Consider the following 43,764-nt stretch of genomic DNA (forward strand, 5'->3'; position numbering starts at 1 on the left):
ACCGCGCCGGGCGGTTCGTAATCCCCGCACGGGACGCGGCCCTGCCCTCTCCGGGCCGCCGGGTGGTAGATGTGGGGGTGTTCACCGAGGCTGAGGCACGCGCCTACCTCAGCGCCAAGCTCGCCGTTCACGACCGGGTCGACAGCGACGCCGAGATCGACGCGCTGGCCGCCGACCTGGGATATCTGCCGCTGGCGCTGGCGCAGGCGGCCGCTTACCTGGTCGACGCGGGCCTGGATTGCGCCGGCTACCGGGAGCGGCTGGCCGATCGGCGCCGCAAACTGGCCGAGGTGGTACCCGAGGAGGACGCTCTGCCCGACGACCACCCCGCGATCGTGGCCGCGGCCTGGTCGTTGTCGATCGACCGCGCCGACCGTGCCCGGCCCGCCGGACTGGCCCGGCCCCTGCTGCAGGTGGCATCGCTGCTGGATCCGCACGGCATCCCGCAGGCCGCACTGACCAGCACCCCGGTGCTGGCCTACCTGGCAACCGAACGACATCCCCGAGCCACGAGGGAGGTATCGGCTGCCGACGCCCGCGATGGGCTGCGGGTGTTGCACCGCTTCAGCCTCATTAACCACGACCCCACCGCATCCTTTCAGGAGGTGCGGGTCCACCAGCTCATCCAGCGCGCCACCCGCGATACCTTCTCCGGTGCCGAGTTGGCCGCCGTCGCGCGTATCGCCGCCGATGCCTTGATGACGGTATGGCCGGATGTCGAACGCGATCAGGCCGGGCCCGTCTTGCGCGTCAACACCGCCACTTTGGGCACCCTCACCGGTATCGCCCTATGGGAATGGAACGATGAGGCACACCCGATCCTGTTTCGCGCCGCGAGCAGCGTCGGCGACAGTGGACAGGTTTACGCAGCCGCCGCCGAATACACCCGGCTGCATGCCACCGCCACCCAGCTTTTCGGCCCCGACCACCCCGACACCCTGACCAGCCGAAGCCACCTGGCGCGCTCGCGGGGGCAGGCTGGGGATGCGGCAGGCGCGGCCGCGGCTTTCGAAGACCTCCTCACCGACCGCCTGCGGGTGCTGGGCCCCGACCACCCCGACACCCTGACCAGCCGAAGCCACCTGGCGCACTGGCGGTGGCAAGCTGGGAATGCGGCAGGCGCGGCCGCGGCTTTCGAAGACCTCCTCACCGACCACCTGCGGGTTCTCGGCCCCGACCACCCCCACACCCTGACCAGCCGAAGCCACCTGGCGCACTGGCGGGAGCAGGCAGGACTCGTATAGACGGCCAGGTAGCGGAGGCGATCACACGGTGTTCTTGAGCTCCGCCTCGATCGCCGGCTCAATGCAACCGTTCCCATCGTTTCGCCGTCAGTAGTCGAGGGCGCGGTCGACCAGGTCGGCGACCTCGGTGGCCGAGGCGCGGAAGTAGCGGGCGGTGGTTTCGATGGAGGTGTGCCCGAGCAGGGCTTGGATCTGGGCGTGGTCGGCGCCGGCTTCGCGGAGCCGGGTGGCGTAGGTGTGGCGCAGCCGGTGCGGGCGTAGGCCCGGCAGGCCGGCGTCCTTGCCGACCGCGCGGACCACGTCGGTGACGCCGTCGACCGACAGCCGTCCGCGCTGTCCGGCTCACAGTCCTTCGCCGACCGTGTCCGCCAGGGCGGGCCGCGCGGCCAGCAGCTCGGCGCGCACCTTCAGCCAGGCGGTGAGGCGTTCGCGGGCCGGGACCGGCAGCGGGACGGTGCGCACCTCGTCGCCCTTGCCGTGCAGGCGGGCGGTTCCACTGCGCGCGGTGATCGCCACGTCGCCGACGCGCAGGCGCTGGCATTCCTCGGCGCGCGCCCCAGCCCCCAGTAGGACGGCGGTGAGGGCGGCGTCACGGGGGCCGCGCCGGTCGGCGGCGCGGCGGACCGCGTTCTCCTGCGCCCGCGACAACGCATTCGGAGCTCCAGGTTTGGGCACCCGGGCGCGCTTGACCGCCAGCCGCAGCACGGGTCCGTGTTCATACAGCAGCGTCACCGCGGCCAGTGCCTGGTTCACCGTCGCCGGCGACGCCCCCGCGGCCAGCAGATGCCGGCGCCAGGCAGTGACCGCGGCCTCGGCGCCGACCAGATCGACGAACGCATCCGCGTGCTCGGCGGCTCGCGCGAGCAGCCAGTCCCGGTAGGCCAGCGCCTGGAGCCGGTAGGCGGTCACGGTGTTCTTCGCGAGCGCGCACCGATCGAGATACGTGCCGAACGCGGCCAACGCCACCTCTGCGGCGGCCGTCACCGCCCCTGCCTCACGACCGGGCCGGAGCACCACCACATTGCCGACTTGGGAGTCGCCCAGATCGGCAACGCGGTTGTCGACTCGGCTGCCGTCTCGCTCACCATCGTGATCGTCAACCTGGCTGCCGGTCTCGCCGCCGCCGTCGTCGTTGTTGATCTTGTTGCCGGTGCTCGTGGTCACCCTCCGGGCTTCTCTCCTTCTTATCCGGGGAGTTTTTCCGGCGTTAGCCCGGCCGCTGCCCGGTGGTTATCCGGGGAGCTCCTATCGAGACTCCCCGGATAATGAAACTTATGCAGGGAGCTGTAGGGCGATAGGGCGGGAGTGTATATCAACGGGCCGTTGACACACCGACCCGAGTGGAGAGTCGGCTCGCGGAATAACACGCCAAGATCAAGAACTTTTTGAACCTGCGATGCCGACTTCAGCCCGATCTCCATCGCTGCTGCGGAGATGAGGCATGCTGGCAGCGGATCGTAACGATCACACGACGGGCGAGCACAGGGCGAAGCGGATCGGCTGGGATGGAAAGATGCGCCTGTCCCACCGCTATACCCCCGCAGTTCCACTCGCCGACGCCAATCTCGTTCCGGCCGACCTGACCATCTCAGGTGCAACAGCCAAGCCGGTGGCGCCACCAGCGTTACGTACGCCGTGGGCCGCAGCCTGGTGGATCGTTCCGGCCGCCTTGGCGGTTGGCGGCGCAGCGTTCGCGATGGCTTGGTGGCTGTTGAGCAGTCTGCCACCGCTACCGAAAGCGGCCGAGGAAGCCGCAGCCCGCCAGGGTGCGATCCAGACTGCCTTGGCCCTGGGCGCGGGGATCGGTGCGGCCATTACCGTGATGCTTGCCTTCCGCCGTCAGCGTCACCAGGAGCATGCCGCGCATGTCACGGCGTATCTGACCGAGCGAAACGCTCAGCTGACCGAGCAGATCGCCGAGCGCAATGCCCGCTTGGCTGAACAGGTCGCCGAGCACAACCGCCAAGATGCCACCGAACGCCGGGTAACGGAGCTGTACACCAAGGCCGTTGAGCAACTCGGCCACGCAGGCGCTGCCGTCCGGCTGGGCGGGCTGTATGCCTTGGAACGTCTGGCTCAGGGCAACCCCGAGCACCGCCAGACCATCGTCAACGTGATCTGCGCCTATTTGCGCATGCCGTACGCCCTGCCCATCCTGCCTGAGCCGGTTGACCCGGCTCGAGAACGGGCTGAGGCTCTACGTGATGCCCGCCGGCGTCACCAGGCTCTACGCGCCACCGCCCGAGGACGGGTGATCGCGCCCACTTCATCTGCACCCATCATCGGCGACTCTGCGGTCAAGGACGCAGAGGGAGAGCGGCAGGTCCGGCTCACCGCCCAGCGCATCCTGGCCGAGCACCTACGCGACGACCGCGCTCCCGAGGACCGGGACACGACCCCTGCCGAACCCCGGTTCTGGGAGGGCATGCGTCTCGAGCTGACCGGCGCTACCCTCATCGACCTGGACTTTCACTACTGTCATGTCACCGAAGCCTGGTTCGATAAGGCGACCTTCACCGGGAACGCCACGTTCTACGGATCCACCTTCACTGGCGACGTCAAGTTCAATGGGTCCGTGTTTACCAAGGAAGCTGGGTTCGACAGAGCAGTCTTCATCGGGGAAGCCAGCTTCAACAGGGCGATTTTTACCAAGAACGCCAAGTTCGACAGTGCGATCTTCAATGAGGACGTCACGTTCAACGGGGTGACCTTCACTAGGGACGCCATGTTCGACAAGACAACCTTCACCAGGGACACATGGTTCGATGCGGCAACCTTCACCAGGGACGCCGTATTCAGCAGGGCAGTCTTCACCGGATACGCCGGATTCAGCAGAGTGACCTTCACCAGAGAAGCCTGGTTCGACGGAACGATCTTCACCGGGACCGTCACCGCCACGACCTTCGTGTTCAACAAAGTTCGGCTCTTGGAGCCGGACGGCATGCACCACTGGCCGGAAGGCTGGACAGTCATTCACCGGCCCGATGGCTCTGGGACGCTCCAATGGGATGACACCGAACCGTCGACACCGGAAGCCAAGGGCTAACTCGTCCAGTCGGCGCGCGGACGTCGGGGAACACAGCGGCAAGGCCGCGCGTAGCCGCAGCGAGACAGGAAAGTACTCACTGGGTGCGATGAAGGTCCGCTGCGCCACCGTCGCCGACGATCGAGGGGAGCGGTGAGCGACCGCGTACACGAGTTCGCCTGCCATCGCCTGCGCCCGGTTCGGCGACCCGAGTGTCCGATCACAATTGGCCATCGCTGACGGTCATCACGCCGTGGAGACTAGGCGAACCGATCAACCTGGAGGGATGAGGTGGCGGTCGGTTTTCTCCTGGTTCGCGCTCGCGGTGCTGGGCGTAGTTCTGGTCGCAGGACTGGGGTGGATGCTGGGTCCAGGGGCGGCATGGGTACTGGACATAGACGGCGTGACCGGGTTGCGGGGCAAGGAACTGGCCGAGGCACTGGACGCGGTTCGCAATCGTGCCTTGTCTATCGGGACCGGGTTGTTGGCCGCCGCAGCGATCTACTACACCGCCACCAACGCCGCTTCGGCCCGGCGCAGCGCCCAGGCCGCTCACGACGGTGTGGAAGCGGCCCGCCGCTCAGCTGAGCTCAACGAGCAGGCGCAATTGCGCATCTTTGAACTCACCGAGCAAGGTCAGCGGCGCACCCATGAGCTGACCGAACGCGGCCAGCTCACCGACCGCTTTACCGCTGCGGTCGCCCAGCTCGGCGATTCCTCCCCGGCCGTTCAACTCGGTGGGGTCCACGCTCTGGCCGGACTGGCCGACGACGCTCCCACCCGCCAACTCCGTCAGACCTGCATCGACGTGCTGTGCGCCTACCTGCGCATGCCCTACGCCCCTGACCTCGGCGCCGACGGTACCTCGGCAGAACGTTTGGCCTTCGCCGGCCTGCGCGAGGTTCGCCATACCATCATCCGAGTTATCGGCGCCCACCTCCGCAAAGACGCCACCACATCTTGGCAAGGCCACACCTTTGACTTCACCGGAGTCATCTTCGATGGCGGCGATTTCCGCGGCGCGGTGTTATCCGGCGGCGTGATCGACTTTCGTGAGGCGAAGTTCACCAGTGGCAAGGTCTATTTCAGTGATACGCAGCTCTCCGGTGGCGCCCTCTACTTCGACGGCGCGCAGTTCGCCGGCGGCGAGGTCTACTTCGATGGCGCGCAGTTCGCCGGCGGCGAGGTCACCTTCGACGGTGCGCAGTTCACTGGCAGCGACGTCATCTTCGACAGCGCGCAGTTCACTATCGGCACGATCACCTTCAACCGCGTGCGATTCACTGAAGGCACGCTCGCCTTCGACAACGCGCAGTTCACCGGGAGCACAGTTGCCTTCAACGGCACACGCTTCTCCGACGGCGACGTCACCTTCGACTTGGCAGAGTTCTCCAGCGGCGTGGTCGACTTCCGTGAGGCGAAGTTCACCGGCGGCACCCTCACCTTTGACAGCGCACGGTTTTCCGGCGGCACAGTCGGCTTCGACCACACGAAGTTCTCCGGCGGCAAGATCGGTTTTGACTGCGCGGACCTCTCCGACGGCATGATCACTTTTGACGGTGCCCGGTTCTCCGGCGCTGTGATCGACTTCGACGACGCGAAGTTCTCCGGCAGCGTGGTCGACTTCCGCACGGTACGCGACTGGTCACATCCGCCGGAGCTACGGAAACCAGCGCCGATCGGTGTGCTGCTTCCTGCCTGGCTCGGTACCGCGACATTGGAATAGAGCACGCAGGCAGCTAGCGCATGTTCGGCGTCCCGGACGGCATGCGGGTGGTGGCCATGGAACACCCCGCCCGGGCGCCGCGCGTCAGGCTCGTGATGGCCGACCGCACCCCCGAACTGGTGCTGGCTCGCGCCCTGCTGGAGGCCACCCGCGACCTTGACCTGCGCGACACCTTCGACCGCATGCTCCACGACCACTTGAGCCGATAGCGAGCACCCCCGGCCGCCCAAGGTGATCGGTAGCCAGTCACTGACATCGAATCCACGCGCAACAACCTTCAAGCAAGATCTTTCAGAAACCACTATTTCAACGCTGCTATCACCATCTCTAATTGCGATCTACCTAATATCAACACAACCTGTCATAATTCCTTACAAGATCAATTCAAGACTTAGACCGAAGGTATCTGCGATACATCTTGGGCTGCTCCCGCCATCAGCGGCCCTGCCATCGTCGCTACCGCCACCGTCTGGACGGGGGTCGCATGGCCTGGGTGAATGTGCTCGGTCCCTGCATGGAGCAGGTGGATTATCGATTACGGGAGGGCGCCGGTTGTGGCGTGCCATATGCGGGCGAGCGCGGTCACGACCCCAGCGAGGAACTGGATGAGCAGCTGAGCTACCGGCTGGGCGGTGAGCGCGGGCTGGTGTGGATCGGTGAGGGTCTGCGTGAGGTGGGCATCGTCCCGGGCACTGCGCTGACGGCCGACCAGCACGGCATGGCGCGGGCGTTGATGAACGGTGAGGACCCGATTACCGACGAGCTGCTGATGAAGGCCAAGCATGTCGTCGATCCACGCGGCAAGCTGCCTGCGGCGCCGCTTGGGGAGGCGCTGGAGGCTACCGCAGCCAAGCGCGGTACCACTGTGGAGGGCCTGTTGGCCGCCCGCCCGGCGATGGTCAAGCGGGCGGCTCAGATGGCACGCGGTATCGCTCGGCAAGGCGAGGCGCACCTGGTGCGCATTGATGATCTGGACCAGTTGGCCTTCGCTGCCGGTGTCGACCTGGCCGAGGTGTACGAGCGAGAGGAATTGGCGTACGCGCGTAAGTGGCGCGACGCACGGGTTCGCATCGGCAACCGCGGCTATGACTTGACTCTTGACGTGACCAAGAGCGTGTCGGTGCTGATCGGGCTGGCCGATCCCAGCTTCGCGGCGGGACTGGAGGGCGTCGCCGCTGAAGCGGTGTTCGAGACGGTCGCGGCGGTTGAGCAGTGGGTGGGCTACGGTCAGCGAGGTCACCAGGGCGACGGCCGGCTGGCTGAGCAGATGGGCACGAGCGGGTTACTCGGCTGGGTGATGACGCACCGAACCGCGCGTCCGGTGGGGGCGTCGGCGCCGGATCCGCATTGGCATGCGCACGTGGTGATCGTAAACGCAGCGCGCGGGTTGGATGGGAAATGGTCGGCGGTCGCGTCCGGAGGACGGGACTTATACCGGCACGCGCACGCCGCCGACGCCTTCTTCAAGGCGCGAGTGCGCCGAGTAGCGATTGAGCGCTACGGCATCGCCTGGACCCGGAGCCCGGAGACCGGAGAGTGGGAGATCGCGGCCATCCCAGCCGCGGTGCGGACGTTGTTCTCCAAGCGTGACGGCCAGGTGAAGCAGGTACTGACCAAACTCGGCTTCGCCGCTGGGGAGGCCTCTCGGCGGGCCAAGAAGGTGGCCTCGGCCGAAAGCCGCCAGCACAGAACCGACCCCGGGCAAGCCGAGTTACGCGCCGACTGGCACAACCAGCTCGAAGCGGCCGGCGTGGACCCGGTCGCGCTGGTCGCAGCCTGCCGTAGCGGCGCACCGTTGCCCGCGCGGCCTTCTCCGGCGGAGATCGCGGCGTGGATCTGGCGGACGGAGGGCGGGTTGACCGCGCATCGCAAGGAGGTGTCCCGGGCCGCTGTGCTGGCTGCGGTCCTGGACGCGCTCCCCGACGGGGTGGCTGATCTGGCCGAGGCCGAGACGCTGGTCGATGAGGTGTTGGCGCTGGCTCCAGCGGTGCGGCTGAGTGATGCCGGGGCGCGTCATATGGCCAACTCCGCTCGCTACACCAGCACCGACATCCTTGCCGCCGAACAGGCCCTGCTGGCCATCGTGCGCCGCCGCTACAACGGCGGCGTGGCCGTGCTGGACGCTGATGCCGTCCGCCTGGCCCTGGACACCTTCCAGGTCGGCCACCAGATGGCTTTCACCGGCGAGCAACGAACTGTGCTGGAACGCGTCCTGCGCGCCGGGCACGGGGTGGAGGCGATCATCGGCGTGCCCGGCGCGGGCAAGACCACGTTGATGGCCGCCGCCCGCGCCGCCTACGAGAGCCGTGGCCTGGTGGTCCGGGGCGCGGCCACCGCGGCGATCGCCGCCGCCACTCTGCGCGCCGAATCCGGCATCGGCACTGACACGATCGCCACCTGGCTGCTGCGCATCCAGCGCGGGCGGGGGTTGGCCGGGGTGGACGCGCTGGTGGTCGACGAAGCCGCCATGGTCGACGACCGCCAGTTGGCCACTCTCCTGGACGACGCTGAAAGGCACGGCACCAAGGTGGTGCTCCTCGGGGACCCCAAGCAACTGCGCGCGATCGGCGTGGGCGGTGGATTCGCCGCCATCCACCGCCAGGTCGACGGGCTGGTGCTGCGGCAGAACCGCCGCCAGTGCGACCCCCTCGAACGCCAAGCCCTGGAGTTGTTTCGAGCCGGCCAACGCCGCCAGGCCCTGCATACCTGGGCCTCAGGCGGCCACGTACACGCCGAGGCAGGAGCCGACGACACAATGGCCCGGCTGATCGCCGACTGGGCCGGCGCCCGGCAACCGTACCGGGGCGTCGAAGGGCCGGGCGTGCATGACGAACTGGCCGACCTGCTGGTGCTGGCAGGAACGAACGAGGCTGCCAACCGGCTCAACCTGGCCGCCCGAGCGATCCGCCGCGAACTGGGCGAGCTGTCCGGCCCTGAACGCCTCTACCACCTGGCCGGCGGCTCAAGCATCGCCCTGGCCGTCGGGGACCACGTACGGGTACGCAAGAACGACTACCGCACCCGCCGCGGCGAAGGCCCGGTGGACGTTCTCAATGGCTACCGCGGCCATGTCACCGCCATCGATAGCAGGCGGGGCGTACAGGTCGAATGGCGTCAGGCTGGGCTGGATGGAGCCGCACTGGTACATGAATGGGTCAGCCCTGCCTACATCGCGGCTGGTGGTCTGTCGTACGGCACCGTGATGACCGTGGCTTCCGCCCAAGGCCTGACCGGTCGAAACACGTTCGTCTACGGTTTGGGCCTGGACCCGAACAGCGCGTACACGGCCTTGAGCCGCGATCGGCACAGTGCCCACCTGTACCTACCTCTTGAGCTCCTGGAAAGCGACGCCGACCGGCTTCGCCACGGCCCAACCCGCGGCCCGGCCGACGAACTGCAGCGCGCCCTGGCCGCCTACGCCACGGCCCTCTGCGGCGACCGCGCCGACCAACTTTTGACTCCCGAACCCGAACCCATCGCCCACCAGACACGCCTCATCCCGTCTGTCCAAGCAGACGCGTCTCCATACGCCGAGTTCGAGCGCGCCCAAGCCGAGGTGCAGGCCGCCGATCGCGCGGCTCGCATCACCGTGCAGCGCGCCCGCGTTCTGCAGTCCCTCACCAACTCCCCCTACGGTGTCGGGTTGGCCGACGACGCCGAGCTGAGTCACCGCATGAGCCGACTCGGGAGACAACTCGACACGACGGTCGCCGAGGCCAGAGCCGCCGAACAGATCGCTCAGCGCCTGGCCGCTGATGGCGGAGGCCCACACGAACGCTGCCTGCTGGCCGAGCGCGCCGACATTGAGGAGCAGACCAGCCGGATTGAGACGGCCGAGGCTGCCGCCCTCCAGCTCCAGCAGGCACGCCAGGCGGTCATCGAGGGCCGCCAGCGCCTGACTGAGCTGCGCCGGCAAGAGCATGCCGTCAAGGACGAATTGGCCAGCCTGCGCCCGTGGCAGCGAGGCCGTCGCCGAGACCTGACAGCCGAGCTTATCGACCTACACGAAAGCGAGGAGCGCATAACCCAGCACCTCGCGCCGATCCGTGCCCACGGCCCGGTCTTGGAAGAGTCCGCTCGCCAGACCGCCGCACAGGCCCCGCCGGTTGGCACTTGGCCGCACCTGCGCCGCCGCCACGCCGAACTGTTGCACTCCTTCGACATCAGCCTGCAGGCTGCCCGAGACAGCGACGTCGACATTGTCAAGATGCGCGCCCAAGGGCTTCGCCAAGCTCATAAGGCCGCTCAGCACGAACTCACTACGATCCAACGCGAGATCATGCGCCGCGCCGACCTGCCACCTGACCAGCGCGACCTCGAACGAGCCGTCCGAGCCGAACAGGCCACAGCAAAGCGACCGGACGCTCAGCCGCCCCACAGCCGCATCAACCAGCGTGGCCCCTCCCAGGCATACCAGCCACCGACCAATCGCAGTCGCAGCGATCTTCGTCGTGGACCTGGCTTCAGTATGTAAGTACGGAAGCGTAGGCGCCGCCCGGCGCGGGAGAGCGTCACTGGAGGGCAGACCAAGTAAGCCGGAAGGGTGCGGCTCCTTCTGAGGGAGTGGCTGAGCTGGGAGTTCGTGGTTCGGGCCTGGTTGGGCGAGGGATCACGTCCTACCGTCTGAGGCGAGGCGGTGGTGGCGATGGGCTCGTTGCTTGAGGAACTGGCGCGGCGGGAGGCTACGGCTCGGCGTCGGATCGAGGGGCTGCGACAGCAGGTCAGCGAGTCGACCGAGCGGCTGGGGGCCGAGGAGGCCCGGTTGTCTCGCCTGGTGGTCACGCGCGAGACGGTTGAGGAGATCCTTGGTGAGGCCGCCTCGCTGGTCGAGGAGCCCGATGAGGAGGGCAGCCCGGCTGACGCGGCGGGGGCGGAGGAGGGGCCGCCGGAGGTGGTGCGGTTGGGGGTGGTGACGGTGCCGCGGTGGCGTTCGGGGATGGGGACGAAGGTGTTGCCGCAGGCGTATCGGGATGCGGTTGAGATCTTGGTCGATGGGGGCGGGCCGATGCGGGCGGGGCAGCTACTGGTGGCGATGGGCCTGCAGGATGCGGCCTCGACGCGGGAAGGGCTGCGGTCGAAGCTGAAACGGCTGGTCGAGCGCGGTTGGCTGGAGGAGGTGGGCGCTGGCTTGTTCAGGGTGACCGAGCAGGTGACCGGCCGCGCGTCGAAGAGGGGACCGGCTGGTTCAGGTGACGGCATCGGGTCCTCACCGCCGCAGTGATTGCGGCGGGGCTCTCCTGCTAGGGAGGTTCGAAGGTGCCAACCAGTCGAACCGGCCCACGAGAAGAGCCCTGCGGTGGAACCGTACTGTGCAGATGCAGCCGCTGACGTCTTTGCAGCGGCGATCAGAACCTTCAACTGTCTACTCCGACAGCTCGCCGGCCCCCAGGCCGTGTCCTGGACGCATGATCGGCTTGAGGAGGTGATCGAGCAGCAGGGCCGTGAGCTGCTGCGGCTGTTGTTGCAGGCCCGTCTGGATCTGCGGGCGCTACGTGAGCAGGACGCCGTCGCCGAGGCCGGGATCGGCAGGGCCGCGGTGGTAGGAGCCGACGGCCTGCCGCGGCGGCGGGTGGAGATGCGGCATCACCGGCTGCTGGCCACCGTCTTCGGGACGGTGACCGTGACGCGGTGCGCCTGGCGTGCTCCCGGCCTGCCGAACGTCTATCCCGCGGACATGGCGTTGTCGCTGCCTGCGGGGCGCCACAGCCACGGACTGGCCCGCCTGGCGGTGGCCGAAGCGGTCCGCGGTTCGTTCGACGCCGCTCACGCCGCGATCACCGCTCGGTGCGGGAACGTGCTCGGCAAACGGCAGCTGCAACGCCTCGCGCAGACCGCCGCCGTCGATATCGACGCCTTCTATCAGCAGCGCACCCCCGTGCCGCGCACCCGTGAGGAGCTGCTGGTGCTCAGTTGTGACGCCAAGGGCGTGGTGATGCGGCCCGAGGCGTTTCGCCTGGCCACCGCGAAAGCGGCTGCCCGAGCCACCCGCACGTTCCGGACCCGCCTTGCGGCCGGTCAGAAGTCGTGCCGCAAGCGGATGGCCACTCTCGGTGCCCTCTACGACGCCGAGCCCGCGCGGCGTCGCCCGCACGACGTGGTCGCCCTGCCCGGCGGACGCACCGGCGAACGCAGGCCACGGCCAGGACCTCACGCGAGCGGGAAATGGCTGTGCAGCTCGGTGATCAACGACCCGGATGAGGTGATTGCCGCCCTGTTCGACCAGGCCGAAGCCCGCGATCCCCGCCATGCTCGCGTCTGGGTCGTGCTCGTCGACGGCGCCCGCCACCAGCTCGACCTCATCCGCGCCGAGGCCATCCGCCGCAGCGTGGCCATCAACATCGTCATCGATTTCATTCACGTCATCAAAAAGCTCTGGGCCGGCGCGTGGTGCCTGCACCGGCCAGCCGATCCTGCAGCCGAGGACTGGGTCGCCACCCACGCCTTGGCCCTCCTGGCCGGACACACACGCGAGGTCATCACCGATCTCGATACCCAGGCCGCGCAACTGCCCGCCGACCGGCGAGAGGGCATCGACACCTGCATCCGCTATCTGACCGACCACGCAGAGTTTCTCCGCTACGACCAGGCCCTGGCCGCTGGATAGCCCATCGCGACCGGCGTCATCGAAGGCGCCTGCCGCCACCTCATCGCCGACCGCCTCGATATCACCGGCGCCCGCTGGGGCCTTGCCGGAGCCGAAGCCGTCCTGAAGCTCCGCGCCCTCATCACCAACAACGATCTGCCCGAATACTGGCGCCATCACCTCGGCCAAGAACATCAGCGCGTCCACGGCCAGCACGACTACGAGCTCATCACCTGATCAGCTCGGTCCCTCGAAAGGAGCCGTACCCAACCCGATCTCGGGCTCGGTGAGGTAGGTGACCAGGGGCTCGGTCGAAGCGTTTGGGCAGGATGGCCATAATTTCCAGACCTGCGGTGGATGGCATGATGAAGCGCGACGATACGGCCCAGGGAGTGGAGCACGTGGCAGTGGATCTTTCCGTGGTTGAGGATTTCTGCACTACGTTCACAACCCACAACGACGTTGAAATTGTCGCGTCGCTGATCGGCGCAGTCCCTCTGGCGGTGGACTACCGTTCCCCAGAGGCTCTCACCTCGAGCACCGCCACCATCGTCCGCTGGGGCGACGGGATCCTGATCGCACAGCCCTACTATGGCGACGAATGTGCCCGCCAAGAGGTCATGAGCGCCCTGTCACGCCATGGCCACTTGGCCGTCTGCGTGGTGTGGGGAATCTCGCTCTCTCCCTGGGGGAAGAACTACTCCAGGATGGACCCGTGGCATACGGCGGGTGCATCGATGGCCTACTTCGCCTACGCCGCGAGCGGGAGACTGGAGGTCGGGTTCGACCCTTATGACTTCGACAGAGCCGACCCGTCCCTCCGCTGCGGCTGGAATACCGGGGCGGTCGACGCCTACCTGCACGACCTGGACTTCAGCCTTCTTACGGTCGCGACACAGCGGTCTGGGAGGGGTTCGAGGCCGGGCCGGCGCATCATTCCCCGGCACAAGTACGCCTGCGTCACTTTGATGGAACGCATCGCGGGCGCCACCTTTCCGGCGGGTGTCGAGCCGGATTCGCCCGGTGCGGGATTCACCATCGCCAGCCCGTTACCAGCCATGAGCGATGCCGAGTTCGCTCACTTCATGGGTCCGCCGCAGAGCTGAGGCTTGCGTCGCCGGCTCCATGCAACCGATGAAGCCGGCGACGCCCGTCCTGGAAAAGCGGTGTCAGCCTACGACGTAGGCTCCGCACCTGGGGATATGAGAACCCAGAAGGGGTCTTCCTCAAGAAGCCTGTATCGCTGGTAGAACCATCTCAAGGCCGTGCCCGCACTGCCGTTGTGCGGCTGCGACAGGTACTTGTAGCTGATATTCGCCGTGAGCTTCCCGGCATCGTTCCTTCCGGCTCCTTCGTAGGCACTGGCGAAGGGATACTCATCGCATTGCTGGTTGGCGCCCCTCGTGAGCAGCGCGCACGCCTTATCCTTCTCCCTGGTGTTCTCCGCGGCGAGAGGGTCGTCTTCCCAAATCCTGTGCAGCGAAGCGCCGCGGCCCGCATCACCGCTTACGATGTACTCCAGGAAGTCTCCCGGGATCACCTTGCTGGTGTTGGCGAAGGCGCTTTTGATATGACGAGCGACCTCTCCGTGGTTCACGCTCTTTTCGTAGTAAGTGATGAACCTGTTCCCCTTGCCCAGGATGCAGCCCCCGTAATGGGTCCGGTACCTGGGCGAGGTGTCGCACATCACCTCCGGCTCCTTGTGGAAGTTCTTGACGTCGTCATCCTTCAGGAGCTTACCGTTGAGAGATCCGCCGACTTCGATGTACGGGGCTATCTTGCAGGTGCCGACCATGTCGGGCGCGGTGCTGGCGGCGGTACTGGACTTGATTCTGAAATGTGCGTAGGGGTCCGACTTCCAGGCCGCGCGCGACGCTTTTCTGAAAGAGGGCCCGTCGACTGCACAGACGCCAGGACCGGGGTCGCCCGCCGTCGTGATGTTGGCATTCAGCATGATGTCGTTGTCGTTGACGCTGACGCCCTCGGGCTCAATCTTGTACCAGACGTCGATGTCGCGGCTGTGCCTGCCGGGGGCATCCCAGGCCTGGGCCAAGTAGTTCCCGATGCGAGTGAGAATCACCGTGGTGGCGGTGAACTGCGTGAATCCCGCAGGGATCCTCGTCTTCACGCCATCTACGATGACCACGCGGAAGAGGCTGACCCCGTAGGTCCAGGTGTAGCACCACGTGAAGGGCCGATATTGATCGTGGAGAACGGGGCGGGGCGGGACACCCTGCCAGCCTTCGTCCCGGCAGATCTCAGTCGTGATGTGCTCCAGATCGAAAGAGGCCGCAGCCGCACCAGTGGACTGGGTCACTCGCTCGCTGCTGGGAACGGACTGGCCGCCACCAGCGGTATTAATCCTGGCGGTGTGCCAGGTGGTCCAGACGCCGTTGACACCTGCGGCAGTGGCGCGGGCGCGCCATCTCACCGTCTCGCCGTCCCGCAACTTGCCCTTGGGGACCTGCAGAGATACCCGGGTATCGTCGGGCTTGGCGGTGACCTCGCCCGACCAGATCAGCCGCTTGTCCGTGGTCACCTTGTCCGCCTTGACGGACTTGGTGGGCTTGCCGGCGATCTCCACTTCCACCTTCGCCTCGCCGTCGCGCCCGGCGGACAACCAGGTGGTCAGGCGGGGGGTGAGGGTAGAGACGACGCTGACACCGTCCACGGTGCGGGCGCCGTCCACCGTCAGTTTGCCGATCGCGGCAGCAGCGTCCGCGGCAGCGTTCATGCGCCGCTGTTGAGCCGCCATGCCGGCCGCGGCGGCGCCGACGGGAGTGTTCATATCGGCCTGGATCTCGGTCGCGCTCTGGGCGCGGTTGTAGACGCGTACCTCGTCGATCTGGCCGTTGAAGAACTCGTCCCAGGCGTTGTTGCCGCCGAGTCGCAGTACACCGCCGTCGTCGATGAGGTCGCCGCCGATCGCTTCCTGGTTGAGCAGAGTGCCGTTGACGTACAGGGTGGCCGTGCTGCCGTTATAGGTGACTGCCAGGTGAGTCCACTGGTTCAGTGGCAGTGCGCTTTCTCCTGCCACCTCCGCGCCACTCTCGGCCAACTGCAACCAGCCCAGGGGGACTGAACCGTTGGAGGAGTACAGGCCGTAGCTGCCACCTTCGGCGAGTTCCTTCATAAGTACGGTGCGCCAGTTGTTGTTTGCCGCCGGCCGTACCCATGCCGAAAGGGTCAGTGCGTTCGTCAGGCGCAGTGACTCGGCGTGCGGGACGGTCACCCAACTGGAGGAGCCGTTGAACGACAGCGCCGTGCCATGCTTGCCGGTCGTCCAGGTGGTGTCGGTGGCTGCTCCGGTGTTGTTCTGCCCGGAGGAATCTCCGACGGTCGTGCCCGTGCCTTCTTCCATGCCGTAGGCGGCCACCAGTCCCGGCACCGGGGTGGGGGTGGGGTCAGGCGTGGGGGTGGGCGTGGGGGTGGGGGTGGGGGTGGGTCCTGGGGTGGTGGAGCCGACGGGGGTGTTCATGTCGGCTTGGATCTCGGTCGCGCTTTGGGCGCGGTTGTAGACGCGTATCTCGTCGATCAAACCGCTGAAGAACTCATCCCAGGCATCGTTGCCGCCGATCCGCAGCGGGCTGTCGTCGTTGTAGAGGCTGCCGGTGAGCGCGCTCTGGTTTGCTTGCTGGCCGTTGACGAACAAGCGCAAGGCGGAACCGTCGTAGGTGAGCGCCACGTGGCTCCAGGTGTTGACCGGCAACGGCGAGATTCCGTTGACGGTCGCATTGGTCACCGGATCGGTCTGCACCCAGCCAGATGGGACCGAAGCGCTGTTGGCCGCGTACAGGGTGTGCGTGACGGCGTCGAACTCCAGTTCCTTACCCACGATGGGGCTCCAGGCGGCTACCGTGTCCGGGTTGACCCAGGCCGACAGCGTCATCCCAGTCGTCAGGCGCAACGACGCGGCATCTTGGACGGTGACCCAGCTGGAGGAGCCGTTGAACGACAGGGCCTTGCCGTACTTGCCGTTGGCCCAGCTGGTGCTCGCGCCGGTACCGGTGTTGTTCTGTCCGGAGGAGTCGGCCACGCTCGTGCCCGATCCCTCGTTCATGCCGTAGGCCGCCACCAGTCCTGGAATCGGCTGCGGTGTGTCCGCGCCCGTGGTGAACGACCAGGTGTAGGGCGCCATGACGTTGTCCGCGGCATCCTTGGCGCCGCTGACCTCGACCTGGTACGTCTTCTGTGCGGCGAGTTTGGATGTCGGTGTGAACGTCCATTCGGCATCGGTGCCGCTGCCCTGCAGCGTCCCCTGCACCGCGGCGCCCGCCGGGTCTTTGACGGTGAGCTGTACCTGGGACACCGCCTCGTTGAACGTCGCCTTCACCGCAATGTTCACCGACACATTCGTGGCACCACCGGCCGGTTCAGTTGCGGCCACGGTCGGTGGGACGGTATCGGGTTCTCCTGTTGTGAACGACCAAGAATGGGGTGCCATCTCGTTACCGGCCTGATCCTTCGCGCCGCTGACCTCCGCGCGGTAGGTCATTCTGGCGGCCAGCCGATTGAGTGGTGCGAACTCCAGCAAGGTCCCCCATGTGTCCAGGTCCCCTTGCCCCTCGACCGGGTTTCCCTGGTCGTCCTTGAGGGTGAAGACGGCTCCCGTGACCCGCTCGTCGAAGCGGACCATGACGCGGGACGATGTTGAGGTGTTCGTCTCGCCCGTGCTGGGGACCGTATGGGCCACCTGCGGGGGAGTGGTGTCTGTTTGAGGCTCACTTTCGAGCGGGGGTTCGGCGGGAAGGTCGTCGGCCTTCATCTCGAAGGGGTTGACCACCTGGGTCTGCAGCGCCTGAAGCTGCTGACGGCTCACCGGTTCCACGGGCACGGGCTCGGGATAGGTCTCCACTTTCCAGGCGACTGCCTGCTCATAGGAGGGAGGCTCCGCCAGCGGTGGACCGTTGTGGCGGAAGATCACCGTCTCGATCTCGGGCTCTGCCGGGATGTATTCGATCATGAGGGTGGGTGGGTGGCGGTAGCCCGGGTAGGGGTCGCCGCTGTGTTCGCTGGAGTAGTACTGGCGCCAGTTGATGGTCGCGCTTTCGCTGACGGCCCGTAGCACCATCCCGTGGTTAGGCTGGTCCTGTTCGATCCAGGCGCGGGCCATACCAGTAACCCGGTGCACCAGCTGCTCCTCCTTGGCGCACCAGCTGGCGGGGTCGGCCTCATAGTTGTAACCGGCCGTGTTCGCGCCTTGCAGGGTGCTGGAAAACGAGGGTTGCCTGGACCAGCTCAAGTTGTTCGTGGTGCCGTTGAGGGTCCAGGCGGAGGTGACCTGGGCGGCCGCGATCGACCCAAGGTTGTTGCCGCACAGCTGGCCGTTGGGGCCGCCGGACTTGTAGTTCCACACCCACAGGTCCGCATCCACCACGGTGGCGCCTTCGAGTGCCGGATCGTCGGTGTCGAACTTCAGGTACACCCGGGCGATGTCGGCGCTGGTGGAGGTGGTGCCGACGCGCAGCCAGCCGGCCGCGGCGTTGTTGGTGCTGGGGCTGTTCTTGCTGACCCAGGCGTCGTCGGGTTCTCCGCCGCCAAACCATTCGGAGGCGGCGGCGATCGTCACCGGGTAGGTCACCGCGGTGTCGGCCAGGAACTTCTCGTCCGGGGTGAACACCAGCTCCGACGTCGTGCCGGAGGTCTCCACCCGCGCGTCGACCGGCGAGGTCTTGCCCTCGTCGGGGGAGGCCTCCACCTTGGCATCCATGGCGGTCAGCACGATCGGCGCCGCCGCCGCCTTGCCTTTGGCGTCCTTGAGTTGCGGCAGGCCGTCGGAGGTCGTGCCGAACGTGGTGCCTTCGGGCAGGGTGAGGGGCAGGCGCACGGTCACCGGGCCGGCCGGGCGCTGCCGGAAGACCACCTGGGAGATGAACCCATCTGCCTGGGCCTGCACGACCAGGTCCGCCCCCGGCGCGACGGCGTCAGGGTAGGTGACCGTGCTGCCGGAGATCTTCGGCTCCGGCAGCGCCCGGGTGGTTTTCAGGCCGGTCGTGCCCTGCTCACCGTCCGCCGACACCAGGTGTTTGCTACCGCGTCCGCCGAGGGTCAGCGGGCTTTTGACACGCGCGGCCTGGAGCTTGCCGTCGCGGGTGACGATGCGGGTGTCGATGGGCTCCCAGGCACCGCTGGCCCGGTTCTTCAACTGGACGGGGCGGGTGTAAAGCTCGGCTCGCAGGTTCTTGCCGTTCGGAGTCGCCCAGACCTTCATGGTCTCAGTGAACCGAGAGGGCACCTCAACAGGTTTGCCGGACTTGGCCGCCTTCTCCCAAGCGGTTTTAAGCCCAGGATCGGTCGGTTGACTCATCGTCGACGATGACGTGGGAGCGGGGGGTTCTGCGGCTGCAGGTACTGCGATCAGCGTGACGGGCATGAGGACCGCCAGCGCCATCACGCACAGCCGCGAACAGCGTAATCCCGAGATGCGCACTAACACCTTCAATCAGGCTCGACGTGGGCAAAACAAGATCAGTCTTAACCCAGCCACACCTGGAGCCACAACCCCCAAGGGGAACAAAGTTTCGATAACATCCGCACCAGCGTTCCTTGAAAACCAAGGTCGCGGGACACCAGGAGGGCTGTTACAACGAGGTTGATCTTTGCGGCTTTTCGCAGGTAGAAACCCTGACGGCAGAGTGGCTCCATGGAGTTCGACGGTTCAGGAGGAACTCCCGTGACGGACGATCCGGGCCAGCACAGATCGCCTCCCGCACCTCACAGCGGCCTCCCTTAATTGGCTATTCACGAAGACCAAAATTTAGGATCGTTTGCGGTCGGCGCGATTCCTCTTCACGCGGCAGTCGCCGGGCGGAGGGTGGCACGGATGGCAGCCGTGTCGCGCTGCATGCGCAGGTGAGCACGGGCCGCTTGGTGGTCGGCGCGGCCGCGATGGTCTCACGGGTAGCGGGCCCGGTTCGCGTGCGAGGGTGCCCCGGGCAGGATCAGCCGGCCCTGGCCGACGATCACGGCGTTGCGACGACGTTTGCCTAGGGTGCGTATCCACTTCCTCCTCTGCCAGCCACCAGGCATAAGCGTCGCGTTCGACGCTGTAGGCCCTCCGCTCGGGTCGGTGTCATAGGCCGCAGTGCGCCACGAGGGGGGGCAGACCAAGTAAGCCAGAAAGGGCTATTAGGGCTGGTCGGGCGGTGGAGGCGGAAGTTGAGGTTTCGGCTGTGGATGGCTGTGCCCGGCGTGGGACCGGATTGGTTCCCGCAGCGGTCTCACTACGCTGACCTGGTCAGACACCGTCTCGGGAACCGGACAGAGTTGATGTTCTGTCCTATGTGCCAGCCGCCGTTGTCCCTTTCTGGCTTACTTGGTCTGCCCCTCGCTGCCTTTCGCGAGCTCTGGGAGAAGACGCAACCCAGCCGGAATCGTCAAAAACGATCTTCTTTAACGGCGGGCGAGAATCGCGGCCGCTCGAGTCTTCCTCGCAGGCCGATGATGGCCGTTGCGAAGCCGCACCTCTAGGTAGTCGTCCCTCGCTTCGCTCGGGCCGCTCCACCTGGACCTGTGGCTTCGCGACGGCCGATTCGGCTGCTGCCGAGGAAGAGCCCGGGGCCCCGAGAGGTAGGAACATCGAAGGTGCGTGGCGTTGCACGCGCGACGTTCTGAAGGGATGGAGCTCGAAGGGGCGCGTGGAGGGGGTCAGCGGCCTTCGAGGTCTTTCACGCGAGACTCCAGATCTTCTATGCGCTCGGCCAGCCGACGCACCTCGGTCATCGCCTGCTGAAGTTCGGAGGACGGCTCATTCTGGTCAGGAGTCTTGACCACGTATGTGCCGCGCGTCGATTGCGTGCTGATCAGGCCATCGCGCGCGAGTTCGTCCAAGGCTCGACGAACCGTCTCGACGGCCACGCTGTAGCGCTGGGCCAACTGCCGCCGTGCCGGAAGCCGCTCGCCGAGTTTGAGTCGACCTGCCGTCACCTCTTGACGCAGGTCGTCTGCAATCTGCAGGTAAGCAGGCCGAGGATCGCTGAAATCAGGCACGGACACAACACCAAGGCTAAGCCCTTCAGCTGTACCAGGAAAGCACAGTTGAGCTATATCTAGATTGAACTAGTACAGTATGGTCTACCTAGATTAGACTGATCGCCAGGCGAGAGGGAAAGGTGAAAGCAATCGTCATGGGTTGATGGCTCCGGCCAGGTGTGATGTCGGCCGTGCTTTGGATCACTAGCCGGATGGATATGCACGCATGGCAAACCAGCAGTGCGGCGTGAAGGTGGTGAGGACGGCAGGGGGATCGCGAGGCACTAAAGCGCGAGGCGAATCTTCTGACTTTATGAGTCAAGACCAGCAAAGTGATTTGTGTCATCATGGCAGATACGTCTGCTACGTACGTGATCCCTGGAACACGAGGGGGTGAGGCGTCTGGGGGATCACCAGTAGCTGGGAAGTGGACAACTGCGCATGTCGGCGTAGCTGAACAGCTCCCCGCCGAATCATGAAGTTGGCCCTCTGCAAGTTCACTACAGGAGGACCCGGCGCCCGCATTGCTTGCAGGCCAGCTGGCGCCGGGCCTCCCGCCAGACCCACTCGAAGGGAGTAGGTCATGTTCAGCATCCCATCCATCGCGAGCACGGACACCTTAGAGGTGCCTCAATGGCTCATGCGTCGGCTGCTGACTCTCGTCACCACTCTGACGGGACGCAGGCATCTTGACAAGATCTCAGCGATCGGAGTCAACGTTGATGGCTGACACCGTCTGGCTGTCGCCAGATGGCCCCCATGGTGACGACTACACCAGCGAGGTCGCCGCAGCCGTATCCGAGGCCGTCCGCGTCCTCAACCACGCCACGCTCTCCCACGTCGGCGTCACCTATCCGTCCACCGTGTACGACGTCCTCGGCCGTATCGGCATTTCGACGGCTGGGCTTGACCAACTGCTGAGGCAACTCGGCGAGGCATTGCGGCGCATGCAGGAATCCGGACAACTGGGTGACGACCACGGCGACCCCGACGAGCGTCTTGACAAGGCTCTGTCAGAGCTTACGGCAGCCCGGAAGACAGCACGTGACCTCGCGCTCCGAATCGACCGTGCCTTCAACACCACGGCCGGCCTGCATCTGACGGACAGAGGCAGGCACTAGATGAAACGGGAAGGGCTTTACTTCGACGACCGATTCCCGACTCGGAGGCAGGTAGCAGGCCTGTCGGACGCCGCATTTCGTATACATTTCACAGCGATCTTCTGGTGTGCCCACAACCTGACCGACGGTGCGGTACTCCAGGAAGACCTGATCGACGTGTGTCCGCGAGTGCGGAAGCCGCTGCGCTTCATCGCCGAACTCGTGTCCCGGGGTACCTGGCATCTGCCTGGCGAAGAGTGTCCCTCCGATCTTTGCCCAGCGCCTGTGGCGAAGGGGTGGGTGATCCATGACTTCTTCGCATTCGTGCCCGCTAAGAAGCGGGTGGAGGCAGAACGGAAGGCCAACGCCGAGCGGCAGAAAAGGTGGCGAGACAGGCGACGCAACCGGACCGAGCCGCACGCCGTCGACGGTGGCGTTAGTAACGCCGAACGTAACGCGTTACTAACGCCACGCAGTTCCGTCCAGTCCCCGAAGGGGACTAGGACGGAAGAAGATGCAGACAATCAGTCGTCTTCTCGTCGTAACGCGTGTGCCTGGGCGAACGACGACGACTCCATCGATCGCGGTATCGTCCAGCTCCTGGCTGAGTTGACCGGCCGCGAGATCCACCTCCTCGACGCGGCCGCGATCCGCCACGCGATCCTCGATGGCCGGTCCGTCAAGTACCGCAGTCGCTACGTGGCCAAGGCAATCGAGGAAGACCCCGACAAGTTCCTGCCTGCGGTCGAGGGCGTCGAGCCCAGTCCGTCGCTGAGGATCGCCCCAGATTGGTGCGGTTACTGCGACGAGCGCACCCGGCAGATGGAACTTCGCGACAACACTGTGGCGCGCTGCCCGGCGTGCCACCCACTCGTAGTTAAGAGACCTGCGTCATGACCAGACGCAAAGCGCTGTCCTGCTTGAGAAAGCACCGCAGGCAGCCTGCGCTTTCGACGTCACGGAAACATCCGACCCGCCGCCCTGCCGAGGTGCCAGCCGCAACGTGCGGATCTACGCCAAGGACGGCGGCAAAACGGCCCCGACTCCAGTACCGCCAAGCACGTCGCCGGGGCCGTACCCCTACCCGCCAGCAACGAACGCATAGGAGCGCCTCTCATCATGACCGCATCCACCACTCGTAAACAGCCGACTCCGCACATCGTCTTACCAAGTGGACCGCCCCGCCTGACGCCCAGCGCCGCCACGGAACTGCTCGCCATCCTGCTGGAGGCTCACCAAGCCATGCTGGTCAACCACCCCAACGCCGCATAGGACCCATGAACACCATCCGCTTCGCCTTCTACGGCCGAGTCTCCACCGAGGACAAGCAGGATCCCCAGTCCTCGCGAGGCTGGCAGATCACCCGCTCCCGCGCGCTCATCGAGTCGCGCGGGGGCGTGATCGTCACCGAGTTCTTCGACGTCGACAAGTCCCGTTCGATCCCCTGGCAGCGCCGCCCGCACGCGGCGGCGCTGCTCGCCGAATTACGCAACCCCGACCGCGGCTTCGACGCGGTGGTGATCGGTGAGCCGCAACGAGCCTTCTACGGCAACCAGTACGGCCTGACCTTTCCCGTCTTCGAGCACTTCAGGGTTCCGCTCTGGGTGCCCGAGGTAGGCGGCCCGATCGACCCGAACAACGAGGCCCATGACCTGGTCATGAGCGTGTTCGGCGGTATGAGCAAAGGCGAGCGCAACCGCATCAAGATCCGCGTGCGCAGTGCCATGTCAGCCCAAGCCCAGATGGAAGGCCGCTTTCTGGGAGGTCGGCCGCCTTACGGCTACCGGCTGGCCGACGCGGGCCCACACCCCAACCCGGCCAAGGCGGCCGACGGCAAGCGTGCTCACCGACTGGAGCTTGATCCCGTCGCCGCGCCCGTGGTGGAAGAGATCTTCGCGGTCTTCCTCGACGGCTACGGCCTGTTCGCCATTGCCGAGAGACTGACCCGCAACGGGATTCTGAGCCCATCAGCTCACGATCCGAGCCGGAACCGTCACCGCTCCGGCATCGCCTGGTCCAAGAGCGCGGTGCGCGCCATCTTGACCAACCCCCGCTACACCGGCCACCAGGTGTGGAACCGCCAGCGCAAGGACGAGGTCCTCATCGATGTGGACGACGTCGGCCTGGGCCACACCACGAAGCTCAGGTGGAACTCCAAGCAGAACTGGGTCTGGTCGAAGACAGTCGTTCACCCGCCGATCGTGTCCACGGAGGATTTCGACGCCGTGCAGATGACGCTGACGGGGCGAGGCGATCGCCACACCGACAAGACCCGCAAGCGCACCCCCAAGCCGTACCAGCTCCGGGGGCTGCTGTACTGCGGTGTCTGCGACCGCAGAATGCAGGGCCAATGGGTCAACGACGCGGCCTACTACCGCTGCCGCTTCCCCGAGGAGTACGCCCTGGCCAACCACCTCATGCATCCCCGCAACGTCTACCTACGAGAGGACCGCGTCGTCCCGCGACTGGACCGCTGGCTCGGCCGGCTGTTCGCGCCCCACAACGTTGACCAGACTCTCGACGTCTTGGCGGCCGCACAGGACGTGATACCGCCCGAGGCCCAAGCACTCGCTGTGGCACGCCGCCAGATCACCGAGTGCGACCGCAAGCTCGCCCAGCATCGGGCTGCCCTTGAGGCGGGCGCCGACCCGGCGCTCGTCGCCGGATGGATCCAGGAAGAGCTTGTCCGCAAGACCGCGGCCGAGCAACGCCTCGGCCGCGCGCACGTACTGCCTCAGAGGCGGCTGGGGCGTGATGAGCTGGCGGAGATCACGCACAGGCTTGGAGATATGGTGCGAGTTCTCTCGAATGCCGACCCGATCCGGAAGGCCAAGATCTACGCGAACATCGGACTGCGGCTGATCTACCACCCGTCAAAACAGAAAGTCCTGGTCACGTGTGCACATGACCAGGACCCCATAGGCGACCGGTTTGTGTCCGAGGGGGGACTTGAACCCCCATGCCCCGCAAAGGGCACTAGCACCTCAAGCTAGCGCGTCTGCCTATTCCGCCACCCGGACGTGGTGCCTGCACGTGGGACCGTCATCCCGCGTCGGCGGACTTAGGTTAGCAAACTCTTGAGCTTGCGTCATATCGGTTGGAGGGCGGGTAGGGACGGGGTGCCGGGAAGGAGGGGGCGGCGGGAGGATGGGGGTGGAAGCCGTACCGAACTCAAGGAGTCCACATGGCTGCGCTCAACGGTGAGGATGAGGTCGTCGGGCTGTGCCGCGACCTGATCAGGATCGACTCGACCAACGCGGGTGACAACTCGGGGCCCGGGGAGCGGGCCGCCGCCGAGTACGTGGCCGAGAAACTGGCCGAGGTCGGGCTGGAGCCGCAGATCCTGGAGTCGGACAGGGGGCGGGCCAACGTGATCGCCCGCATCACGGGGGAGAACTCCTCGCGGGACGCGCTGCTGCTGCACGGACATCTGGACGTCGTGCCCTTCGACGCCGCCGACTGGGCCCACCACCCGCTCAGCGGTGAGATCGCGGACGGCTGTGTCTGGGGACGCGGCGCGGTCGACATGAAGGACATGGACGCGATGATCCTCGCGGTCGTGCGACAGCGGCTCAGCGAGGGGCGGCGCCCGCCGAGGGACGTGGTGCTGGCCTTCACCGCCGACGAGGAGGCCGGGGGGCACTACGGCGCGCAGTGGCTGGTCGAGCAGCACAAGGACCTGTTCGACGGGTGCTCTGAGGCGATCGGTGAGGTGGGCGGGTTCAGCGTCTCCATCGACGAGGCGCGCAGGCTCTATCTGATCGAGGCGGCCGAGAAGGGCATCGCCTGGATGCGCCTGACCGCCACCGGCCGGGCCGGGCACGGCTCGATGCTCAACGCGGAGAACGCGGTCACCGAGCTGGCCGAGGCGGTGGGCCGCATCGGCCGGTACGAGTGGCCGGTACGGATGACACAGACGGTGAGGATGTTCCTGGAGGAGACCTCCAGGGCGCTGGAGCTGGAGCTTGACCTGGACGACGCGGAGAAGACCGTCGCCAAGCTGGGGCCGCTGGCGCGGATGATCGGCGCCACGCTGCGCAACACCGCCAACCCCACGATGCTGGAGGGCGGCTACAAGGCCAATGTGATCCCCCAGGTCGCCACCGCGCATGTGGACGGCCGTTTCCTGCCGGGATATGAGGACGAGTTCTTCCAGACCGTCGACGAGCTGCTCGGCCCCAATGTGACCAGGGAGTTCATCTACCACGACATCGCCATCGAGACCGGTTTCGACGGGCCGTTGGTGCGCGCCATGGCCGACGCCCTCCTCGCCGAGGACCCGGGCGCGCTGGCCGTGCCGTACACGTTGTCGGGGGGGACGGACTTGAAGGCGTTCGGCCGGATGGGAATTCGAGGGTTCGGGTTCGCGCCGCTGAAGCTCCCCGCCGACCTGGACTTCTCCGGGATGTTCCATGGGGTGGACGAGAGGGTGCCGGTGGATTCGTTGCGGTTCGGGGTCCGGGTTCTTGACCGATTCCTGGACGGTTGCTGATCCGTTCCCGGGAAACCCGTTGCGTTGACTCCATGTGGTGCTAACGTGACTCTCCGTTGAAGGGTGGCCCGTGTCCAAGCGGGCCTGTCCAGGAGCTTTGGGAGGCCATGTGGCGCACGTGCCGCACGAGCAGTGGAGGGCGTCCTCGCCCGCTGCTCGACGCGTGCTCGTGGCCTTCTCCGTCGACGACACGATCCCCGACCGGGCCGACCGGATGGCGCGGTTCGCGGCCGGCGCCCGGTGGGGCATCAGGCAAGCCCTCGCCATCGGCGGTCTCCTGGCCGCCGCATGGCTGCTCGCGATCGTCTTCGGCTTTCTCAGTGCCACTCCCGCGGCCGCGGACGCCACCGTGGCGACAGGAGTGGCCCGCTCCCAGACCCCCGACGCTGTCGCTTCCGGATCGGCTGCAAAGGTCGATGACTTCCCCACGGGTAGCGGCAAACCGTCGGCGACGGACAACGCCGAAGCCATGGCGGGGCGAGGTGTGGACGGGCTCACCAGCCAGTCCAAGCCGGGGGCCCCGGCACCCGCCACCGTCGACCACGGTTCTGGCACCAATGGATTCGTGCCCCAGAGCGGTGGTGGATCCGGCCTCTTCGGCTCGGGTCCGGGGGATGTCGCGTGGTTCGCCTGCGACCCGCGACTGGTGACGCAGCGTGTTCCGCTGGCGTTCGTGCTCCCCCCCGTCGTCCGCACAGCGGCGGACGACCCTTCTTTCTCCCCTGACTGACACCGTCTCGTAGACCGGCCTGATCTCCTTTCGAGTGATCCGCCGGTCGCGGAGCCTGTCTCGATCCTCCGTCCCCCGGAGAGTCGCTCCACCGGTGAGCGGTGAGCAGGCCGACGAGTCAGCCGGTTCCCAACTCCTCGTGACGGCCCGCCTGGGCCTCCGCTGTGCGGGCCCTGTCCGGTCCTCGCATGGCACTCGCATGCCCTCACGAGGGCTCAAGGTCCCCCCGAGACTGCTAGGAGCTTCAATCATGCGTACGTGGGTTAGGGGCACCGCCCCTGCGGCACTGCTCGCACTGGGCGTCATGGCCATGGGCGGCGGTACCGCCTTCGCCGACACCGACGGTGACCACTCGATCGCCGGAGGAAACCAGGTCAATCTTCCGATCACCCTGCCGATCGACATCAGTGGAAACGCCGTCGCTGTGGCCGGGCAGTCGGCCGCCTCCTCCGAAGGGGGCGCGTCCGCCGAGAACGGCGGCGGCGGCGCGGGGGGCAACGAGACCTCCGGTCGGGGCAGCGTCCTGGGCGGCAACCAGGTGGTCGCGCCGATCACCGCGCCCGTCAACGCCTGCGGCAACGCGGTGTCGGTGATCGGCCGTTCCGAGGCGGGTTGCCGTGGCGGTGCCTCGGTGCGGAACCAGGGTGGGAACGGCGGCGGTGCCGGTGGCAACCGCACGAACGGTGATCACAGCATCGGCGGCGGCAACCAGGTGGTGGCGCCGATCACCGCGCCGATCAACGCCTGCGGCAACTCCTTCGCGATCTTCGGTGGGGCGACCGCCGGTTGCCGGGGTGGTGCCTCGGTGAGCGGTCAGGGTGGCGGCGGTGGGGCCGGTGGCAACCGCACCTCCGGTCGGGGCAGCGTCCTGGGTGGTAACCAGGTGGTGGCGCCCATCACCGCGCCGATCAACATCTGCGGCAACTCGGTCGCCGTCGTCGGCGAGGCGTTCTCCGGCTGCGAGGGCGGTGCCGAGGTCGGCGGCGGCAGGCCCGGCGGGCCGGGGCAGCCCGGTGGTCCTGGGCACCCTGGCGGTCCTGGTCACCCCGGCGGGCCGGGGCACCCTGGCGGGCCCGGGCAGCCCGGCGGGCCCGGGCACCCTGGTGGTCCGGGACGGCCGGGCGGCCCGGGGGAGCACGGTGGCCCTGGCAAGCCCGACTGGCCGGGTAAGCCGGGCTACGGCGGTCACGGCGGTCACGGCGGCCACGGCGGCTGGGAGCGCGGCCCGCGTCCGGGTGGTCCCGGCTCGGGGTACGGCCGGCCGGGAAACGACACCGATGGGCGCTTCGGAGCCGGCAGCGGTAACCAGGTGGTCGCGCCGATCACCGCGCCCGCCAACGTCTGTGGCAGCGCCGTCGGCAACGGCCAGGCGGGCTGCCCGGGCGGCTCGTCCGCGGGGACGGGCCAGGGCGGCGGTGCGGGCGGCAACCGCACCTCCGGTCGGGGCAGCGTCCTGGGTGGTAACCAGGTGGTGGCGCCGATCACCGCGCCGATCAACGTCTGCGGCAACGCGGTGGCCGTCCTGGGTGGGGCCTTCGCCGGATGTCAGGGCGGTGCGTCCGTCGGGGCCGGTGGTCCCGGTGGCGGCGGTGCCGGTGGCAACCGTACGAACGGTGATCACAGCATCGGCGGCGGCAACCAGGTGGTGGCGCCGATCACCGCGCCGATCAACGTCTGCGGCAACGCGGTGGGCGTGCTAGGCCGGGCCGCGGCCGGATGCAGGGGCGGCGCCTCGGTCTCCGGCGGTGCGGGTGCGGGGGCCGGCGGCAACCGCACCTCCGGTCGGGGCAGCGTCCTGGGTGGTAACCAGGTGGTGGCGCCGATCACCGCGCCGATCAACATCTGTGGCAACGCGGTCGCCGTCCTGGGCGACGCCGCCGCGGGCTGCCTCGGCGGCTCTCGTGCAGGAGGGCCGGGCGGTGGTCAGTGGGGCGGCCACGAGGGTGGTCAGTGGGGCGGCAACAAGGGCGGCCGCGACGGCTGGGATGGCAAGCCCGGCAGGAACAGGACCAGTAGCCTGCTGTCCGTCCTCCCCGCCGTTCCGGGGGTCGACGGCGAGGCCGGTCAGGCGTCGCCGTCCGACGCCCGCGGTGCCCGGAAGGCGGGCCGGTCCCAGCTTCCGGCCGCCGGTCTGCCCGAGCTCCCCGTCATGCCCGCCACACCGGTGAGCAAGCGGGCCGCGGCGGCCGACAGCAGCTCGCCGCTGGCTCCCGTCACGGGCCTGACGTCCTCGGCTCCGGCCGGTGACCTGCCGATCCGTGACCTGGGTCTGATGAGTGCCGCTCAGCCCGTCGGCGTGACCGGGATGAACGTCGGTTCCCTGGTCACCCTGCTGATCGGCGCGTTGGCCGCGGCCTCCGCGACCGTCTTCGGCACCACCCGCCGCATCCGTTTCGGCAAAAAGTAAGGCATTAGTCACCTATTAGGCATGCCTTCCTCAGGGCCACTGAGGAAGGCGCGCAGACGCCTCGACGGCGGCGAGACAGGACGACCGTGCCCGTGTGGTGCGGTGCTCGCTCGCCTGGCGAGGCACGGAAGCTTTGCCCGTCCCGGGGGCGCGGCCCGGGGCGGGCAAAGCCATGTTTGGAATCACATCGTCCTGGTCACACGTATGATCTTCCGGCGCAGCCGGACGTCTCGGCGGCCATCGGGATACAGTCGCAGGCGGTCGAGCTCCCAGTCACCGTATTCTGCGTGTTCGGTCAGTATCTGGCGGGCTGCGTCCCGTGAGGTGCCACGCGGGAGATGGAGAACCAAGTAGGAGTAGTCCAGCACAGCGATTAGTCTCCGAGGGTGAGCTGAGGGACGTCGACACTCATAGGGCTTTATTCTGCGTCCTTGCGGCTTTCCTTGGGAGTGTTCCCGACTCAGATCGGGTAACCCGAGGGGAAGTAAACGGGGAACGAATGCGAACAGCGAGGTAGGAAGCAGCGTGCCAGCCAAGAACGGCAACGCCGGCGGAAACCGCCTGGTGATCGTCGAGTCGCCTTCCAAGGCGAAGACCATCGCCGGGTACCTCGGCCGCGGCTACGTCGTGGAGTCCAGCATCGGGCATATTCGTGATCTCCCTGAGAAGGCCGACGACATCCCCGAGAAGTACAAGGGGGAGTCCTGGGCACGCCTCGGCGTCAATGTGGATCACGAGTTTGAGCCGCTCTACGTCGTCAACCACGACAAGAAGGCACAGGTGAGCAAGCTCAAGCAGCTGCTCAAGGATGCCGACGAGCTCTATCTCGCCACTGACGAGGACCGCGAGGGCGAGGCGATCGCCTGGCATCTCCGCGAGGTGCTCAATCCCAAGGTCCCGGTGCACCGCATGGTGTTCCACGAGATCACCCCGCGGGCGATCCAGGAGGCGGTGGCCAATCCCCGCGCCCTGAACCTGCGGCTGGTCGACGCCCAGGAGACCCGGCGCATCCTCGACCGTCTCTACGGCTACGAGGTCAGCCCGGTCCTGTGGAAGAAGGTCAAGCCCCGGCTTTCGGCAGGGCGCGTGCAGTCCGTGGCGACCCGGCTGGTCGTGGAGCGCGAGCGCGAGCGCCTGGCGTTCACCAGCGCGAGTTACTGGGACCTGCAGGCGCTGCTCGACACCGGCGGCGACGAGGTTCCGCACGAGTTCACCGCCATGCTGACCGGCGTGGACGGGAAGCGCGTCGCCCAGGGCCGGGACTTCGCGAGCAACGGCACCCTCAAGAGCGCCGATGTGCTGCACCTGGACGAGCAGGCCGCCCAGGCCCTGGCCGGGCGGCTGGCCGGGGTGCCGTACAAGGTCAGGTCGGTCGAGCGCAAGCCGTACACCCGCAAGCCGTACGCGCCGTTCAGGACGACCACGCTGCAGCAGGAGGCCAGCCGCAAGCTGGGCTTCTCCGCGAAGTCGACGATGCAGGTCGCCCAGCGCCTCTACGAGAACGGCTTCATCACCTACATGCGGACCGACAGCATCACGCTGTCGGAGACCGCCGTCGCCGCCGCCCGCAGCCAGGCCATCAAGCTCTACGGCTCGGCCTATGTGCCCGACAAGCCGCGCGTCTACGCCAGCAAGGTGAAGAACGCGCAGGAGGCGCACGAGGCGATCCGCCCCTCGGGTGAGGAGTTCCGCACGCCGGGCGAGACCGGGCTGACCGGTGACATGTTCCGCCTGTACGAGCTGATCTGGCAGCGGACCGTGGCCTCCCAGATGAAGGACGCGGTCGGCGAGTCGGTCACCGTCAAGGTGGACGGCACGTCCAGTTCGGGGGAGCGGGTCGAGTTCAGTGCCTCCGGGCGGACCATCACCTTCCACGGCTTCCTGAAGGCCTATGTCGAGGGCGCGGACGACCCGTCCACCGACCGCGACGACTCCGAGAAGCGCCTGCCGAACCTGAGCGAGAACGACCCGCTCACCGCGTCCGCGCTGAACGTGCTGTCGCACGCCACCAAGCCGCCGGCCCGGTACACGGAGGCGTCGCTGATCAAGGAGCTGGAAGACCGGGAGATCGGCCGTCCTTCGACGTACGCGTCGATCATCGGAACGATTCTGGACCGCGGCTACGTCTTCAAGAAGGGCACCGCCCTGGTGCCGTCCTTCCTGGCGTTCGCGGTGGTCAACCTGCTGGAGCGGCACTTCGGCCACCTCGTCGACTACGACTTCACCGCCGACATGGAGAAGGTCCTCGACGACATCGCCAACGACCGGGCGGAGCGGGTGCCCGAGCTGCGCCGGTTCTACTTCGGCGTGGACGGCGGCGAGGGGCTGAAGGAACTGGTCACCGATCTCGGCGAGATCGACGCCAAGGAGATCAGCTCGTTCTCGATCAGGGGCACCGACATCATGATCCGGGTGGGCCGCTACGGCCCGTACCTGGACCGCGAAGGTGTCCGGGTGAACGTGCCGGAGGACCTGGCCCCCGACGAGCTCACCGCGTCGATGGCCGAGGAGCTGTTCTCCCGCCCGACGGGTGACCGGGAGCTGGGCAAGGACCCGGTGACCGGGCACGTGATCGTGGCCAAGGACGGCCGCTTCGGCCCGTACGTCACCGAGATCCTGCCGGTGGAGGCGCCTCCGGCCGAGGGCAAGAAGAAGACCAAGAAGGCCGACGCTCCCAAGCCGCGCACCGGGTCGCTGCTCAAGTCGATGTCCCTGGACACCGTCACCCTTGAGGACGCCCTGCTTCTGCTCTCGCTGCCGAGGGTGCTCGGGGTGATCGACGACCAGGAGGTCACGGCGCAGAACGGCAAGTTCGGGCCGTACATCAAGAAGGGCACCGACTCTCGTTCCCTGAAGTCGGAGGAGGAGTTGTTCACGGTCACCCTCGACCAGGCCAAGGAGCTGTTCGCCCAGCCCAAGACCAGGGGCAGGCGGGCCGCGGCCGCGCCGCCGCTGCGCGAGCTGGGCGAGGACTCGGTCTCCAAGAAGCCGATCGTGGTGAAGGAGGGGCGGTTCGGGCCCTACGTCACCGACGGGGAGACCAACGCCTCGCTGCGCAAGGGGGACGAGGTCGAGCAGATCACCACCGAACGCGCCGCCGAGCTTCTCGCTGACCGCCGTGCCCGTGGCCCGGCGCCCAAGCGTCCCCGCACCACCCGGGCCAAGGCCAAGGCCTGACGCCGCCGAGCCAGGGCACCTCGTACGGGGCTCTGGCCCGTGGGGTCACCGCGCCCGCCGGGAACGCATTCGCCGTTTCGGGCGTTCTTCGGAACGCGCCGGGATGGCCGGTGGGCGCGAAAGGGAAGGCAAGTGACGATCGTGGGCTTCGTATCGCTGGTCATCTGTGCGATCACGGTGGTCCACTACTACCTGTGGCGTCGTCTGGTCCGCTCTACCACCCGGCCGGGGCGGACCCGCCGGGTGCTGACCTGGGTCCTCGTCGGCCTGGCGGTGCTCGCCCCCGTGACGCTGGTCGCCTCCCGCAGTGAGTGGGGGCACTTCCTGGCGTGGCCGGGATTCTTCTGGATCGCGACGATGTTCTACCTCCTCGTGTTCCTGGTGGTCCTGGAGATCCCCAGGGCCGTGGCCCTGCTGGTGGTGCGCGGGGTGGAGCACCGGGCCGAGCGGCGCGGGGTGCCGCCGGGGGTGGCCGCCCGCCGTGCGAAACGAGACGCGCAGCCGGAGCTCGCCGTTCGATCCGAAACCGCCGTCACACCGGCGTCCGTGGCCGCCGTTCATCCCGAGCACTCCCTCCGGTCCGTCTCGGTGGCCCGGACCGACCGTGGGGAGTCCGCGATCGGTGGGGTGGTGGTCGTACCGGGCCCCGGAGGCACGCCGCGTGGCGGAGGGGCGAAGGACACGGCCGGGCTGAGCAGGAGGCTGTTCATCGCCCGTACGGCGGCGGTCGCCGCCGGGGCGGGGGCGCTCGGCACGATCGGGTTCGGGATCAGGACCGCTCTCGGCGACCCGGTGATCGAGTCGGTCGGGGTGGTGCTGCCCAGGCTGGATCCGCGCCTGAACGGCCTGCGGTTCGCGGTTGTCAGCGACATCCACCTGGGCCCGCTCACCGGTACGGAGCACACCCGGCGCATCGTCCGCATGATCAACTCATTGGAGGCCGACGTGGTCGCCGTGGTCGGCGACCTGGTCGACGGCACGGTGGCCGAGCTCGGCCCGCTGGCCAGGCCGTTGAAGGATCTCGAATCCCGCTACGGCGCCTACTTCGTCACCGGCAACCACGAGTACTACACCGCGGGCGGCCCGCAGGAGTGGATCGAGGAACTCCGCGAACTCGGCGTCCGCCCGCTGGGCAACGAGCGTGTGGAGATCGCCCACGGGGGAGCCGTGCTCGATCTCGCCGGGGTCAACGACGTCGGCGGCGTCGCATCGGGTGACGGTCCGGACTTCGAGCGGGCGCTGGGGGGCCGTGACCGCTCCCGCTCCACGGTCCTGCTCGCCCACCAGCCGGTCCAGGCGGTCCAGGCGGCCACCTACGGAGTGGACCTTCAGTTGTCCGGCCACACGCACGGAGGGCAGATGGTCCCCTTCAACCTGATCATTCCGATGCAGCAGCCGGTCGTCTCCGGTCTCGGCGAGGTGGACGGCACCCAGGTCTACGTGACGCGGGGCGCGGGTTTCTGGGGGCCGCCGGTCCGGGTGGGCGCCCCGCCCGAGATAACCCTGCTGGAAGTCCGGAACGAGAAGTCTCGGTAGTCCGGCACCGATCGGGAAGGGGACGCATCACTGGAAACACGAGCATCTGACGCTTCTTTTCGGGTGTGACACCTGCGGGGCACAGGGCGGAGGCATTACCCTCGTGCGACGGGCAGCCGGGCGTTCTCGCCTGGCTCATGTTCTCCCCAGCCCAGCGAGCACCTGGATACGCTGACACTATGACCACCCTTGGCCGGAGCACCGCGCGACGCAAGCCCCCCCACGTGCTGGCCAACACCCCGTTCCGCAAACTGTGGACGGCGATGTCGGTGTGCAGCCTCGGAGACTGGCTCAACCTGCTGGCACTGACCGCCCTGGCGGGCAACCTCACGGTGGGGTCCGGCTACAAGGTCCAGAGCCTGGCCATCGGAGGCGTCTTCGTGGCGAAGATGCTCCCCGCCATCCTGCTGGGTCCGCTCGCCGGCGCGTTCGCCGACCGGTTCGACCGGCGGATGACGATGTTCTTCTGCGACTTCCTGCGCTTCGCGCTGGTGCTGTCGATCCCGCTGATCGGCAACTACCAATGGGTGATCATCGCCACCTTCCTGGTCGAGTGCGTCAACCTCTTCTGGGTTCCGGCCAAGGACGCCACGGTGCCCAACCTGGTGCCCAAGGAGCGGCTGGAGGAGGCCAACCAGCTCAACCTCCTGGTCACCTACGGGACCGCGCCGGTCGCCGCGCTGCTGTTCGCGGTGTTGTCGGTCGCCGACGACGCCCTGGGCAACCTGGTGCCGTTCTTCGCCCAGCGGGAGACCTACCTGGCGCTGTTCATCAACGCGCTCGCCTACCTGGTCTCGGCCTTCATCATCCTTTCGCTCAAGGACATCCCGAAGGCCGGCGCGCGGGCCGCGACCTCCACGCCGTCGGTGCTGCGGCAGATCTTCGAGGGCTGGCGGTTCGTCGGCGGTAACCGGCTGATCCGCGGCCTGATCATCGGCATGCTGGGTGCGTTCGCCGCCGGCGGTGCGGTGGTCGGGGTGGCCAAGATCTACGTGGGCGCGCTGGGCGGCGGCGACGCGGCGTACGGCGTGGTCTTCGGGGCGGTCTTCGTCGGCATGGCGTCCGGCATGTTCTTCGGGCCGAGGCTGCTGAGGGAGCTGTCGCGGCGACGGTTGTTCGGCCTGTCGATCGTGGTGGCCGGGGTGGTCCTCGTCGCGATCGCGCTCGTCCACAACCTGGTGATCGTCGTCCTGCTGACCGTGCTGCTCGGCGCGTGCGCGGGAATCGCCTGGATCATCGGCTACACGATGATCGGGCTGGAGGTGGACGACAACCTGCGGGGCCGCACGTTCTCCTTCCTGCAGTCGCTCGCCCGGGTGACCCTGCTGCTGGTGGTCGCGGTCGCGCCGACCCTGGCGGGCCTGTTCGGTGAGCGGGAGATCAGGGTCGGGCAGGAGCCGGTCTACCAGTTCGACGGCTCCAACCTGGTGCTGCTGGTCGGCGGGTTGCTCGCGGTGGCCGTCGGGACCGTCGCGCTACGGCAGATGGACGACCGCAGGGGCGTCTCGATCGTCGCCGACCTGATCGCCGCGGCACGCGGGGAGCGGTTCGCCCCCGAGAGCGCCGAGCAGGCACGCGGGATGTTCATCGCCTTCGAGGGTGGTGAGGGGTCGGGCAAGACCACCCAGTCCAGGCTGCTGGCGATCTGGCTGCGCGACCAGGGCTTCGACGTCGTACAGACCCGCGAGCCGGGCTCGACCAAGGTGGGCATGCGGCTGCGCGCGATCCTGCTCGACGCGGTGCACCAGGGGCTGTCCGCGAGGTCGGAGGCCCTGCTGTACGCGGCCGACCGGGCCGAGCATGTGGAGAAGGTCATCCGCCCGGCCCTCCAGCGGGGCTCCATGGTGATCTCCGACCGGTACGTCGACTCGTCGCTGGCCTACCAGGGCGCGGGCCGGGCGCTGGACATCGAGGACGTCAAGAGGATCAACGGCTGGGCCACCGGTGGGCTCGTTCCCGATCTCACCGTGCTCATCGACACCCCGCCGTCGGTGGGGCTGGCCCGGCTGGGCGGGGCCGCCGACCGCATCGAGTCGGAGCCGCTGGAGTTCCATGAGCGCGTCCGCCGAGAGTTCCGGGCGCTGGCCGCCGCGGAGCCGGATCGCTACCTGGTCCTCGACGGGACCCTGACCCAGGAACGGATCTCCTCGCTCATCTACGACCGGGTTCGCGAGATCATGCCCGACCCGGTGCCACAGGAGTCGGAGGACGTCACCGGGACCATCCCGGCGATTCGCGACTGACCCGGTGCCTCCGCGAGCCGTGAGCGGAGCCGAGGTCGCGGGAGAGTCCTCTCCGTGAGCTCCTGACCCGGCGACGCGACCGGCACCGGCGGTAGGTTGGGTCCGTGGGAGTCTTTGATGATCTTGTGGGACAGGAGCGGGCCGCCATGACGCTCCGCCGGGCCGCGGCGGCCGGTGCCGACCTGCTGGCCGGGGGGCGCGGTGCCGGGATGACTCACGCGTGGCTGTTCACCGGGCCGCCCGGGTCCGGGCGTGAGGAGGCCGCGCGGGCGTTCGCCGCCGCGCTGTTCTGCCCCGAGCAGGGGTGCGGCCACTGCGACATGTGCCACCAGGTGTCGGTCGGCTCCCACCCGGACTTGGAGATCGTCCGCCCGCAGGGACTCTCGTACGGCATCAAGGACACCCGCAGGCTCATCCTGCGCGCGGCCGGGGCGCCGACGCTGGGCCGCTGGCGGGTCGTGCTGTTCGAGGACGCCGACCGAGCGACCGAGGGGGCGTCCAACGCGCTGCTCAAGGCCATCGAGGAGCCGCCGCCGAAGACCGTCTGGCTGCTCTGCGCGCCTGCTCCGGACGACATGATGATCACTATCAGGTCCCGTTGCCGGATCGTCACGCTCGTCACCCCGCCCACCTCGGCGGTCGCCCACGTGCTGGCCACGCGCGAGAACGTGCCGCCGACGATGGCGGAGTTCGCGGCCAGGGCCGCCCAGGGGCACATCGACCGCGCTCGCAGGCTAGCCCTGGACGAGGAGGCGCGCTCGCGTCGCGAGGCGGTGCTGTCCATCCCCCGGTCGCTCACCGGCGTCGGGGAGTGCGTGATGGCCGCCGAACGCCTGGTGAAGACCGCCGAGGACGAGGCCGCCGCGGTCACGGCGGTGCTGAACGAGGCGGAGATCATCGAGTTGCGCCAGGTCTACGGCGAGGGCTCCACCGGAAAGGGGCTCAACAGGGGGCTGATCCGCGGTGGTGCCGGGGCGCTCAAGGACCTTGAGGACCGGCAGAAGTCCCGGGCGACCCGCACCAAGCGCGACGTCATCGACGCGGCACTGCTCGACCTGGTGGCGTTCTACCGCGACGTGCTGGCCGTGCAGTTCGGCGCACACGTGGAACTGGCCAGCGAGGACCGCCGCGCCGATCTGGAAGACCTGGCCGGTGCCTCCACCCCGGAGGACACCCTGCGCAGGATCGACGCCATCATGCGCTGCCGGAGGAGGCTGGCGGCCAATGTCAGCCCGCAGATGGCCGTGGAGTCGATGACTCTCTCGTTGCGTCAGCCCCGGCTCTGATCCGCCTTGACGGGAGGCGACCCGGAGGCGGTTTTTACGTTATAGGCTGAAATATAGGAATTGGGCAGACCGGAACCTTGAGGCGATCGGTGGGCCCTATGCCGGGGTGGCAGGCAGGCGGACGTGCGCCACCGCGATGGCCGGGAGGTTTCCGGCCGGCGGACATGGATGGTTCGGAGGCGCACATCGTGGTCCGCTGGGGGCCGGAGTTCGGGCTGATCAACTTTGGCCGATATCGGACACTTCGAAGTTTCCAGTAACCCGGCGTGACGGATATCGGCTGGTGAAGGACCGCGATCGTCGTGACTGTGCATCTCCTACCCACCTTTTTCCGATTAGATGGAACCATTGCTCGCTAAATCACCTCAAAGCATGAGTGTGGGTCGTTAGGATTCACGGGCAAAAATCAATGCTTTTGTTATAAAACAACGGGAAGTGTCCTGCTCTACGGGGATGAGCAGCGAAGGCCGGGGGAATTTCAGTGAGCACCGAGGCACGCCACCGGGTGGTCCCGTCCGTGGGCGGGCGGGCCGTCACGAGCCGGGTAGACGATGACGACACGCTGAGGATCGAATGGTCGGCGCCGACGGACGCGGAGATCGTCCTCCGGCATGCGGAGACCGGTGAGGAGTGCGGGGCGGCGGACCTGACGGTGCTGGCCCCGGGGCTCTGGATGGCCTCGTGCCGGGGCGAGCCCGTCGCCACCGACGACCCGGGGTTCTCGCTCGACGGGCTCTGGTCCTACGCCGAGACCCGCCGCAACCGGGAGATCAGGGCGTTCCGCACCTCCCTCGGCACGCTGGGCCTGCGGATCCGCGAGGTCGAACCGTACGTCGAGGTGATCCGGGTGACCGCCGACGAGGGAGTGATCGCCGTCGAGGGCTCCGTCGCGTACGGTGACCCGATCCGGGGGGAGGCCCGGCTTGTGGCGGTGGCCCGCCGGGGGCCGGAGCCGGTGAGCGGGCCGGCGACGTTCCAGGGACGGTGGTTCGAGGGAGCGATCGAGATCGCGCCGATGGCCGAGGCGCAGGTACGGCGCCGGGTCTTCTGGGACCTGTACGCGGAGATCTCCGGGATCCGGCTGCCGCTGGCGACCCGTCTTGATGACATAACGGAGAAGAAGGTCAAAGTTCGTTTTCCTGCCCAGCGTGTCGGGCAGGTGAGGGTCCGCCCGTACTACACCGAGACCGACAGTCTCGCCGTCGCGCTCAGCATCGAAGGGGAGAAACCATGAAGATCTCCTTTCTCATTCTCAACGCCTACGGCATGGGCGGCACCATCCGCGCCACCTTCGACCTCGCCGCCGCCATGTCCGAGCGGCACGAGGTCGAGATCGTCAGTGTCTTCCAGCACACCGACACCCCCTTCCTGCCGCTGAGCCCCGGGGTCAGGCTCCGTTCGCTGGTGGACCTGCGGGAGGGGGCCAGGGTCCGCTGGCCGTACACGAAGAGGGCCGAGCGGCTGGGGGCGCGGGAGAGCGCGCTGATCCACCCCGAGGAGCGCGCCTACGCGTCCTTCAGCGCCTGGAGCGACGAGGTCCTCGTCCGCGAGCTGCGCAGACTCCGCAGCGACGTCCTGATCACCACCCGCGCGGGTCTCAACATCATGGCCGCGAGGTATGCCCGCAGGAAGGTCGTCACGATCGCCCAGGAGCACCTGCACTTCGAGGCGCATCAGCCCGGGATCTTCGAGGAGATCCGGACCTGGTACCCGAAGCTGGACGCGGTCGTCACCCTCACCGAGGCCGACGAGCACGACTACCGGAACATGCTCAACGGGTCGCCCACCCGGGTGTTCACCATCGGCAACGGGCTGCCCGGCGGACCGCGTCCACGCTCCAGGCAGGAGAACCGGATCGTGCTGGCCGCGGGCAGGCTGGTGCCGGTCAAGGGGTACGACCGGCTGCTGAAGGCGTTCGTCCGGGTGGCCAGGGAACGTCCCGACTGGAAGCTGCGGATCTACGGCGAGGGCCGGGTCGGCGACAAGCTCATCAAGCAGGCGGTCAAGCTGCGGCTGCACAACAACGTCACGTTCATGGGTCCCACCGGTGACATCGAGGGCGAGCTCGCCAAGGCGTCGATCCACGCGGTCAGTTCCCGCTTCGAGGGCTTCGGCATGACCATCATCGAGGCGTTCGCCTCCGGGGTGCCGGTGGTCAGCTTCGACTGCCCCCGTGGACCTCGCGAGATCATCACACCCGGGATCGACGGACTGCTGGTCCCCGCCGACGATGTGGACGCCCTGGCCGACGGGCTGATCCAGATGATCGACGACGAGGAGGGCCGCCACAGGATGGCCAAGAACGCCCTCCAGACGGCCCGGAGCTACGACATCTCGACGATCGCCGAACGCTGGGAGAAGTCCTTCGCCCAACTCGGCCGCTGAGCGGCTGCCCGGGGGCCCCGGCCGTTGACGGGCCCCGCGCCGACAGACGACTCTCTCCCCGCGGGCTGTTCGAAAGGGAGCAGTGCTCGTCCCCGGAGCTCCAGCCACCAGGTTCTCGATGGGGCGGCCCGTGTTCACCTCTTGGCGGCCCCGCGCTCTGCAGGGTGCGGAGCGTAGGGTGAGCACGAGCCGTACCCCCAGGTTTGGAGCCATATGGGCATGATCATGGCGGTGAGTTTCACCCGCTACGGCAGGCTGTACTACCTCGACCCCGGCGAGCACAGCCCCAAGGTCGGTGACAAGGTGCTGGTGCCCACCGAGGCCGGACCCGAGGTGGCCGAGTGCGTCTGGGCGCCGCAGTGGACGAGCGAGGAGATCGGCGGGCTGCCGCTGTGCGCGGGCATCGCGACCGAGGAACACCTGACCCGCGACGAGGGCAACAAACGGCGCCGCGCGGAGGCCCGGAGCGTCTCCAAGCGCCTGATCAAGCGGCACACGCTGCCGATGAAGGTCGTCGGCGTCGACTACCTGGACGCGGAGAACGTCTACACGGTCTACTTCTCCGCCCCGCAACGGGTCGACTTCCGCGCCCTCGTCCGCGACCTGGCCCGCAACCTGCGCGCCAGGGTGGAACTGCGCCAGATAGGCCCGCGCGACGAGGCCCGCCTCCAGGGCGGCATCGGCCCCTGCGGCCGCGACCTGTGCTGCGCCACCTTCCTCAAGGACTTCGAGCCGGTCTCCGTCCGGATGGCCAAGGACCAGGACCTGCCGGTCAACCCGCTGCGCATCGCGGGGGCGTGCGGGCGGCTGATGTGCTGCCTGAAGTACGAGCACCCCCTCTACCTCGACGCTCAGAGCAGGATGCCCCGGATCGGGCTGAAGGTCGACACCCCCGAGGGGGCCGGGACCGTCGTGGGCCGCAACGTGCCCTCGGACTCCGTCGTGGTCCGCCTGGAGGACGGCGGTCGCCGCTGCGCCTGCCCGTCGGCCTCGGTCTGCTCCCCTCGCAAGCAGCACGACGAGGCGTACGGCGGCGCGGTGCGGGTCGCCGAGAGCGGGCCGGAAGGGTGACCGATCGGCTTCCCGTCACGGGGTCTCGGCGCGGGCGTAGGATTCGACCGTTCAGCCTCTCCGCGTGTCGGCCCCCTTGCCGGATCCGCGTGTGACCCCGACCTACGGACTACGGAACGGACAAGGCGTGAGATCCCGTGTGACCGCCGTACTGGCGGCGGTGGCCCTGCTCGCGAGCGCGTGCACCGGCGCCGACGTCCCCGCCGACGCCAGTGGCGGCACCGGAGCCGGCCGCGGTGTGGCGGGAGCGGCTCTCGGCTGGAACGAGTGCGAGGACGGTTTCGAGTGCGCCAAGCTCGCCGTACCGCTCGATCACAGCAAGCCGGACGGCGAGAAGATCGAGCTCAGTGTGATCCGGCTCCCGGCCTCGGGGAAGCGGATCGGCTCGATCCTCCTCAATCCCGGCGGGCCGGGTGCCTCCGGAGTGCAGTACGCGCGAAGTGCCCGCACCGCGGTGAGCGAGGCGGTTCGCGAGCGCTTCGACGTCGTGGGCTTCGACCCGCGCGGGGTCGGCGAGTCCGCGCCCGTCCGGTGTCTGTCGGCGAGCGAGCTGGACGTCTTCGTCGGCCTCGACAACTCGCCCGACTCACCGGGAGAGGTCACCGTGCTCAAGGAGGGGGCGCAACGGTTCGCCGCCGGATGCGAGACCCGATCGGGCAGGCTCCTGCCGTACGTCGGCACCGCCGGCGCCGCCAGGGACATGGACCTGCTGCGTGCCGCCGTCGGTGACTCCCACCTCACCTACCTCGGCAAGTCGTACGGCACACAGCTGGGTGCCGTCTACGCCGATCTCTTTCCCGACCGGGTCCGCGCCCTCGTCCTGGACGGCGCCGTGGACCCCTCGCTCGGCCCGCTGGAGCTGAACACCGCGCAGGCACGCGGTTTCGAGGTCGCCCTCGACGCGTTCCTGGAAAACTGCCTCGCGGCCACCGACTGCCCCTTCCAGGGCTCCGTCGCCTCCGCCCGTGCGGAGATCACCGAGCTGCTCCGCAGGGCGGACACCGCCTCCCTGACCAACAGGACCGGCGACGACCGTACGGTGACCGAGGCCTGGGCCATGCTCGGTGTGATCACCCCGCTCTACGACCGGCAGGCATGGCCGGTCCTCCGCCAGGCGCTGGCCCAGGCGCTGAAGGGTGACGGCACCGTCCTGCTCCGGATGGCCGACCTGCTGGTCGACCGTGGGGAGGACGGCGAGTACACCAACCAGACCGAGTCCAACCTGGCGGTCAACTGCGTCGACAGCGTCTACCCCCAAGACCCCGCCGCCTACGCCGAGGCGGCCGAACAGGCGGCCAGGGTCGCCCCACTGTTCGGTGCGTACGTCATGTGGAGCTCACTGCCCTGCGCGTACTGGCCGGTCAAGGCGGGTGCCCGGGAGAAGATCGACGCCCCCGGAGCTCCGCCCATCATGGTCGTCGGTACCAGACGCGACCCCGCCACGCCCTACCAGTGGTCAGAGGCCCTCGCCTCCCAGCTCTCCTCCGGTGTCCTCGTCGGTTTCGACGGAGACGGCCACACCGCTTATCTGACCGGCTCGGCGTGTGTGGATCGCCTGGTGGACGACTACCTGATCGATCTGACCGTCCCCGCCGACGGAACCCAGTGTCCGAAGATCGGCTGATTCCGGTGCGCGGGAAGGCCCTGGGAGCCTGTAGACTGCCGTAAGTCGTGGTGAAACACGGCACGCCGCCTTAGCTCAGTCGGCCAGAGCACTTCACTCGTAATGAAGGGGTCTGGGGTTCGATTCCCCAAGGCGGCTCCAGGTCGAAAGGCCCCCACCGGGTTCCGGTGGGGGCCTTTTGCTAGAAGGTGTCACTGCGATGTGGCTTGAGCCCAAAATCCCGCCAGATCCGCCCGATCGTCGACCTGCTCAGCCCGCTGCGCTCGGCCATCGAGGCCCGCGACCAGTGCGTGGCCCCTCTGGGCGTCTCCTCCAGCGTCGCCACCACCACCTGTTCGACCTGGTCCAGGGTGATCGATGGCGGCCGGCCCGGCCGCTGTTCGTCGATGAGCCCGTCCAGCCGCAGCCGAATGAACCGGGTCCGCCACTTCGACACCGTGTCGGGATGCACCCGCAGTTCAGCCGCGATCTGCTGGTTGTCCCTGCCGTCCGCGCACGCCAGCACGATCTTCGACCGCATCGCCAGGACCTGCGACGACTTCGCCCGCCGCGCCCATCGCTGCAGCGTGGCCCGTTCCTGGTCGGTCACTGACAACTCCGACTTCGGTCGTCCTGGACGCACCTCGTCGACCAGCCCGTCGATCCCACCGCGAGCGAAGGCCGCCCGCCACTTGCGCACCGTGGCCAATGCCGCTCCCAGGTCCCGCGACACCTGCGCGTTGCTTGCCCCCGGCTCGGCACACGCCAGCACGATCTTCGCCCGGATCGCCAGCCTCGACGGCTCCGCCGACATACCGATCAGCCGAGCACGCTCAACCTCACTCAGATGAATCTCCACCGCCGATGGACCAGGACGCGACATACAGATCGGAACCTGTCAATTTAATCAAGGCAGTTGAGCTGGGCTAATTCTGTGTCGGCTGTTCTGGCGTGTCCTTCTGCTCGTTCGTGTCGTCGTTCTTGGGCTTGTTGATCCATGCCGGTCCGGGCAGGTCGGGCGGGGCGGGGATGCCGCCGGATGCGAACCGCTCGGGATGCGTGGCGTGGGCGGCGGCCAGGACACGGGCGCGTCGGTCACGGACGACGCCGGCGCGGCCGTAGTGCACATCGGCCGGGTGGTGGTAGCCGATCCCGGAGTGGTAGTGCTCGTGGTTGTACCAGGTG

At 67.7% G+C, this 43,764-nt stretch carries 25 protein-coding genes, 2 tRNA genes and 4 pseudogenes; 23 read left to right on the top strand and 8 right to left on the bottom strand.

Going from position 1 to position 43,764, the window contains the following annotated elements; all coding sequences use genetic code 11:
- The coding region (locus AB0J58_RS33475) for a tetratricopeptide repeat protein (protein ID WP_364223497.1) at positions 1-1,244 on the top strand (1,244 nt) is incomplete at its 5' end.
- An 87-nt stretch (positions 1,245-1,331) separates the two neighbouring features.
- Here the strand turns inward: AB0J58_RS33475 and AB0J58_RS33480 are convergent.
- Positions 1,332-2,408 (bottom strand): annotated as a pseudogene (locus tag AB0J58_RS33480) (tyrosine-type recombinase/integrase).
- Between the two features lie 277 nt (positions 2,409-2,685).
- Here AB0J58_RS33480 and AB0J58_RS33485 point away from each other — a divergent pair.
- The 7 genes and pseudogenes from AB0J58_RS33485 to AB0J58_RS33515 all read left to right on the top strand — a co-directional run bounded on the left by AB0J58_RS33485 (position 2,686) and on the right by AB0J58_RS33515 (position 13,684).
- Positions 2,686-4,290, top strand: coding sequence for a pentapeptide repeat-containing protein (locus AB0J58_RS33485; RefSeq protein ID WP_364223499.1), 1,605 nt, complete (start codon positions 2,686-2,688; stop codon positions 4,288-4,290).
- Between the two features lie 265 nt (positions 4,291-4,555).
- Positions 4,556-5,995 (top strand): pentapeptide repeat-containing protein, encoded by a 1,440-nt coding sequence (locus AB0J58_RS33490; protein ID WP_364223501.1) that lies wholly within the window; start codon positions 4,556-4,558, stop codon positions 5,993-5,995.
- A gap of 20 nt (positions 5,996-6,015) precedes the next feature.
- Positions 6,016-6,204 (top strand): hypothetical protein, encoded by a 189-nt coding sequence (locus AB0J58_RS33495; protein ID WP_364223503.1) that lies wholly within the window; start codon positions 6,016-6,018, stop codon positions 6,202-6,204.
- Between the two features lie 275 nt (positions 6,205-6,479).
- On the top strand, positions 6,480-10,469 hold the full coding sequence (mobF, locus tag AB0J58_RS33500) for a MobF family relaxase (RefSeq protein ID WP_364223505.1): 3,990 nt from the start codon (positions 6,480-6,482) through the stop codon (positions 10,467-10,469).
- A gap of 171 nt (positions 10,470-10,640) precedes the next feature.
- The gene (locus tag AB0J58_RS33505) at positions 10,641-11,216 is read left to right on the top strand and encodes a hypothetical protein (RefSeq protein WP_364223507.1); all 576 of its coding nucleotides are present in this window, start codon (positions 10,641-10,643) and stop codon (positions 11,214-11,216) included.
- Between the two features lie 75 nt (positions 11,217-11,291).
- A pseudogene (locus tag AB0J58_RS33510) lies at positions 11,292-12,815 on the top strand (ISKra4 family transposase).
- A gap of 125 nt (positions 12,816-12,940) precedes the next feature.
- Complete coding sequence (locus AB0J58_RS33515) at positions 12,941-13,684, top strand: hypothetical protein (RefSeq protein ID WP_364223509.1); 744 nt, start codon at positions 12,941-12,943, stop codon at positions 13,682-13,684.
- Positions 13,685-13,752: 68 nt separating this feature from the next.
- On the opposite strand, the gene AB0J58_RS33520 is transcribed toward AB0J58_RS33515, so the two are convergent.
- On the bottom strand, positions 13,753-19,014 hold the full coding sequence (locus AB0J58_RS33520; RefSeq protein ID WP_364223511.1) for a LamG-like jellyroll fold domain-containing protein: 5,262 nt from the start codon (positions 19,012-19,014) through the stop codon (positions 13,753-13,755).
- A 1,211-nt stretch (positions 19,015-20,225) separates the two neighbouring features.
- Positions 20,226-20,573 (bottom strand): GntR family transcriptional regulator, encoded by a 348-nt coding sequence (locus tag AB0J58_RS33525; RefSeq protein ID WP_355618067.1) that lies wholly within the window; start codon positions 20,571-20,573, stop codon positions 20,226-20,228.
- Between the two features lie 698 nt (positions 20,574-21,271).
- Here AB0J58_RS33525 and AB0J58_RS33530 point away from each other — a divergent pair.
- The 3 genes and pseudogenes from AB0J58_RS33530 to AB0J58_RS33540 all read left to right on the top strand — a co-directional run.
- Positions 21,272-21,670, top strand: coding sequence for a hypothetical protein (locus AB0J58_RS33530; RefSeq protein WP_364223513.1), 399 nt, complete (start codon positions 21,272-21,274; stop codon positions 21,668-21,670).
- On the top strand, positions 21,671-22,546 hold the full coding sequence (locus AB0J58_RS33535) for a hypothetical protein (protein ID WP_364223515.1): 876 nt from the start codon (positions 21,671-21,673) through the stop codon (positions 22,544-22,546).
- A 380-nt stretch (positions 22,547-22,926) separates the two neighbouring features.
- Positions 22,927-24,039, top strand: a pseudogene (locus AB0J58_RS33540) (recombinase family protein); the annotation flags it as partial.
- A 48-nt stretch (positions 24,040-24,087) separates the two neighbouring features.
- Here AB0J58_RS33540 and AB0J58_RS33545 read toward each other — a convergent pair.
- Together AB0J58_RS33545 and AB0J58_RS33550 are read right to left on the bottom strand one after the other, a co-directional pair.
- Complete coding sequence (locus AB0J58_RS33545; protein ID WP_364223517.1) at positions 24,088-24,426, bottom strand: hypothetical protein; 339 nt, start codon at positions 24,424-24,426, stop codon at positions 24,088-24,090.
- Positions 24,427-24,583: 157 nt separating this feature from the next.
- Positions 24,584-24,669 (bottom strand) — tRNA-Leu (locus tag AB0J58_RS33550).
- A gap of 164 nt (positions 24,670-24,833) precedes the next feature.
- Here AB0J58_RS33550 and AB0J58_RS33555 point away from each other — a divergent pair.
- From AB0J58_RS33555 to AB0J58_RS33565, 3 genes are all read left to right on the top strand, one after another.
- Positions 24,834-26,141, top strand: a complete 1,308-nt coding sequence (locus AB0J58_RS33555; protein WP_364223519.1) for a M20/M25/M40 family metallo-hydrolase — start codon at positions 24,834-24,836, stop codon at positions 26,139-26,141.
- A gap of 109 nt (positions 26,142-26,250) precedes the next feature.
- Positions 26,251-26,871: a hypothetical protein gene (locus AB0J58_RS33560; protein ID WP_364223521.1), complete on the top strand. Its 621-nt coding sequence runs from the start codon at positions 26,251-26,253 to the stop codon at positions 26,869-26,871.
- A gap of 250 nt (positions 26,872-27,121) precedes the next feature.
- Entirely contained in the window at positions 27,122-29,278 is a 2,157-nt protein-coding gene (locus AB0J58_RS33565) for a chaplin family protein (RefSeq protein WP_364223523.1), read from the top strand.
- A gap of 182 nt (positions 29,279-29,460) precedes the next feature.
- On the opposite strand, the gene AB0J58_RS33570 is transcribed toward AB0J58_RS33565, so the two are convergent.
- The gene (locus AB0J58_RS33570; RefSeq protein ID WP_012895568.1) at positions 29,461-29,646 is read right to left on the bottom strand and encodes a DUF5703 family protein; all 186 of its coding nucleotides are present in this window, start codon (positions 29,644-29,646) and stop codon (positions 29,461-29,463) included.
- A 157-nt stretch (positions 29,647-29,803) separates the two neighbouring features.
- On the opposite strand from AB0J58_RS33570, the gene topA reads away from it, so the two are divergent.
- The 9 genes from topA (at position 29,804) to AB0J58_RS33615 (ending at position 42,741) form a co-directional block, all read left to right on the top strand.
- Positions 29,804-32,455 carry a type I DNA topoisomerase gene (topA, locus tag AB0J58_RS33575; RefSeq protein ID WP_343971417.1) on the top strand — a complete coding sequence of 884 codons (2,652 nt, stop codon included), beginning with the start codon at positions 29,804-29,806 and terminating at the stop codon, positions 32,453-32,455.
- Positions 32,456-32,587: 132 nt separating this feature from the next.
- Positions 32,588-33,991, top strand: a complete 1,404-nt coding sequence (locus tag AB0J58_RS33580; RefSeq protein WP_364223525.1) for a metallophosphoesterase — start codon at positions 32,588-32,590, stop codon at positions 33,989-33,991.
- Positions 33,992-34,170: 179 nt separating this feature from the next.
- Positions 34,171-36,234, top strand: coding sequence for a dTMP kinase (tmk, locus tag AB0J58_RS33585; RefSeq protein WP_364223527.1), 2,064 nt, complete (start codon positions 34,171-34,173; stop codon positions 36,232-36,234).
- Positions 36,235-36,338: 104 nt separating this feature from the next.
- Complete coding sequence (locus tag AB0J58_RS33590; protein ID WP_364223529.1) at positions 36,339-37,520, top strand: DNA polymerase III subunit delta'; 1,182 nt, start codon at positions 36,339-36,341, stop codon at positions 37,518-37,520.
- Between the two features lie 481 nt (positions 37,521-38,001).
- Positions 38,002-38,754 (top strand): hypothetical protein, encoded by a 753-nt coding sequence (locus AB0J58_RS33595; RefSeq protein WP_364223531.1) that lies wholly within the window; start codon positions 38,002-38,004, stop codon positions 38,752-38,754.
- Entirely contained in the window at positions 38,751-39,905 is a 1,155-nt protein-coding gene (locus AB0J58_RS33600) for a glycosyltransferase family 4 protein (RefSeq protein ID WP_364223533.1), read from the top strand. Before AB0J58_RS33595 ends, AB0J58_RS33600 begins: the two co-directional genes overlap by 4 nt.
- A 219-nt stretch (positions 39,906-40,124) precedes the next feature.
- Positions 40,125-40,976, top strand: coding sequence for a regulatory iron-sulfur-containing complex subunit RicT (ricT, locus tag AB0J58_RS33605; protein WP_343971717.1), 852 nt, complete (start codon positions 40,125-40,127; stop codon positions 40,974-40,976).
- A 127-nt stretch (positions 40,977-41,103) separates the two neighbouring features.
- A complete protein-coding gene (locus AB0J58_RS33610; RefSeq protein WP_364223535.1) occupies positions 41,104-42,600 on the top strand; it encodes an alpha/beta hydrolase in 1,497 nt (498 codons plus the stop codon).
- A gap of 64 nt (positions 42,601-42,664) precedes the next feature.
- Positions 42,665-42,741: transfer RNA gene (locus tag AB0J58_RS33615), tRNA-Thr, on the top strand.
- A 40-nt stretch (positions 42,742-42,781) separates the two neighbouring features.
- On the opposite strand, the gene AB0J58_RS33620 is transcribed toward AB0J58_RS33615, so the two are convergent.
- Complete coding sequence (locus AB0J58_RS33620) at positions 42,782-43,393, bottom strand: helix-turn-helix domain-containing protein (protein WP_364223537.1); 612 nt, start codon at positions 43,391-43,393, stop codon at positions 42,782-42,784.
- 112 nt (positions 43,394-43,505) lie between these two features.
- A pseudogene (locus AB0J58_RS33625) lies at positions 43,506-43,764 on the bottom strand (hypothetical protein); the annotation flags it as partial.

The sequence above is a fragment of the Streptosporangium sp. NPDC049644 genome (assembly GCF_040675205.1).
In the GTDB taxonomy this organism is placed as follows: Bacteria; Actinomycetota; Actinomycetes; order Streptosporangiales; family Streptosporangiaceae; genus Streptosporangium; species Streptosporangium fukuiense.

Coding starts and splice junctions, on each gene's coding strand:
- AB0J58_RS33485 (WP_364223499.1), top strand. CDS start 2,686: ATGCTGGCAGCGGATCGTAACGATCACACGACGGGCGAGCACAGGGCG.
- AB0J58_RS33490 (WP_364223501.1), top strand. CDS start 4,556: ATGAGGTGGCGGTCGGTTTTCTCCTGGTTCGCGCTCGCGGTGCTGGGC.
- AB0J58_RS33495 (WP_364223503.1), top strand. CDS start 6,016: ATGTTCGGCGTCCCGGACGGCATGCGGGTGGTGGCCATGGAACACCCC.
- mobF (WP_364223505.1), top strand. CDS start 6,480: ATGGCCTGGGTGAATGTGCTCGGTCCCTGCATGGAGCAGGTGGATTAT.
- AB0J58_RS33505 (WP_364223507.1), top strand. CDS start 10,641: ATGGGCTCGTTGCTTGAGGAACTGGCGCGGCGGGAGGCTACGGCTCGG.
- AB0J58_RS33515 (WP_364223509.1), top strand. CDS start 12,941: ATGATGAAGCGCGACGATACGGCCCAGGGAGTGGAGCACGTGGCAGTG.
- AB0J58_RS33530 (WP_364223513.1), top strand. CDS start 21,272: ATGGCTGACACCGTCTGGCTGTCGCCAGATGGCCCCCATGGTGACGAC.
- AB0J58_RS33535 (WP_364223515.1), top strand. CDS start 21,671: ATGAAACGGGAAGGGCTTTACTTCGACGACCGATTCCCGACTCGGAGG.
- AB0J58_RS33555 (WP_364223519.1), top strand. CDS start 24,834: ATGGCTGCGCTCAACGGTGAGGATGAGGTCGTCGGGCTGTGCCGCGAC.
- AB0J58_RS33565 (WP_364223523.1), top strand. CDS start 27,122: ATGCGTACGTGGGTTAGGGGCACCGCCCCTGCGGCACTGCTCGCACTG.
- tmk (WP_364223527.1), top strand. CDS start 34,171: ATGACCACCCTTGGCCGGAGCACCGCGCGACGCAAGCCCCCCCACGTG.
- AB0J58_RS33600 (WP_364223533.1), top strand. CDS start 38,751: ATGAAGATCTCCTTTCTCATTCTCAACGCCTACGGCATGGGCGGCACC.
- ricT (WP_343971717.1), top strand. CDS start 40,125: ATGATCATGGCGGTGAGTTTCACCCGCTACGGCAGGCTGTACTACCTC.
- AB0J58_RS33620 (WP_364223537.1), bottom strand. CDS start 43,393: ATGTCGGCGGAGCCGTCGAGGCTGGCGATCCGGGCGAAGATCGTGCTG.